Annotated in this window: 49 protein-coding genes and 1 pseudogene (1 of these 50 running past the window's edge); 35 read left to right on the plus strand and 15 right to left on the minus strand. The window is 61.9% G+C overall.

The genetic code is table 11. The features are described from left to right. The 5 genes from YH64_RS03445 to YH64_RS03465 all read right to left on the minus strand — a co-directional run. Window positions 1-1112 (minus strand): saccharopine dehydrogenase family protein (locus YH64_RS03445; protein ID WP_143215235.1); only part of this gene is annotated, 1112 nt, incomplete at its 3' end. A gap of 201 nt (window positions 1113-1313) precedes the next feature. After that, the gene (locus YH64_RS03450) at window positions 1314-1706 is read right to left on the minus strand and encodes a DUF4148 domain-containing protein (RefSeq protein ID WP_082134336.1); all 393 of its coding nucleotides are present in this window, start codon (window positions 1704-1706) and stop codon (window positions 1314-1316) included. A gap of 356 nt (window positions 1707-2062) precedes the next feature. Beyond that, a complete protein-coding gene (locus YH64_RS03455; RefSeq protein ID WP_046802932.1) occupies window positions 2063-2467 on the minus strand; it encodes a DUF1090 domain-containing protein in 405 nt (134 codons plus the stop codon). Between the two features lie 217 nt (window positions 2468-2684). Beyond that, on the minus strand, window positions 2685-3611 hold the full coding sequence (gene ubiA, locus YH64_RS03460; RefSeq protein WP_046803123.1) for a 4-hydroxybenzoate octaprenyltransferase: 927 nt from the start codon (window positions 3609-3611) through the stop codon (window positions 2685-2687). Window positions 3612-3744: 133 nt separating this feature from the next. Continuing rightward, on the minus strand, window positions 3745-4947 hold the full coding sequence (locus YH64_RS03465; protein WP_046802933.1) for a PLP-dependent aminotransferase family protein: 1203 nt from the start codon (window positions 4945-4947) through the stop codon (window positions 3745-3747). Window positions 4948-5105: 158 nt separating this feature from the next. Here YH64_RS03465 and YH64_RS03470 point away from each other — a divergent pair, with 158 nt between their 5' ends. From YH64_RS03470 to clsB, 12 genes are all read left to right on the plus strand, one after another. Next, window positions 5106-5591: a GAF domain-containing protein gene (locus YH64_RS03470; protein ID WP_046802934.1), complete on the plus strand. Its 486-nt coding sequence runs from the start codon at window positions 5106-5108 to the stop codon at window positions 5589-5591. A 320-nt stretch (window positions 5592-5911) separates the two neighbouring features. Continuing rightward, the gene (gene dapA / locus YH64_RS03475; RefSeq protein WP_046802935.1) at window positions 5912-6805 is read left to right on the plus strand and encodes a 4-hydroxy-tetrahydrodipicolinate synthase; all 894 of its coding nucleotides are present in this window, start codon (window positions 5912-5914) and stop codon (window positions 6803-6805) included. A 135-nt stretch (window positions 6806-6940) separates the two neighbouring features. Continuing rightward, window positions 6941-7717, plus strand: a complete 777-nt coding sequence (locus YH64_RS03480; protein ID WP_046802936.1) for a sterol desaturase family protein — start codon at window positions 6941-6943, stop codon at window positions 7715-7717. Continuing rightward, window positions 7677-8609: a fatty acid desaturase gene (locus tag YH64_RS03485; RefSeq protein ID WP_082134337.1), complete on the plus strand. Its 933-nt coding sequence runs from the start codon at window positions 7677-7679 to the stop codon at window positions 8607-8609. Before YH64_RS03480 ends, YH64_RS03485 begins: the two co-directional genes overlap by 41 nt. A gap of 32 nt (window positions 8610-8641) precedes the next feature. Further along, on the plus strand, window positions 8642-10609 hold the full coding sequence (locus tag YH64_RS03490; RefSeq protein WP_046802937.1) for a StlD/DarB family beta-ketosynthase: 1968 nt from the start codon (window positions 8642-8644) through the stop codon (window positions 10607-10609). After that, window positions 10606-11502 carry a hypothetical protein gene (locus YH64_RS03495; RefSeq protein WP_046802938.1) on the plus strand — a complete coding sequence of 299 codons (897 nt, stop codon included), beginning with the start codon at window positions 10606-10608 and terminating at the stop codon, window positions 11500-11502. The genes YH64_RS03490 and YH64_RS03495 overlap by 4 nt, the downstream gene beginning before the upstream one ends. A gap of 192 nt (window positions 11503-11694) precedes the next feature. Further along, entirely contained in the window at window positions 11695-12978 is a 1284-nt protein-coding gene (locus tag YH64_RS03500) for a putative Na+/H+ antiporter (RefSeq protein ID WP_046802939.1), read from the plus strand. Between the two features lie 206 nt (window positions 12979-13184). Next, window positions 13185-13520 (plus strand): FmdB family zinc ribbon protein, encoded by a 336-nt coding sequence (locus tag YH64_RS03505; RefSeq protein ID WP_046802940.1) that lies wholly within the window; start codon window positions 13185-13187, stop codon window positions 13518-13520. A gap of 16 nt (window positions 13521-13536) precedes the next feature. Beyond that, a complete protein-coding gene (locus YH64_RS03510; RefSeq protein ID WP_046802941.1) occupies window positions 13537-14202 on the plus strand; it encodes a DUF502 domain-containing protein in 666 nt (221 codons plus the stop codon). 40 nt (window positions 14203-14242) lie between these two features. Continuing rightward, complete coding sequence (gene aspS, locus YH64_RS03515; protein ID WP_046802942.1) at window positions 14243-16030, plus strand: aspartate--tRNA ligase; 1788 nt, start codon at window positions 14243-14245, stop codon at window positions 16028-16030. Window positions 16031-16299: 269 nt separating this feature from the next. After that, entirely contained in the window at window positions 16300-17166 is an 867-nt protein-coding gene (locus YH64_RS03520) for an endonuclease/exonuclease/phosphatase family protein (RefSeq protein ID WP_046802943.1), read from the plus strand. After that, window positions 17163-18374 (plus strand): cardiolipin synthase ClsB, encoded by a 1212-nt coding sequence (gene clsB / locus YH64_RS03525; protein WP_046802944.1) that lies wholly within the window; start codon window positions 17163-17165, stop codon window positions 18372-18374. Before YH64_RS03520 ends, clsB begins: the two co-directional genes overlap by 4 nt. A gap of 9 nt (window positions 18375-18383) precedes the next feature. Here the strand turns inward: clsB and YH64_RS03530 are convergent, their stop codons facing one another. The 4 genes from YH64_RS03530 to pgi all read right to left on the minus strand — a co-directional run bounded on the left by YH64_RS03530 (window position 18384) and on the right by pgi (window position 22959). Next, window positions 18384-19253 carry a DMT family transporter gene (locus YH64_RS03530; RefSeq protein ID WP_046802945.1) on the minus strand — a complete coding sequence of 290 codons (870 nt, stop codon included), beginning with the start codon at window positions 19251-19253 and terminating at the stop codon, window positions 18384-18386. 18 nt (window positions 19254-19271) lie between these two features. Then, window positions 19272-20690, minus strand: coding sequence for an MFS transporter (locus YH64_RS03535; protein WP_120157290.1), 1419 nt, complete (start codon window positions 20688-20690; stop codon window positions 19272-19274). 33 nt (window positions 20691-20723) lie between these two features. Then, on the minus strand, window positions 20724-21293 hold the full coding sequence (locus YH64_RS03540) for a carbon monoxide dehydrogenase subunit G (protein WP_046802946.1): 570 nt from the start codon (window positions 21291-21293) through the stop codon (window positions 20724-20726). A gap of 94 nt (window positions 21294-21387) precedes the next feature. Further along, on the minus strand, window positions 21388-22959 hold the full coding sequence (gene pgi, locus YH64_RS03545; protein WP_046803126.1) for a glucose-6-phosphate isomerase: 1572 nt from the start codon (window positions 22957-22959) through the stop codon (window positions 21388-21390). A 245-nt stretch (window positions 22960-23204) separates the two neighbouring features. Between pgi and YH64_RS03550 the strand changes: the two genes are divergently transcribed. The 3 genes from YH64_RS03550 to YH64_RS03560 all read left to right on the plus strand — a co-directional run bounded on the left by YH64_RS03550 (window position 23205) and on the right by YH64_RS03560 (window position 26837). Further along, the gene (locus YH64_RS03550) at window positions 23205-24308 is read left to right on the plus strand and encodes a glycosyltransferase (RefSeq protein WP_046802947.1); all 1104 of its coding nucleotides are present in this window, start codon (window positions 23205-23207) and stop codon (window positions 24306-24308) included. 158 nt (window positions 24309-24466) lie between these two features. After that, window positions 24467-25504: a lipopolysaccharide heptosyltransferase I gene (gene waaC, locus YH64_RS03555; RefSeq protein ID WP_046802948.1), complete on the plus strand. Its 1038-nt coding sequence runs from the start codon at window positions 24467-24469 to the stop codon at window positions 25502-25504. Window position 25505: 1 nt separating this feature from the next. Further along, window positions 25506-26837: a 3-deoxy-D-manno-octulosonic acid transferase gene (locus YH64_RS03560; RefSeq protein WP_143215236.1), complete on the plus strand. Its 1332-nt coding sequence runs from the start codon at window positions 25506-25508 to the stop codon at window positions 26835-26837. 45 nt (window positions 26838-26882) lie between these two features. On the opposite strand, the gene YH64_RS30055 is transcribed toward YH64_RS03560, so the two are convergent. From YH64_RS30055 to YH64_RS03570, 3 genes are read right to left on the minus strand one after another with little or no spacing between them, the layout of a single operon-like run. Continuing rightward, complete coding sequence (locus YH64_RS30055; RefSeq protein ID WP_185975327.1) at window positions 26883-27047, minus strand: hypothetical protein; 165 nt, start codon at window positions 27045-27047, stop codon at window positions 26883-26885. A gap of 12 nt (window positions 27048-27059) precedes the next feature. Beyond that, complete coding sequence (locus YH64_RS03565) at window positions 27060-27866, minus strand: type III pantothenate kinase (RefSeq protein WP_046802950.1); 807 nt, start codon at window positions 27864-27866, stop codon at window positions 27060-27062. Then, window positions 27863-28714: a biotin--[acetyl-CoA-carboxylase] ligase gene (locus YH64_RS03570; RefSeq protein WP_046803127.1), complete on the minus strand. Its 852-nt coding sequence runs from the start codon at window positions 28712-28714 to the stop codon at window positions 27863-27865. The genes YH64_RS03565 and YH64_RS03570 overlap by 4 nt, the downstream gene beginning before the upstream one ends. 96 nt (window positions 28715-28810) lie before the next feature. On the opposite strand from YH64_RS03570, the gene YH64_RS03575 reads away from it, so the two are divergent. The 10 genes and pseudogenes from YH64_RS03575 (at window position 28811) to YH64_RS03620 (ending at window position 37355) form a co-directional block, all read left to right on the plus strand. Beyond that, on the plus strand, window positions 28811-29941 hold the full coding sequence (locus YH64_RS03575) for an ABC transporter permease (protein ID WP_046802951.1): 1131 nt from the start codon (window positions 28811-28813) through the stop codon (window positions 29939-29941). Further along, window positions 29941-30780, plus strand: coding sequence for an ABC transporter ATP-binding protein (locus YH64_RS03580; protein WP_046802952.1), 840 nt, complete (start codon window positions 29941-29943; stop codon window positions 30778-30780). Before YH64_RS03575 ends, YH64_RS03580 begins: the two co-directional genes overlap by 1 nt. Next, window positions 30767-31723, plus strand: coding sequence for an MlaD family protein (locus YH64_RS03585; RefSeq protein WP_046802953.1), 957 nt, complete (start codon window positions 30767-30769; stop codon window positions 31721-31723). Before YH64_RS03580 ends, YH64_RS03585 begins: the two co-directional genes overlap by 14 nt. After that, window positions 31720-32319 (plus strand): annotated as a pseudogene (locus tag YH64_RS03590) (ABC-type transport auxiliary lipoprotein family protein); the annotation flags it as partial. The gene YH64_RS03585 and the pseudogene YH64_RS03590, both read left to right, overlap by 4 nt. Window positions 32320-32505: 186 nt before the next feature. Further along, entirely contained in the window at window positions 32506-33159 is a 654-nt protein-coding gene (locus tag YH64_RS03595) for an alpha/beta hydrolase (RefSeq protein ID WP_046802955.1), read from the plus strand. A 151-nt stretch (window positions 33160-33310) separates the two neighbouring features. Beyond that, window positions 33311-34573 carry a D-alanyl-D-alanine carboxypeptidase family protein gene (locus YH64_RS03600; RefSeq protein ID WP_046802956.1) on the plus strand — a complete coding sequence of 421 codons (1263 nt, stop codon included), beginning with the start codon at window positions 33311-33313 and terminating at the stop codon, window positions 34571-34573. A 139-nt stretch (window positions 34574-34712) separates the two neighbouring features. Next, complete coding sequence (locus YH64_RS03605; RefSeq protein ID WP_046802957.1) at window positions 34713-35579, plus strand: D-amino acid aminotransferase; 867 nt, start codon at window positions 34713-34715, stop codon at window positions 35577-35579. Window positions 35580-35696: 117 nt separating this feature from the next. Next, window positions 35697-35969, plus strand: a complete 273-nt coding sequence (locus YH64_RS03610; RefSeq protein WP_006216435.1) for a YbeD family protein — start codon at window positions 35697-35699, stop codon at window positions 35967-35969. 19 nt (window positions 35970-35988) lie between these two features. After that, entirely contained in the window at window positions 35989-36639 is a 651-nt protein-coding gene (lipB, locus tag YH64_RS03615) for a lipoyl(octanoyl) transferase LipB (protein ID WP_046802958.1), read from the plus strand. Further along, on the plus strand, window positions 36636-37355 hold the full coding sequence (locus YH64_RS03620) for a tetratricopeptide repeat protein (protein ID WP_046802959.1): 720 nt from the start codon (window positions 36636-36638) through the stop codon (window positions 37353-37355). Before lipB ends, YH64_RS03620 begins: the two co-directional genes overlap by 4 nt. 150 nt (window positions 37356-37505) lie before the next feature. Here the strand turns inward: YH64_RS03620 and YH64_RS03625 are convergent, their stop codons facing one another. Further along, on the minus strand, window positions 37506-38318 hold the full coding sequence (locus tag YH64_RS03625; protein WP_143215238.1) for a LacI family DNA-binding transcriptional regulator: 813 nt from the start codon (window positions 38316-38318) through the stop codon (window positions 37506-37508). A gap of 215 nt (window positions 38319-38533) precedes the next feature. Between YH64_RS03625 and lipA the strand changes: the two genes are divergently transcribed. The 10 genes from lipA to YH64_RS03675 all read left to right on the plus strand — a co-directional run bounded on the left by lipA (window position 38534) and on the right by YH64_RS03675 (window position 52150). Continuing rightward, window positions 38534-39544, plus strand: coding sequence for a lipoyl synthase (gene lipA / locus YH64_RS03630; RefSeq protein ID WP_046802961.1), 1011 nt, complete (start codon window positions 38534-38536; stop codon window positions 39542-39544). A 201-nt stretch (window positions 39545-39745) separates the two neighbouring features. Further along, window positions 39746-41179, plus strand: a complete 1434-nt coding sequence (locus YH64_RS03635) for a UbiA family prenyltransferase (RefSeq protein ID WP_046802962.1) — start codon at window positions 39746-39748, stop codon at window positions 41177-41179. Beyond that, window positions 41167-42471 carry an FAD-dependent oxidoreductase gene (locus tag YH64_RS03640; RefSeq protein WP_370512722.1) on the plus strand — a complete coding sequence of 435 codons (1305 nt, stop codon included), beginning with the start codon at window positions 41167-41169 and terminating at the stop codon, window positions 42469-42471. The genes YH64_RS03635 and YH64_RS03640 overlap by 13 nt, the downstream gene beginning before the upstream one ends. 2 nt (window positions 42472-42473) lie before the next feature. Then, complete coding sequence (locus YH64_RS03645; protein WP_046802963.1) at window positions 42474-43238, plus strand: SDR family NAD(P)-dependent oxidoreductase; 765 nt, start codon at window positions 42474-42476, stop codon at window positions 43236-43238. Between the two features lie 522 nt (window positions 43239-43760). Then, the gene (locus YH64_RS03650; RefSeq protein ID WP_046802964.1) at window positions 43761-44945 is read left to right on the plus strand and encodes a hypothetical protein; all 1185 of its coding nucleotides are present in this window, start codon (window positions 43761-43763) and stop codon (window positions 44943-44945) included. Between the two features lie 51 nt (window positions 44946-44996). Next, window positions 44997-47090, plus strand: a complete 2094-nt coding sequence (locus tag YH64_RS03655; protein WP_052945924.1) for a hypothetical protein — start codon at window positions 44997-44999, stop codon at window positions 47088-47090. 10 nt (window positions 47091-47100) lie between these two features. Next, complete coding sequence (locus YH64_RS03660) at window positions 47101-48045, plus strand: NAD(P)-dependent oxidoreductase (protein WP_046802965.1); 945 nt, start codon at window positions 47101-47103, stop codon at window positions 48043-48045. Window positions 48046-48047: 2 nt separating this feature from the next. Next, complete coding sequence (locus YH64_RS03665) at window positions 48048-49340, plus strand: NAD(P)/FAD-dependent oxidoreductase (RefSeq protein WP_221935891.1); 1293 nt, start codon at window positions 48048-48050, stop codon at window positions 49338-49340. A 14-nt stretch (window positions 49341-49354) separates the two neighbouring features. After that, window positions 49355-49741: a GtrA family protein gene (locus YH64_RS03670; protein ID WP_255444110.1), complete on the plus strand. Its 387-nt coding sequence runs from the start codon at window positions 49355-49357 to the stop codon at window positions 49739-49741. Window positions 49742-50059: 318 nt separating this feature from the next. Further along, entirely contained in the window at window positions 50060-52150 is a 2091-nt protein-coding gene (locus tag YH64_RS03675) for a hypothetical protein (protein WP_143215239.1), read from the plus strand. Window positions 52151-52232: 82 nt separating this feature from the next. Here the strand turns inward: YH64_RS03675 and YH64_RS03680 are convergent, their stop codons facing one another. Both YH64_RS03680 and YH64_RS03685 read right to left on the minus strand, forming a co-directional pair. Then, entirely contained in the window at window positions 52233-56399 is a 4167-nt protein-coding gene (locus YH64_RS03680; RefSeq protein WP_052945925.1) for a rhamnan synthesis F family protein, read from the minus strand. A 204-nt stretch (window positions 56400-56603) separates the two neighbouring features. Continuing rightward, a protein-coding gene (locus YH64_RS03685) for a hypothetical protein (RefSeq protein ID WP_143215240.1) crosses the window boundary here: on the minus strand, window positions 56604-57671 show its 3' portion. It continues 510 nt past the right edge of the window; 1068 of the gene's 1578 nt are visible here — the last part of the coding sequence; the start codon falls outside the window, past its right edge; its stop codon occupies window positions 56604-56606.

Here is a 57671-nt window from a genome sequence, read left to right on the forward strand (position 1 = left end):
GCCGTTGCGCAGCCGGCCAGCGCCAGCGGCTTGCCGGCGTAGACGCGGCCAAAGCGGTTGTTCAGCAAGGCGTCCAGGTCGATGGCTTCCTGGCCCACAAACCCCTTTTGCGGCAAGACGCCTTGCGCCACCAGGTCCAGCGCGGCGCAAATGCCGGCGGCGGTGGACAGCTGGATCGCACTCAGGCGGTGGCCGTCCACATCGGCGCCGAACACGCGGATGGGATAGGACTCTTCTTCCAGCCGGCCGTGCCGATGGCCGGATGCCGACGCCTGGATCACGATGACGTCCTGCTCGGTCGTGGGAATGGCCGACTCGAAAATATCCTTGAGCAGATCGCGGCGATCTCGCAGCCGCAGGTCGTTCAGCAGCAACTTCATGATGTTGCAGTGGCCGGGGTAGCGCACGGACTTGTAGTCGACGTTGCGGGCGCGCCCCAACAACGTTGCGGGCAGCGTGCCCAGTCCGCCCGACGTGTTGAAGGCTTCGTATTCAACCCCGTCCAAGGCAAAGGTTTCGTAGCCTTCCAGCGCGGGCACGCTGGTCAGCTTGCCGTCGACGATGGCCTCGCAAGGGTTGCAGTATTCGTTGATCAGGCCTTCGGTGCTCCAGGTCAGGTTGTAGCGCAGGCTGTTGGAGGGGTAGCGCGGCAGGGCGCCCACGCGCATGCGCAAGTCCAGCAAGGTGTCGAAGCGGCGGGCCAACGCGTTGCCGACGATGCCGATGAAGCCGGGCGCCAGGCCACATTGCGGCATCAACACGCTATGCACATCGCCCGCCAGCGCCTGGATGGCGTGGGTGCTGGCGACGTCTTCGGTCAGGTCAAAGTAATGAACGCCCGCGCGAGCGCATAGGCCTGCTACGGCGGTGGCGCGGTGGAACGGCAGGGCGTTGACGACTGCGTAAGCGCCTTCGATGCAACGCGCCACCGAGTCGTCGTCGCTGATCTGGCGCGTTTCGCAGCCCAATTCGGCCAGCACGCCCAGCCGGGCTGGATCCTGGTCGGCAACCAGCACCGAGTAATCGCTGCTGCGTTCGAGCATCAAGGCGATGGCAAAACCGATTTTTCCGGCGCCCAGCAAAACGATGGGGCGGGTGGCTGACGTGGACATGGTGCGGCTCCTGCGGATGGGGGGATGGGGTGGCCTCATCCTATGCGGGAGCGCTGTCGATTTGTAGAACCTAAAGCGTCGTAACGGCTTAAGTTATCGACAAAACGACTTAATAAGTAGTCGAAGCGTCAAAAACAAAGCCCCCCGGCGTTTGCCGAGGGGCTTTCGATGGGGCTGTCACGGCCTTTTCAGGCCAGTGCATCAGCTGCCCATGGGGGGGTAGTCCATGTTGCCGAAGGTCACCAGGCCTTCTGCCTTGGCTTGAGCCAGTTGCGATTCAACTTGGGCGCGGCTCAGCGACGTGGTGTGTTCAGCGGCGGCGACGGGCGGGTAGTCCAGGTTGCCGAAGGTGACTTCGCCGGCGTTCTTGGCTTGGGCCAGTTCAGCTTGAACTTGTTGCGAGGTCAGGCTGGACTTCTGGGCGATGGGGGCGGGGTAGCCTTCTTCGCCAAACGTGTATTGACCCGAGACCTTGGCTTGTTGCAGTTCAGCTTGCACTTGAGCGCGGGTGGGGGCTTGGTCGGCTTCGGCGGCTTGCGCGCCAGCGGCCAGAACGGACATGGACAGCATCAATGCGGTAGCAAGGGTTTTCATAGCAGACCTCCGGTGTCTTGTGAGCTTGGGATTCGAACCGCTGGCGTCATTGCCTGGGGTTCGCTTGCTGTGTCCCGATGAGATGCATTCTGTGCTCAAACAACCTCGGGATAAACCCTTATTACCTGAAAACATCTTTCCAAAAAATGTACTAATCGATGAGGATTTCACCGGATGGCACCATAGATGGCGATATTTCCATCTGATGACACGATAGGTTGTGGTCGGTGGCGACCCCCGATGACCATTCGCATCCGCGTCCGCCGGGCAAAGTGACCGGGGTCGCCAAAAAGCAAAGCCCCGGCTTTGGACCGGGGCTTTACGTGGCGGCGGTGGCTGTGAGTGCCTGACGCCGCTTAGCGATTCAGTTCCACCAGCGCCGCGTTGTACTCGGATTGGGCTTCTTCCAGCTTGCGCTGCGCCTTATCGATCTTGTCCTGCTTGCCCTTGGCGCGGGCTTCCTTCAGCTCTTGTTCGCGCTCGGACACTTTGGACTGCTTCTCACGCACGTTTGCTTCGCGTTGGGATTGCAGGCGGCTGTCGGTGCAATTTGCCCGGGCTTCGGCCAAGGCCTTTTTCAAGCCGGCTTCGCGGCGCGTGTTGTTCTGTGCTTGCGCAGCGGCAATGTCGTTTTCGATTTCGCAGAACTTGGCGGCGCAGCCTCGTTGGGCCGAGCAATCGGTGGCGGCCTGAGCGGGCAGGGTGCCGAACACGGCGCACGCAGCGGCGGCGGCGGCCAGGGATTTAACGAAAGAGGGCATGCGGTGTCTCCGTAAGGCGTTGCGGAAACACCATGATGGCCTGATCTGGCGTAGGCGGCAATGCGGCGCCCCGTGGTTGGCGGCCGGGCCGGCCCGGCGCCGGCGGTGCGCTGCGGTCCGCCCTGGGGCGTCGTCCTTGGCGGGCCAAGGGATCAGCAGACCAACGGATCCCGTGGACCAACGGATCAGCGGACCGACGGATCAGCGGACCAACGGATCACCGGATCAGCGTGCCTGCCAACGCCGCTGCTACCAGCAGCGCGCCCAGCCACAGGTTGGCGCGAAACAGCATGAAGTTGCGGTCGGGGCGCTGGATGTCGAACACCTTCAGCTGCCATGCCAGATGCACCGCGACGGCGGCCATGCCAACCTGATACGCCCACGACAAACCCATGGCGTAACCACCCCAGGCCCACAGCAGGACGGTCGCGGCGTAGAAACCGCCGATCCACAATTTGCCTTGATCGCCAAAGCGCATGGCGGTGGAATGCAGCCCCAGGCTGCGGTCGTCGCGCACGTCGACGTACGCATAAATGCTGTCGTAGCCCACCTGCCAAAGCACCGCGCCCAACCACATGGCGATGGCGGCCAGCGGCACGACGTTTTGCGTGTCGGACCAGGCCATCAGCATGCCCCAGTTAAAGCAGATGCCCAGCACCACTTGCGGCCAGTACGTGACACGCTTGCACAGCGGATAGATGAACACGAAGGGCAGCACGGCCAGGGCCAGCCAGCGGCTCATTTCGTTCAGGAAAAACAGCAGCGATCCGCACACCAGCAGTTGCCCGAGCAGGAACCACACTGCATTCTTCATCGACAGCTGGCCGCTGGTCAGCGGCCGGAAGCGGGTGCGTTCGACGTGCTTGTCGAAGTTGCGGTCGCACATGTCGTTGACGGTGCAGCCGATGCCGCGCATCAGCAGCGCGCCCAGCGAAAAGACGATCAGCCGTTGCAGGTCGGGCAGGCCACCGGCCGATTGCACCAGCGCGGCCACGGCCGGCAGCAGCGTCAGCCACGTGCCGATGGGCCGATCCAGCCGGCACAGGCGGGCGTAGGGTCGCCAGGATTTCGGAAGCCAGCGTTCGACCCAGTCGGTGAAAACGATGTCGCTGAGGTCGACGGGAGGTTGTTGCGAGGCGCTCACTGTCACGGTCAGAATTTGGTCGGGAAAGCCGACAGCATAAAACAACGGCCGGGCGTTGCGCCCGGCCGTGGAAGGTCAATCGCCTTTCAGGGTGCGGCTTTCAGGCCGCATTGCCTAGAAAGCTACGGTTTGCTTATGCCGTGTATTCCTTGAGCAGCTTGCCCAGGATGGCGATGCCGGTGCGGATCTTGTCTTCCGGCACGGTGGCAAAGCTCAGGCGCAGCGTGTTCTGCTTGCCCACGCCGCTGTAGAACGGCGCGCCGGGCACAAAGGCCACGTTTTGCGCGATGGCCTTTTCCAGCAGCTTGGTGCTGTCCATGTGCTCGGGCAGCGTCAGCCAGATGAACATGCCGCCTTCCGGCTTGGTCCACGTCACGGTGGACGGGAATTCGCGCTTGATGGCCTCCAGCATGCAGCTGCCCTGGGCGCGGTAGATTTCGCGCACGTTGGGCAGGTGCTCTTCCAGGAAGCCGTCCTTGACGATTTCGTACACGGCCATCTGCGTCAGCGTGGGCGTGTGCAGGTCGGTCGCTTGCTTGGCCTGCACCAGCTTGTTGATCAGCGGACGGGCGCCGGCGATATAGCCCAGGCGCAGGCCCGGGGCCAGTACCTTCGAGAACGTACCCAGGCGCACGACGTTGGCGCCGTATTCGGCGGCCAGCGCCACCAGGCCGGGCTGCGGCTCGCCTGCGTAGCGCAGTTCGCCGTAGGGGTCGTCTTCAATGATGGTCAGGTTCAGTTCGGCGGCGCGCTTGACCAGCGCGATGCGGCGTTCCAGGTTCAGCGTGCGGCCCGTGGGGTTCTGGAAGTTGGGCAGCGCATACAGGAAGCGCGCGCCGTCGGCCAGTTCGGGCGTGATGGATTCGGGGATCAGGCCGCCTTCGTCGGTGGGCACCGGCACGAACTTCGGCTGGTACAGGCTGAACGATTGCAGCGCGCCCAGGTAGCTGGGGTCTTCGACCAGGACCTTGCTGTCCTTGTCGATCAGTACCTTGCCCAGCAGGTCCAGCGCTTGCTGCGAACCGGAGACAATCAGGATCTGGTCGGCGGCAACGTTGGCGCCCGCGCGGTTCAGGTCGTCGGCAACCCATTGGCGCAGCGGCGCATAACCTTCGGTGGGGCCGTATTGCAGGGCCGCGCGGCCGTTGGTGGACAGTACCTTGTCGAACGCAGCACGTACCACTTCTACCGGGAAGCCGCCGGGCGCCGGCAAGCCGCCAGCGAACGAAATGACTTCGGGGCGCTCGGTGACCTTGAGGATCTCGCGGATGGCGGAGCTGGTAAGTTGCTGGGCGCGTTCCGAAAAGGAAAACGCAGGTTCGAGAGGCTTGTCCATGGATTGCTTCTTGAAGAAGAAGGGTAAAGGGAGAGGCTTGTGTAGGGGACTGCGACAAAAAAGTATTGTCCCATACGGTAGCAGCCCGGCCCCTTTAACGCGCGGAACCCCTAAAATCACCTGCATCGAAAACCGCCTGTACAGTTACATTTATCGCCATGTTCGAAGCCGCCCCGATCGTCGCCGAGTCCAAGTCCGCCCTGTACGCCGAATTGGTCGCGCAGGCCCGCGCGCTGCTGCAGGGCGAGCCCGACCGCATCGCCAACGCCGCCAACCTCAGCGCGCTGGCGTACCAAGCCTTGCCCGATCTGAACTGGGCAGGCTTTTATTTCTTTGACGGCACCGAACTGGTTCTTGGCCCGTTCCAGGGCAAGCCGGCCTGCGTGCGCATTCCGCTGAATCGCGGCGTGTGCGGCGCGGCCGCCAGCCAGCGTCAGACGCAGCTGGTGCCGGACGTGCACGCATTTCCCGGCCACATCGCCTGCGATGCCGCGTCGCGTTCCGAAATCGTGGTGCCGCTGGTGCATCAAGGCGAATTGATCGGCGTGTGGGATGTGGACAGCCCCGTGCCCGACCGCTTCGACGAAGACGACCGCCAAGGCATGCAGGCGCTGTGCGCCGTGTTCCTGGCCAGCCTGGGCTAAGCGCCGGCCGTTGACACGCCAACGGCCGCCCGGTAGATTTCCGCATCAGCCGCCGACGCGCGTCTTATCGTTTTATTCATTCATGATTCATCAGGCCATCCAATCCGCTTCCTGTATCCGCGCCCTGGGCGTGGTGCTGGCTGCCGTCGGCCTGAAATCCAAAAAACAGCCGCTCATCTGACCGGAGCATGCTGTTCCGTCAGATGGGCGACGGAACAGCGGCCTTCTGGCGGCGCTTTGGCGCCTCTTGCGCACCCCTGATATCCCGAGCACTTCTGTACGGTCCAACCGCGGTCCGCTTACATCGAAGGAGTGTTCTCATGTCCATTCAACAATCTGTGTTCCAAGGCGTGTGGGTGCCGCTGGTCACGCCGTTTTCGGGCGGAGCTGTCGACGGGGGCGCCTTGCGTCGCCTGGTGCGCCACTACGCGGCGGCGGGCGTCGACGGGCTGGTCGTGTGTGGCAGCACCGGCGAGGCCGCCTCACTGGACGACGCCGAGCAACTGGCGGTGCTGGACGCCGTGCTGACCGAAGCCGGCCGGCTGCCCGTCATCATGGGGCTGGCGGGCAACCACCAAGGGCACGTGCTGCAACGCCTGTCCGCCTTTGGCACGCGGCCGCTGGCCGGCATCCTGGCCCCGGCGCCGTATTACGTGCGAGCGGGCCAAGACGGGGCCGCCGCCTATTTTCGCCGCCTGGCCGATGCTTCGCGCTTTCCCCTGGTGCTGTACGACATTCCCTACCGCACGGGCACAACGCTTGAGACATCGACGTTGCTGTCGCTGGCCGCGCATCCGAACGTGGCGGCCATCAAGGATTGCGGCGGGTCGCTGGACAAGACGCTGGCCTTGATAACCGACGGCCAGATGAATGTGCTGGCGGGCGAAGACCTGCAAACCTTATCGGTGCTGTGCCTGGGCGGGGCGGGCATGATCGCGGCCGCCGCGCATGTGCGGCCCGATCTGTTCGTCGCCATGTACCAAGCGGTGCGCGCACAGCAGCTGGACGTCGCTCGGCGGTTGTTCCACGCCTTGACGCCGGTGATCCGCCTGGCCTTCGAAGAACCCAACCCCGGGCCGCTGAAGGCGCAGCTGAGTCGTCAAGGCTTGTTGATCGACGAATTGCGGCTGCCGATGCCGGCCGCCAGCGCGGCGTTGGCGGTGCGTCTGGATGCGGCCGTTGCCGGCCTGAACCGCCAGTTTCCTTGCCAGTAGACGGAAGTTAGGCCGCGATCACGTTGCAGTCCATCAGCTTTGTGTTGCCCGGATTCATTTGGTAATAAATGCCCTACCGGGATGCTGACGGATTGCTTATGATGCGGCCATTCTTCGGGGTGAAACAAAACGTTCATGGCCCAAGCTTTTGAAGCCTTGTCCGCCTGGCAGGTGATGCTGGCGGGGCTGCTGTTTTTCGGCGGCATCTATCTGGTCTTCGGCGCGGCTACCTGGCTGCTGACCCAGCACGTGTTGCCCGCACTGGGCATCGGCAAGCCGCTGGATCCGCGCCCCTTGGGGCCCGGCCAGCTACGCCGGGAACTCGCGCAATCCGGCCTGTCCATCCTGCTGTTCGGCACCGGCATGATTTTCCCGTGGGGCCTGCTGCAACTGGGCTGGGCGCATCTGGACCCGAACCCCAGCTGGCAAAAAGTCGTGGTCGAAATCCTGGTGCTGGTGGCCTGGAACGATGTCCATTTCTGGGTCAACCACCGCTTGCTGCACACCAAGCTGCTGCGTCGTTTCCACCTGCCGCATCACCGCTCCGTGGTTACAACGCCGTTCTCGACCTACAGCTTTCACCCCATCGAAGCGCTGATGCTGGGCAACGTCATCATGCTGCCGATGGTGTTGCATGATTTCAGCTTTTGGGCGCTGGCGTCGGTGCCGCTGTTCAGCCTGTTCTTCAATTGCATCGGCCATGCCAACTACGACTTTTTCCCCAAGGTGTCCTACGCGCATTGGTTCGCCGCCAGCCGGCGTCACCATCTGCATCACGCCTGCTACAACGGCAATTACGGTTTTCAGTTTACGTTTATGGACCGCCTGTTTCGGACGCGCCTGAAGGCCGAGGCCGCGGCAAACCAGCTGGATGCATTCCAGCGCAGAGACGCTGTTGGCGGCAAAGCCTGACCCCCGGCGGCGCCTGCCGTCCTTGCGCAACCGGCGCGACTGGCAAAGCCTGGCCTACCTGGCCACGCTGCCCGCGCTGGCGGCCTGGCAATGGGTGTACGGATTCTGGTGGCCGCTTTACGCGCTGATGCTGTTCTTGACGCTGGGCATCGGTGTCATCCATCACAACCACACCCACATCCGCATGTGGCGCGGCCGCTGGACCAACCGCGCAACCGATTTCTGGATCACGCTGCTGCAAGGGCACCCGACCTTCGTCTTTTACCCGGCCCATGTGGCGAATCATCATCGCTACAAGCATGGTGCGCGCGACGCCGCGCGCACCTATCGTTTTGGCGGCGACACCAACCACCTGTGGGGCTACGTGCTGCACCCATTTCAGGCGGGCTGGGTGCTGTACCCGATGTTCTTCGCGTGGCTGGGCCGGCTGCGCCGCCACTGGCCGGGCGCCTGGCGCTACAGCATGGCGCAATACGGGGCGTGGCTGGGGCTATGGGGTGGGCTGCTGGCCGTGAACCCCGTCAAGGCGCTGGTGTTCGTGATCGTGCCGCAACTGCATGGCCTGCATTGGTTGCTGGCCACCAACTACTTGCAGCACGCCCATGCCGACGGCGGGCCGCGCCATGTTGCCGGCCTGAACTACGCACGCAATTTTGAAGGGCTGGTCAACCCGTTGCTGTTCAACATCGGCCTGCACACCGCGCATCACGAGCACCCGCGCGCGCATTGGTCCGAACTGACCCGGCTGCATCGCGAACACTATCGCGCGCGCGTCAACCCGGCGCTCAATGAAGCGGGGCTGGTGCCGTATATGTTCCGTGTCTTCGTGCTGGGCGCCTTCGTACCGCGCCTGCGCAGCCGTTCCTGCATGGCGCCCGAGCATGTTCGCTAGCGCCTTACCCATTACCACTCGAGGCCTGTCACATGCCTATCGCGTTTAATCGTGTCTACCTGGAAGGCGCCGGCTATTTCATGCCGGGCGAACCCGTGTCCAACGAGGCGATGGACAACTACATCGCGCCGCTGAACCGCATGTCCAGCCGCATCAAAGGCCGCATCCTTGCCGAGAACGGCATCAAGCACCGTTACTACGCTATCGACGCGGAAGGCCAGACGGTCTATACGAATGCGCAGCTGGCGGCCAACGCCATTCGCGATTGCCTGCGGCGCGCCGACAGCGACCTGTCGGCCGTGTCCATGCTGACCAGCGGGTCGTCGGGCGGCGACGCCCTGATGCCGGGTTTCGCCAACATGATCCAGGGCGAGCTTGCCGCCCAGCCGATGGAAACGCTGTCGGTGCACGGCATCTGCGCGGCGGGGGTATCGGCGATCCAGGCGGCGGCGCAAGGCGTCGAGATGGGCGGGCACGCCAGTGCGCTGGCCGTGGCCAGCGAATTGCCGTCGCGTCTGTTCAAGCGATCGCGCTTTGCGGCGCGCGGGTACGACGCCGATTTCGATGCGCATTTCCTGCGCTGGATGCTGTCCGACGGCGCGGGCGCCTTGCTGCTGGGCAACAGCGGCCGCGCGCTGGCCGGGGCGTCCAAGGGCGTCAGGCTGAAACTGAAGTGGGTGCATCAGAGGTCGTTCTCGGGCGATTACCCGGTGTGCATGCAGCTGGGCCTGTCCGCCGACCGCGCAAAGGGCCATCTGGACTATCCGTCCTGGAACGAGGCCGAAGCCGACGGCGCCTTGTCGCTGCGCCAGGACATCCGACTGTTGCCGCATCTGTTCGACATCGGCATCCATGAATACGCCAAGCTGGTGCGCGATGGTTGGGTGGACCCGGATCAGGTCGACCATTTCCTGTGCCATTACTCGTCGGAAAAATTCATCCCCGTGGTCGAAGACCTGATGGAAAAGGCCGGCCTGGTGATTCCGCGTGAACGCTGGTTCAGCAATCTGGCGTGGCGCGGCAATACGGGCGCGGCGTCGATTTTGATCATGCTGGCCGAGTTCCTGGAAACGCGTGAGATCAAACCGGGCGAACAGATTTTTTGCTATATCCCCGAGTCGGGGCGTTTCATGGCGGCCTACATGTTGCTGGAAGCGGAAGCGGTGCAGGCGCCGGCCGTGGCCGGGGCGTCGCCGTCCACGGCCGATCATCCTGTGAATCTGGCCGCAAACCCGGCCGCCAAATCCACCGCCCGCATCGACACGCAAAGCGATGACGCCGACGCCATCGCGCCGCCACATGACCCCGACATGGCCCCGCAAGGCTTGGGCCAGTTGCTGACCGAGCTGGCCGCCATCTGGCACGACTACCGTTCGCGCGTGTGGCGCACGCCGGTGGTGCGCCGCTTGCGCCGCCGCGAATTCCAGACGGGCGATTATCTGAACTGGATGGAAAACTGGATTCCCCAGGTGCGCGAAGGCAGCAAGTGGATGCGCGAGGGCGCGGCCTCGCTGACCGAGCAATACGCGCCGCTGGCCGCGCTGATCGACATGCACGCGGGCGAAGAGCAAAACGATTTCCAGATCCTGTTCCAGGACTACCGCACGGCGGGCGGCACCGTGGACAACATCGACGCCTTGCGCCGCAACCCCGGCGGCGAAGCGCTGAACGCCTATCTGCACGGCCTGGCCGCCACGCGTGACCCGATCGGGCTGCTGGGCGCCATCTACATCATCGAAGGCACGGGCCAGCGCATCGTGCCTGCGCTGCTGCCCTTGCTCAAGGCCAGCCTGAAGCTGCCGCCCGACGCATTCCGCTTCCTTGAATATCACGGCCACAACGACGAGCATCATCTGGCCCGCTGGCTGTCGGCCGTGGAACTGGCGCTGGATTGCGACGAAGACGGCCGCGCCGAACAACGCATCGTGGACACCGCCCGCCGCACCGCCGCGCTGTACCTGATGCAGTTCCACCATGTCATGGAGGGCGATGCCGCATGAGCAAGGAACCCGAATTCCTGGCCAAGGCGCATGATCCGGCCGACCCCAGCCCTTGGCTGGCCTTGTACCTGGACCGCAGCACGCCGCTGCCAGACAAGGTGAAAAAGGCCTGGCTGACCGATTCCAGTTGCGCCTCGCGTCAGTACCTGCTGCCGTTCCTGCGTCCGCTGGCGCGCGCCTTCATCATCGTGATCCAGGTGGTCAAGACGTTCCTGCCGCGCCGCTGGTCGCATTCCCGGCTGCTGCATCGCATCCTGGCCTGGGGGCTCAAGCGCTTCGTATCGCCCGAGGCCAACTGGCTGATCCTGCGGCACTTTCACCTGGGCGCGCAGGCGCTGGCGTTCATCGGCGCGAACTCGCCGGTACCGATCACGACTACGCCGCTCAAGCCGTTGGACATTGACGGTCTGAAGGACGAACTCTTCGTCAAGCACGACCTGAACCTGTTCAACTTCGTGATCCGCCTGAACCAGGCACTGCGCGAGGCGGGCGTGGAAATGCATGCGCCCAAGTCGGTCGATTTCTCGATGATCGAGGACCCGCCGCTGAAGCTGGAAGACATGCCGCAAGGCAAGCTGAACTTCCTGGACCTGCAAAGCGCCATCGAACTGTTTACCCCGCTGTACCAGTTGATGCTGACCGACAACGACTTCTGGCGCGCGGCCAACTCGTTGCAGCTGGATGAAACCATCGGCATCTACGCGGCCAAATTGCTGGGCGCGCCGCAGCACCTGATCCTGGTCAACAACAGCCACCCGCTGGTGCCGATGTCGACCTTGCGGGCGGGCTATCGGCTGGTGTTGCACGGCCTGTCCACCGAGATGCTGCACAGCTTGCTGATGGAGATGAAGGCCGCGCAACAGGGCGCGGAACCGCCCGCGCCGATCAGCTAGAAGGGGGCGCGGGCAGCAGAGCGTCTTCAGGAGTCACTTGGTGTAGACCCTGCGTTACACGGAAATAGGGCTGCGTTATATTGCCTGCCTTGTTCGGTAAGCAGCGCCGGATCGCGGTTGCGTCGCGCGTGGTTTGCGCCCCGCATCGCAGGTTTTTCCGTTGCGTGATTCCTTATTTCGGAAGTCCCTCTTATGCCCCAGCCCATTGAAGTCATTGCCACCATCCTGTTCGCGGTGGCGGTTCTTCATACCTTTTCCGTTCCCGTTTTTGCGCGCCTGGCCCATCGCGGCGGCCCGCATGCCGGCATCTGGCATTTGTTCGCCGAAGTCGAAGCGGTGTTCGGCGTCTGGGCGTTCGCGCTGATCGTCGCGATGGCCGCGCTGACCGGTCCGGCCAGCGCCATCAGTTACATGGACACGCGCAACTTCACCGAGCCGCTGTTCGTTTTCGTGATCATGGTGGTGGCGGCCAGCCGGCCGATCCTGGAAATGGTGGGCCTGATGGTGCGCGTCGTGGCGCGCGTGCTGCCCCTGCCGCGCGAACTGGCCACCTTCTTCGTGGTGATGGCGCTGGTGCCGCTGGGCGGCTCTTTCATCACCGAGCCCGCCGCGATGACGCTGGCCGCGATCCTGCTGCGTGACGCCTATTTCCGCACGAGCGGCCGCGCCGGCTTCAAGTACCTGACTCTGGGTGTGCTGTTCGTAAACGTGTCGATCGGCGGCGTGCTGACCGCCTACGCGGCGCCGCCGGTGCTGATGGTGGCGTCCACCTTCGGCTGGGATTCCGCTTTCATGGCGCAGCACTTCGGCTGGCGCGCGGCGGTGGCCGTGTGCTTGAACGCCGGCTTGTTGACGTTTATCTGCCGCAAGGCGCTGATGGACCGCTCGGTGGGCACGGGCGGCGGTGTCGACGGCGCGCAAGGCTCGGATTCGCGACCGCCGGTGCCGATGCTGGTCATCGCCGTGCATCTGGTTTTCCTGGTAGCCGTGGTGCTTACCGCGCATCACCCGGCCATTTTCATGGGCCTGTTGATGATGTTCATCGGCTTTTCCGAAGCTTATAAGCGCCATCAGAACCGCCTGTTGATCAAGGAAGGCCTGATGGTCGGGTTCTTCCTGGCCGGGCTGGTGGTGCTGGGCGGTTTGCAGAAGTGGTGGTTGCAGGATCTGCTGGGCGGCTTGCAGCCGTTCGTGCTGTTCTGGGGGGCAACGGCGCTGACCGCCATTACCGACAACGCCGCGCTGACGTATCTGGGGTCGCTGGTTGAAGGCACCAACGAAGCCTGGCGCTACATGCTGGTGGCGGGCGCGGTGACGGGCGGCGGCCTGACCGTGATCGCCAATGCGCCGAACCCGGCAGGTTTCGCCATTCTGAAAAATCACTTCCCGGATGGCAGCATTTCGTCGGGACGGCTGTTTCTGTCCGCCTTGGGGCCCACCTTGATCGCGGCCCTGATGTTCCTGCTGCCGCTCTAGGGAAAGCCCGGCGACGCAAGGGTCGCGCCCTTGGGGATGCCGCTTGGCCCCCCAAGGCGTGACCGGGCACCGACGGTTTCCGAAAAACCGCTAAAATTCAAGACTTTCCCGAATTTTTTTCCGGCCTAGCCCCCCCGTCGCTCCTGACCACTTCGTGTCTGGCGTTTGACGGCTTTGATTTCCGGGCGTGTGCCTCGGAGCCCCTGATGCCCATCTACGCTTATAAGTGCAGCGCCTGCGGCCATGCCAAAGACGTCTTGCAGAAGATTTCCGATGCGCCCCTTTCGGTTTGCCCCGAATGCGGCCAAAGCACGTTCTCCAAGCAGGTGACCGCGGCTGGATTCCAGCTGAAAGGCTCCGGCTGGTACGTGACCGACTTCCGTAACAACGGTTCAAGTGGCGCAGCCGCCACGGGTGCCGCGGCGCCGTCGGAAGGTGCCCAGGCGGCCACGCCGGCGGCACCCGCCGCCAGCACCACGCCCGCACCGGCAGCCGCGCCTGCGGCCAGCCCCGCTGCGCCGGCCGGCGGTACGCCCGCCTAGAGCCCCTGCAATGCGGATGCGCCTTATCAAGAAGTACTTCATCACCGGCTTGCTGATCTGGGTCCCCCTGGTCATCACGGTGTGGGTACTGGGCTTGCTGGTCGCCACCCTGGAAGGGTTCGTGCCCGGCTTCCTGTCGTCCGAATCGCTGTTCGGCATCGACATCCCGGGCTTCCGCTTCGTTCTGGTCATCGTAGTGGTGTTGCTGACGGGCATATTCGCGGCAAACCTCATCGGCCGTACCATGGTGGACCAGTGGGAAAGCCTGCTGGGCCGTATTCCGCTGGTGCGCTCCATCTACAACTCGGTCAAGCAGGTCAGCGACACCGTGCTGGCCCCCAATGGCCAGGCGTTTCGTCGGGCGGTACTGGTGCAGTACCCCCGCGCTGGTTCCTGGACCATCGCTTTCGTTACCGGCACGCCCAGCGGTGAAGTGGCCGGCCTGATGCCGGGCGACCACATCAGCGTGTATGTGCCCACGACACCAAACCCCACGTCCGGCTTCTTTCTGATGATGCCTCGCGCCGACGCGATCGATCTTCAGATGAGTGTGGACGCGGCATTGAAGTACATCGTTTCCATGGGCGTGGTCGCCCCGACCCAGGCGCTTGCGCCCGAGGGTCAACCGGCCCCGCTCTCTCCGGCAACCGGCGTGCAAGACGCGCCGCGAGCCGATTCGTAACCCTTACGCTCAAACTAAGCACACAACGGAGTCATCCCGCATGCGTACCTGCTACACCGGCCAGGTTTGCCGTGACCATCTCGGCCAGACCGTCACCCTGTACGGCTGGGTGAACCGCCGCCGCGACCACGGCGGGGTCATCTTCATCGACTTGCGCGACCGCGCGGGCCTGGCCCAGATCGTGTTCGATCCGGACAACGCCGCCTTCGCCACCGCCGAGCGCCTGCGCAATGAATTCTGCGTCCGCGTCACCGGCCTGGTGCGCGAGCGTCCGGCAGGCACCGCCAACAGCGAGCTGGCTTCGGGCGAAATCGAAGTGCTGTGCAAGGAAGTTGAAATCCTGAACGCGTCGGTCACCCCGCCGTTCCAGCTGGACGACGACAACCTGTCGGAAACGACCCGCCTGACGCACCGCGTGCTGGACCTGCGCCGCCCGCAAATGCAGCGCAACCTGATGCTGCGTTACCGCGTGTCGATCGAAACGCGCAAGTTCCTGGACCAGCTGGGCTTCATCGACATCGAAACTCCGATGCTGGCCAAGAGCACGCCCGAAGGCGCGCGTGACTACCTGGTTCCCTCGCGCGTGAACGCCGGCCACTTCTTCGCGCTGCCGCAATCGCCGCAGCTGTTCAAGCAGATGCTGATGGTGTCGGGCTTTGACCGCTACTACCAGATCACCAAGTGCTTCCGCGACGAAGACCTGCGCGCTGACCGCCAGCCCGAATTCACCCAGATCGACTGCGAAACGTCGTTCCTGAACGAATTCGAGATCCGCGAAATCTTCGAAAACCTGATCCGTCACGTGTTCAAGGTGGTGCAGGGCGTTGATCTGGCGCAGCCGTTCCCGATCATGCCGTGGACCGAAGCGATGCGCCGCTATGGTTCCGACAAGCCGGACCTGCGCGTGAAGCTTGAATTCACCGACATGACCGATGTCATGCGCGATGTGGACTTCAAGGTGTTTGCCGCCGCCGCCACGGCGCCCGGCAGCCGCGTGGTTGCCCTGCGCGTGCCCGGTGGCGCCGAAATGTCCCGCAGCGAAATCGATGGCTACACGCAATTCGTGGGCATCTACGGCGCCAAGGGCCTGGCCTACATCAAGGTCAACGAAGTGGCCAAGGGCCGCGACGGCCTGCAATCGCCCATCGTCAAGAACCTGCACGACGCTGCCCTGGCCGAACTGGTCAAGCGCACCGGCGCGCAAGACGGCGACATCATTTTCTTTGGCGCGGATCGCGAGAAGGTCGTCAACGACGCCATCGGCGCGCTGCGCGTGAAGATCGGTCACAGCGAATTCGGCAAGAAGACGGGCCTGTTCGAGGCCGGTTGGCAGCCGCTGTGGGTGGTTGACTTCCCGATGTTCGAATACGACGAGGAAGACGGCCGCTACACCGCCGCCCACCACCCGTTCACCAGCCCCAAGGACGGCCACGAAGACTTCCTGGAAACCGATCCCAGCAAGGCCTTCGCCAAGGCTTACGACATGGTGCTGAACGGTTGGGAAATTGGCGGCGGCTCGGTCCGTATCCACCGCGAAGAAGTCCAGAGCAAGGTGTTCCGCGCGCTGAAGATCGGCGCCGAGGAAGCTCAGGAAAAGTTCGGCTACCTGCTGGACGCGCTGCAATATGGCGCGCCTCCGCACGGCGGCATCGCATTCGGCCTGGACCGCATTGTCACGATGATGACCGGCGCCGAATCGATTCGCGACGTGATCGCCTTCCCGAAGACGCAACGCGCCCAGGATCTGCTGACGCAAGCGCCTTCCGAAGTCGACGAAAAGCAGCTGCGCGAATTGCACATCCGCTTGCGTAACGTCGAGGCTAAGTAAGCCCCCCCGAGGCGCCGGGGGCGCCTCCCCCCAGGGGGCGCCTTGCGGGACCGGCGGAGCCGGATCCTCGGCGGCCCGGCTTGTGGGGCGGCATGGGCTTGCGGCGGGTTGCGTTCTTGGCTGCGTGGCTACTTGTGAGTGTTTTGTCGCGGCAGGGTGTGGCTGAATTGGAGTAATCTGGCAAACGCCGCTTTGTTGGCGGTGCTTGCCGGAGCTGCTCTTGGGTCTGGCCAGTGGTTCCTCTGCTTTCAAAAGGCGCCATCGCTTTTATGTCGCTCATCCGTGTCGTCAGCTACAACATTCACAAGGGCCGTTCGGCATTGGGCCGGCTCGACTCCCTGAATGAACTTCGCTTGGGCCTGTATGGCCTGCGCCCGGATCTTGTCTTCCTGCAGGAGGTCCAGGGCCGCAACGAGCAACGATCCCTGCTCCACGCGCAACACGAATCACTTGCCGCCGCCTTGAGGCTGGACGTGGCCTATGGCCGCAACGCCATCCGTCATGCCACGGATCACGGCAATGCGCTGTTGTCGCGCTTTCCCATTCTTGACCACGAAAACCTGGACATCTCCGATCACCGGCTGGAGCAACGCGGGCTGTTGCACGCGCGTATCGAAGTCGATGACCGCCCGGTGCACTGTTTCGTTGTGCACCTGGGCCTGTTCGCCGGCAGCCGAACGCGCCAGGTGCTGGCGCTGACCGAGCGCATTCGTCGCATGGTGCCTGACGGTGAACCCATCCTGATCGCTGGCGATTTCAACGACTGGAACGACCGCCTGGCCCCGTTGTTCGTACAGCAATTGGGGCTGTACGAAGTGTTCTCGCACGCGCCGCGCAGCCATGGTGGTGAATTGCCGCGCTTGCGCGATTCGGTCAAGCGCCTGAGCAACGCGTTGCGCGGCTTGCCCAACGGCGGCTTGTCCGTGATGGAACGCACCAATCAGCTGGGCATGGGCGGCAGCGCGCCGCCGCTGCTGCCGCCGCCCCGTACCTTTCCGGCCGTGTTCCCCTGGTTTCGCCTGGACCGCATTTATCAGCGCGGTTTCGCTGTGCGTAGCGCGCGCGTGTTGCGCGGGCGGGAATGGGCGCGCCTGTCCGATCATTCTCCCTTGCTGGCGGAGCTGGAACTCCCGTGAAGGCCGAGCAGGTCAAGTTGGAATGGACGGACGGCAATAGCATTCGCTTGTTGCAGAACGGTGCCGACTTTTTCCCCGCGCTCTGCGCGGCCATCGATGCCGCGCAGGTCAGCGTGCATCTGGAAACCTACATCTTCATGCTGGACCGCACAGGCGTCCAGGTGCTGGAAAGCCTGATGGCGGCAGCGCGGCGCGGCGTGAAGGTCAGGGTGGTGCTGGACGGTTTCGGCAGCGCCATGCATGTGGAAGCCGTGCGCGCCCGCCTGCTTGAAGCGGGCGCGCAATGCCGCATCTTCCGGCCCGAACCACGCTGGTTTGCGCGCTACATCCCATCACGCAGCCGCCTGCGCCGCCTGCACCGCAAGGTGACCGTGGTGGACGGCAGCATCGCATTCATCGGCGGCATCAATGTCGTGGACGATTACGACGACCTGGACCCCACCGACGGCATCCCGGGGCCGCGCTTTGACTTCGCGGTGCAGGTGGAAGGGCCGCTGGTCACCGAGGCGGCCTATGCGCAAGACCTGCTGTGGGTACGCCTGAACTGGGCACGGCTGCGCCGCCATCCGCGCGACTGGAACCGCATGCGTCTGACCAAGCCGCACCACGCGCACGTCAAGCCCTGCGGCACGCTGCGCGCCGCGCTGGTGCTGCGCGACAACCTGCGTTTTCGCCAGACGTTTGAACGCGCTTACCTATATGGCATCACGCAGGCTCGGCGCGACATTCTCATCGCCAACGCGTATTTCTTTCCGGGGCGGCAATTTCGCCGCGCCCTGGCCAAGGCCGCCGCGCGGGGCGTGCGCGTGCGCCTGCTGTTGCAAGGCAAGGTCGAATACCGCATGCAGTATCACGCCACGCGCTCGCTATACGACCAGTTGCTGCGCGACGGCATTGAAATCTATGAGTACATGCCCAGCTACCTGCACGCCAAGGTTGCCGTGATCGACAACGTGGCGACGGTGGGCTCATCGAACCTGGACCCCTTCAGCTTGCTGCTGGCGCGCGAGGCCAACGTCGTCGTCGACGATCAGCCCTTTGCCTGGGACCTGCAAGAGCGCCTGGAAACGGCCATTCGCGAGGGTGGCAATTTCATCCGGCCGCTGGACTATCAGCGCCGGGGCTGGTTGCGGCGTTGGGTGGATGCGGCGTCCTACACGCTGTTGCGTATCGGCGTGGCGCTGACGGGCTCGTCCGACAAATACTGACGCGGCGGATCACGCGCGCCGCTTGACCAGTCCCAACGCCAGCGCGGTCCCAACCAGGATGATGGCGGCGCCCAGCACGATGGACGGCGTGATGCTTTCGTCCAGCAACCACGCACCCCACACCACGCCGAAGATCGGCACCAGGAACGTGACGCTGACCGCGCCGGTGGGGCCGACGTTGGCGATCAACCGGAAAAAGATGATGTAGGCCGCGCCGGTGCACACCACGGCAAGCAGCACCGTGGATATCCACGCCGTCATCGATGCGGGCGTCTCCGGCCAGGCGGACACGGCCAACGGCAGCAGCACCAGCGAGGCCGCGATCATGCTGCCCGTGGCGCTGGCCAGCGCGTCCACGCCCGTCAGGAAGCGCTTGGTCCAGTTCGCGGCGATGCCGTAGAAGACGGGTGCGGAAACGGCGGCAAGCACGGCGGGGCCGGTGCCCCCGGCCTGGAAGTTAAGCTTGTCCCACACCAGCACGATGATGCCCACGAAGCCGATCAACAGACCCAGCGACCGCATCCACGGCAGCCTGTCCTTGAGCCACAGCCATCCCACCACGGCGCCCCACACGGGCGTTACCGCGTTGGCCACGGACAGGAACCCCGCGCCCAACGATTGCGCGGCATAGGCATACAGCAGGAACGGTACGGCGGCGTTCAGGGTGCCGACCACCAGCAGGGCCTTCCAGTGCCGCGCAATCACGGGCAGCTTGCCGCGCCACATCGCGGCGGGCAGCAGGAACAGCGCGGCCAGGCCGACCCGAAGTTCGATCAGCGCGACCGGCCCGAAATCGTTGACGGCAAGCCGCATGAACAGAAAGGAACCGCCCCAGACCCCTGCCAGCAGCAGCAGGTCCAGCAAATTGCGTTGACGCATGGTGTGTCTCGGTGAGCCTTATTTGCGGCTGGTGACCAGGTTCTTCATCTTGACCCGGTACGCCAGCAGCGCACAGGACAGGGACAGGACAATACACAAGACCAGCCCGGCCCGCACTCCGTTTAGTACCGTGCCATGCGAAATCATGATCCCGACCAGCGCGGTGCCCAGCGCGCTGCCGATGGCGCGGGTGGTTTGCACCAGCGCGGACGCCACGCCCACGTCTCGGCGTTCGCTCAGCATCTGCATGAAGAGCGTCAGATTGGGCAGCAGAAAGCCCAGCGCGCATCCGTTGACGAAGAACGCGGCAAGAATCCACCACGCCGACGTGCCAGGTGAAATCAGCAACACCATCAAGGTCCCGGCTGCCAGTAGCAGCCCGCCAAACACCATCAAGCGCTGCGGCTCGGTCTGCTTGGGAAACATGCGCCCGTTGATGATGCTGCCCACCGAAATCGCGGCAACTAGCGGCGTCAGCAGCAACCCGGCTTCGCTGGGGGTGTAGCCCAGCACCTGCTGCAACAGCAGCGGGCTGTAGAAGATCAGCACGAACATCACCGCGCCCACCATCATCGCGGCCAGGTTCAGCAGTTTGGATTCTTGTCCGGCCAGCACGCGCAGCGGAAAGATGGGCGACTTCACGCGGCGTTCGGTAGGAATCAGGATGGCGATGGCGGCCACGCCGATCACTGCCAACATGGCGCCCAGCAGGGGGTGGGCATGCTCGCCCTGGGCAAAGGCCAGTTCCAGCGCGGCCAGCGGCGCGCCCACGGCCAACACCAGCAGAATGGCACCGACCCAGTCGATTTTGCGGCTGCCGTCGTGGATGGGGCGAATACGGGGAAAGTAGCGGGCCAACAGGAAAAACGCGCCTGCTGCCGCAACGGGAGATATGAAGAACGCCGCCCGCCAGCCCAGCGCCTGGGTCGCCGCGCCGCCCAGCACCGGGCCGATACCGCTGGCCATGGCAAAGGCGGCGGACACCAGCGCCATCCATCGCACGCGCTGCTTGGCGTCGGGAAACAGGTCGGCCGGCGCGGCGAAGGCGGTCGCGATCATCATGCCGCCGCCCACCCCTTGCAGGGTGCGGAATACGATCAATTGGGTCATGGACTGCGCCAGCCCGCACGCAATGGAGCCCAGCGCGATGATTAGCACGGAAACCAGCATCAGCGGCTTGCGCCCGAACATGTCGCCCAACCGACCAAAGATCAGGATGGACGCGGCGGTGGCCAGCAGGTAGCCGGTGCCCACCCAGGCATAGAGCGCCATGCCGTTCAGCGCCTCGGCCACGCGCGGCAGCGTGGTGCTGATGATGGTGGAATCCAGCGCGGCCAGCACCACGGTTGCCGAGACCCCCGCCATGGCCATCAGCAAATCCCTCTTGGAGCGGGTGGGATCGGCGGCGGGCTGGGTCGGTGTCGGCGGCGGAGTCATGCCGCCTAGGATATCACCGGCCCACTAGGGTTTTCACTTGTAAAACGAGTGGTAGCCCCAGAAAACCGCAATGATCACCACGACCAGCAGCCATGACCAGCGGGAATTGGACACGCCGCGAGGTTCGGGTTCTGGGGGAGGGGGCGGCGGCGCAATCCGTGGCTGGACGGCCATGTGGTCGATGAACGCGGCAAAGAACTTCTGGATGATCTTGTCGCCGGCTTTCAGCAACAGCCCTTCGCCACATTCAGCCAACTTGCCGCCCGCCATGCCGGCCACGGTATAGGCCACGCGGGTGCCCTGGTCCTTGGTGCTGAGATTGACCTGGGCGGTGCCGATGGCCAGGCAAGCAGCACGGCCCTTGCCTTCGAACACCAGGGTGCAGCTGTCAGGGGCGTTGACGTCCGAGAGCAGGATCTCGCCCTCGTAGTCGGTGTCGATCCCCGCGATATTGGCACGCAGGGTGACGGCGTATTCGGTAGGGCTGCGCATCGCAACTTCCACGCAACCCGGTATGCACTTCTGCAAGACTCTCGGGTCCGTCAACGCATCCCATGTCTGGTGCTGCGTCGAAGGAATCCATTGGGCATCGGCAATGCGCATGGCAGTCTCCTTATAGAAGCTTTATGTGCACATTCTCTTCCCAAACAGCAGGTTTGGCTACTTGGGGCCCTGCGCCGATGCCGGTACGGAGGTATTAGCGCCCCTGCGTCAGAACCGAAATCCAATGCTGGGTCGAAAGATCGTGATCGGCGTTTTGGCCTTGCCCGTGCAATTCGCGCAGGATGCCGCTGGCCATTTTCTTGCCCGCCTCGACACCCCATTGATCGAAGGGGTTGATCCCCCAGATCAACGCTTGTACGAAGATCTTGTGCTCGTACAGTGCCAGCAACGCGCCCAGCGCGTACGGCGTCAGGCGCGGCAACACGATCAGCGTAGAAGGCCTGCCGCCTTCGTGTCGGCGATGGCGCGCGAGCCATTCGGCCTTGTCCGCGGGCATGCCTTGGGCCAGCATGGCGTCGCGATCCGCATCCAGCGACGTACCCCGCAGGAGCGTCTGGCGTTGGGCCAGGCAATTGGCCAGCAGCATGGCGTGTTCTTCGGTCCATTGGTGGTCGGCTTCGCGGCACATGATGAAATCCACCGCCGCGCCGTCCGTGCCTTGGTGCAGCCACTGGAAGAAGGTGTGCTGGCCGTCGGTGCCGGGCATGCCCCACACCGACGGGCCGGTGGGCACGCCCACGGGGTCGCCGGCCATATCCACGGATTTGCCCAGCGATTCCATATCCAGCTGTTGCAGATAGGGCGCCAGGAATTGCAGGCGCGCGTCATACGCGGCGATGCTGAGCGACCCATACCCGAGCACGCTGCGGTTGGCGACGCCGGCCAGCGCAAGCTGCGCAGGGGCGTTTTCGGCAATGGGCGCCTGGGCGAAGTGCTCGTCCATGGCGGCGGCGCCGGCACGGATGCCTTCGATGACGTCAATCCCGACCGCCATGGCCACTGGCAAGCCCACGGCGGACCACAAGGAATATCGGCCGCCCACCCAGTCCCAGAATTCGAAGACCTGCGAAGACGGAATCCCCAGCGCGCGGGCGGCGTCGGGGCGGGCGGTGATCGCCACGACCTGCTCATACGGCCGTTCCACGCCCGCCTGTGCCAGCCAGTCCACGGCGCGCCGCAGGTTGGCCAGCGTTTCTGCCGTCGTGAAGGATTTGGATGTGACGACCAAAAGAGTGTCTTGGGCATTCAGGCCCAGGATGGCGTCTTCAAGGGCATGCCCGTCAATATTGGCCACGAATTTCAGGGCTCTGCGAGCGCCGCTACCGCTGCACGCGTCCGTGGCCAAGCGCACGCCCCAGTCGCTGCCGCCGATACCAATATGGATCACCGCTTTCCATTTGCCCTGAGCGTCCGCCTGTTCCACGAATTCCCGAACACGTTGGTGTTCGCGGGCGACGGCTTCAATGGGTTCCGGCGCGCGCAGCATGGTGTGCCAAGCGGCGCGGTCTTCTGTCTTGTTGACGTGGTCGCCGGCCAGCAGAGCCGCGCGTGCCTGGTCGAAACCACGGGCTTGGAGCAGGGCGGTTGCCGCAGCGCGGGCGTCTGGGGATGAGACCTGCGCGCTGAGGTCGATGGTTAGTCCGGCGGCGTGCAACAGGCGTAGTTCATCAGTGCAGATTGAGCCGTGCTGGACGGCCTGAGAGAACGCTTGCCATTCGGGAAGGCGCGGGAGCTTCGCAAGGTCAACGGGTTTTAAAGGCAGCATATTTTTTTGTAAATACGTCTTGATACTGATGTCCAAGTCCAGACGCGTCTCGTCAAATCGGAGGCGGGCGCGGTGCGCGCAATTCTGCAGATGCGCGAGTTTAGCCGGTTGATCAGGCGCCAAACAGGCCCTTTTTATTTTGCAAGCCGCGTTTCCATTCTTTTGCAAAGCTGTCCATATTGTTTTCATGCCTTGTCTGCGTCTGACGCTACAATTCCGCGATTCTCCCTCCGGCGCGTTTTTTTATGCTGTACGTTCTTGTAGCGTTTCTGGTTTCGCTGTTTTCGACCTTGCTGATCGTTCGCTACCGTTCTTGGCACGACGGCCTGACGGCTGACCACGATCTGGAGGGCGTGCAGAAGTACCATTCGAAGCCTGTGCCCCGCATCGGCGGACTGTCCTTGCTGATCGCCAGCGGCGTCACGTGCGCCTTGGTGGCAGTGCGCGAGCCGGACGTCCTTCCGAACATGGTGCTGCTGTTGGCGGCCTCGATGCCGGCATTTCTAGGGGGCTTCGCCGAGGACCTGACCAAACAAGTGCGGGTTTTGGTGCGGCTTGGACTTGCAATGTTGTCGGGCGGCATTGCGTATTATCTGCTTGGCGCGGCTGTGACGCGTGTCGACATTATCGGAATTGATTGGCTGCTGCAATTCTGGGTTATTTCGTTTATTTTCACGTCGGTTGCCATTAGCGGCGCCGCCAATGCCATAAACATTATTGACGGGTATAACGGCCTGGCGGCCGTGGTGTCCGCAATGATCTTGGCCGGGTTTGCCTACGTCTCGTTTTATCTCGGCGATCGGTTTTTGTTGATCGTGGCATTGAGCACGCTGGGCGGCATTATCGGATTCCTGGTTTGGAATTACCCGCACGGCCACATATTCCTCGGGGACGGCGGCGCTTACTTCCTGGGATTCATGATCGGTGAATTGTCAGTGCTGATGCTGGCGCGTCACCCTGAAGTGTCAGCATGGTTTCCGTTGCTGCTGTGTATTTATCCGGTATTCGAAACCCTGTTTTCCATTTATCGGAAAAAGTGGCTGCGGGGCCGCTCCCCTGGCGCTCCCGACGGTGTGCACCTGCATATGCTGATCTACAAGCGCCTTGTGCGCTGGGCGATCGGCTCGCGCGAAATGCGGCATCAAACCCAGCGCAATTCCATGACGTCGCCGTACCTGTGGTTGCTTTCGTCGTTGGCGGTCATACCCGCCGTATTGTTCTGGCAGCAGCCCTATCTGTTAATGTTCTTCACGGCAGTTTTCTCCACCACCTATGTGGTGCTTTATCGCCGCCTGGTGCTGTTTCGCATGCCCAAGTGGATGATCGTAAAGAAGAAAAAGCGCCATTGACCGGCGCCGCTTTCCTTAACCACCATTGTTCGGAATTTGGGGCAATGGGTTGGCTGGAACGGGCGTCGCTGTAACCAGCAATGTTGTTGTACAGTGCGGGCTGCGTTGAACGGCGCCTGCCAACATCGGGTCGAGGGCGGCGCCAAGCTCGAATCATTATGCCCACACGAATCCTCATCGTTCGCACCTCCTCCTTGGGCGACCTCGTCCACATGCTTCCGGCAATCACCGATATTGCCCGGCATGTGCCTGACGCACAGATCGATTGGATCGTCGAGGAAGCGTTTGCCGAGATTCCGTCGTGGCATCCGGCCGTCAATGAAGTCATCAAGGTCGCCCATCGGCGCTGGCGCAAGTCGTGGTGGTCGTCGCAGGTGCGCTTCGAGCGCCGGGCGCTTAAAGAACGGCTGCGCTCCACGCAATACGACATCGTGCTGGATATGCAGGCGCTACTGAAATCTGCTTGGCTGGTGCGTCAGGCGCGTGGCGTGCGGCATGGGCTGGATTGGCGGTCGGCGCGTGAGCCCTTGGCGTCGCTGTTCTACAACGTGCGGCACCGCGTGGAATTCTGGCAGCCTGCCGTGATCCGACAGCGCAAGTTGGCCGCGCTGACCTTTGGCTACCAGCATGCCGGGCTGCCGGACTTTGGATTGCAGAATTTCGTGCGGCAGGCCAGTCAGCCCGTGGAACCCGTGGTTGAAGTCGGCAGCGACGGCTTGAACGCCGCCGAACTGCCGCGCCTGCATCATTTGGACAACGACCGGGGTTACGCGGTGATCATGCCGTCGGCCAGCCGCGACGACAAACTCTGGCCCGAAGAGGACTGGCGCGCGGTATTCCGCCGCCTGCGCGAAGCCGGCTGCACCCTGAAACTGCTGGCGGGCAATGACGCGGAGGCCGAGCGCGCGAGCCTGCTCGTGGCCGGCATGGAAGGCGCCGAAGTCATGCCGCGCATGGACCTGACCGACGTGGCGCGCTTGCTGGCCGGGTCGCGGCTGATGGTGGGCCTGGACAGCGGGCTGACGCATCTGTCGGCGGCGCTGGGCCGCCCCACCATCGGCATCTACCGCGCTTCCACCCCCGTTCGCACGCCGCTGGTCGGGTCGAACTACACGGCCAGCCTGGGCGACCGCGGCGCGTCTCCATCGCGCGAAGCGGTGATGGCCTCGGTTGAGCAGGCTCTGGCCGCGCACTGACATGAACCGCGGCGTCTACACGCTGGCACTGCGGGCGTTGGCGCCGCTGCTGTGGCTGTGGATGGCGCGCCGCGCCAAACGGGCGGGCGGTCAGTGGGAGGTGTTTTCGCGCGAGCGGTTTGGCCACCCAGCGGATGGGCAACCGTTTTTCGCTTGGACTGCCGCGTCCCAGGCTGCTGCCCCTGTCTCCACTACCGCCGATTGCCCCTGGACCCGCCCCGTCTGGGTGCACGCCGTCAGCCTGGGCGAGACGCGCGCCGCCCAGCCATTGCTGCAAGCGTTGCTAGACTGCGGTTTGCCCGTGCTGCTGACTCACATGACGGCCACGGGCCGCGCTGAAGGCCAGCGTTTGTTCGCCGACGCCATGGGCCGGGGCCAACTGCGCCAAGCTTGGCTGCCGTACGACTTCCCGGGCGCTACCCGCCGCTTCATGCGCGGCTACCAGCCGCGCTGCGGACTGCTGATCGAACGCGAAATCTGGCCAAATCTACTGGCCGCCGCCCGACGCGCGCACGTGCCGATGGCGCTGGTCAGCGCGCGATATTCCGCGTCGTCGCTACGCCAGGCAAAACGCATGGGCGGCGTGATGCACGAAGCCTTGGCCGGCCTCGATATGGTCCTGGCGCAAACGGTGGAAGACGCGGCGCGGCTGGTGCAGGCGGGCGCGCCCGTGCCCGCTGTGACCGGTAATCTGAAATTCGACCTGTTGCTGCCGGCGTCGCAGGTTCAGGCAGGCCGAGAATGGCGCAAGCGTCTGGGTCGGCCGGTTGTGTCGATTGCCAGCACCCGCGAAGGCGAGGACGCCCCTTTTATCGACGCGATTAAGCGCTACAGCGGGCAGCCGGAAGCTCCGCTTTTCATGGTGATCCCGCGACACCCGCAACGCTTTGACGAGGCGGCCAGGCTGTTGAGCGATGCGCAGCTACCGTTCATCCGGCGAAGCGCGGGCGGCGAGGCGACCCCGGAAACCGCCGTGGTGCTGGGCGACAGCCTGGGCGAAATGGCCTTCTATTACGCTGCGTCGGATGTCGCCATCGTCGCGGGCAGTTTTGCGCCGCTGGGCGGGCAGAACCTGATCGAAGCCTGCGCCGCGGGCGTGCCGGTGATCGTGGGGCCGCACACGTTCAATTTTTTGCAGGCGGCCGAAGATGCGATTGCGGCGGGGGCGGTGGTGCGCCAGCCCGATCCTGCCGGGGCGGTGGATGCCGCGATAGCGATGGTGCACGATGAAGCGCTGCGCCAAGAGGCTAGCCGGGCTGCGCGTCGCTGGTTCGAGCTGCACGCCGGCGCCACGCGTCGGACGATGGACGCGCTGGCGTCTTGGCTGGACTGAACTGGGATCGCCGCGCAGCCCTGAATCAGCAGGGGTCCCGCCCGATCACTGCGCCGTCCGCCCCACCAGCTTCACCGCATCCGCATTCAATTCCTGACCAAACCGCCTTGTATCCCGGCCTTCGTCTTCTGGCCGCACGCCGATCCAGCCTTGGCCCAGCGCCAGCACCCACAGGTTCGCCAAGAGGATCAGAATGAAGAGCACTCGCATGGCGGGCCTTGCTCAGGCGTTGAGGTCCAGGGTGGCGCGGGCGACTGCGGCCAGGCCATCCAGGACGGGGTGGTCCAGGTACACCGGCACCGGCGCGGCGCCGAATGCGCCGCCGGCATCGGCCAGCAGGCGTTCTATTTCCTGATGCACTTCGGGCCAGCCGCCGCCCGCCGCGTAGATCTGCGGGGTCTCGCCATAGCGCTGGCGGCCCGCCAGCCATTGGCGCACCACCGCGCCCGCCTGCGCGGCCGCAATGCCGGAGGCAATGGCTTCGTGCGTGTCGACGGGGTAGGCCACGACCTGGCCGTTGGCGATGGGCAGGTTGGCGGTGCCATGGGCCAGGGCGTTTCGCATCATGGCCGGGCCCGGCAGAATCAACCCGCCGGCGAAGACGTTGTCGGGGCCGACGGTATCAATGGTGGTGGCCGTGCCGAAGCTGGCCAGCACGAAGGGGGGATGGGCGCCGGGCAGGCGCGACAGCACGCCCAGCAGCGACGCCCAGCGGTCGGCGCCCAATTGCGTCGGCACGCGGTAGCTGTTGACCAGCCCCAGCGTCGTGCCCTGCGAAGGCGACCACGTCACCGCGCAACCGTGTTTTTGCAGGATGGCGGCAATGGCCGTGCCGCGGGCTTCGCCCGCCACGTTCACGCCCAGCGCGCGCAGCGGGCGGCGCGGCAGCGCGGCCAGCCAGCCATCCAGCGCATCCAGGTCCAGGCCGTCAAAGGCGACCGCCGCCGGCTCGCGCGGCATATCGCGGTTGCTGGCGTCCAGCCAACCCACCTTCAAACGGCTGTTGCCGGAATCAATAAGAATAATCATGCTTGGCGTCGAATCGAGATTTCACCAATTGAAATCGGTGTGGCGCCCTGGGGCGTTTGCACCAGCAGGCGGCCATGTTCGTCCACGCCACAGGCGGTGCCGCTAAGTAGGATATCGCCTTTTTCCAGCACGTTCACCGGCCGGCCCGCCAGCGCGTCGACTCGGTCAAAACGATGCTGAAACGCGGCAAAACCCTCGCGTTCCAAGGTTTGAACCGCGTCGTGCCAGGCGGTGGCGCTGGCGCAGATCAGGTCAGCCGCGTCGGGCAGGAGGCCGGATTCGGCCTGCACCTGAGTCCAGTCGGCCACATCGCGATCCAGCGCGCGGGACAGCTCGGCCGCGTCGCGCAAATTGACCCCCATGCCGATGACAACGGTGTAGCCGGCCTCGCGGCCACCGGGATTGCGGGTGGTTTCCACCAGCACCCCGGCCAGCTTGGCGTCGTGCCACTGCACATCGTTCGGCCACTTCATGCACAGGCCGTTCGCACGCGGCCCGGCAACGGCGCGCAGCGCCTCGCAGGCGACGACGCCGGCCAAGGGCGATAGCGCGGGCAATTGCGCGGCGGGCAGGTGCACGTCGTACGCGCACGAAAACATCAGCGTGGAGCCCGCGCGGTTTTGCCAAGGGCGGCCGGCGCGGCCGCGGCCGGCGTTTTGCAGATGGGTGCCCAACAGCCAGGGTTTGGCCGCGCCAAGCCCCGAGCGGGCTCGCGCCAGCAGGTCGGCATTGGTCGACCCGGTGTTGCCGGTCCAGGTGATGTCTTGGAATACAGGCAGGCGCTGGCCTAGCTCGCGGGCCAGGGCTTCCGGCGCGGGCAGGTCGATAGGGCGGACGTGTTCGGACATGGCGGCGATTGTAGGGCACGCGGCCGCCACGCGCGGTCTTTCGGGGCGCAAGCGTTTATCATTGGCGATACATTTTGCATCCGGTGCCCCGCCTACATGCCGCATTCCGCTTCATCCGCGTCCGCCGCCGCGCCTTTCCGTCTGGACGGAAAAGTCTGCCATGTGGCGGGCGACTGGAGCGTCCTGGCCCTGGCACAGGCCGGCGAAGTCGAACGCCGGCGCACCGCCATGGCCCGCGCGGCCCAGGAAGGCGTGCGCTGGGATCTGCACGGCATCAGCCGCCTGGACACCATCGGGGCCTTGCTGATCTGGCAGGCCTGGGGGGAAAAACTGCCCGAACGGGTGCGCTGGTCGGCCGGCCAGCAGGATGTTTTCAACGCGCTGGCCATGAACAAGGGCGAGGCCCAGACGGCCCCGCCCAAGCCCGAAAGCTTTGCCTGGATCCGCGGCCTGGGCGGCGCCATCTTGCAAGCCGCCGAAAACGGCCGGGCGCTGCTGATCATGCTGGGCCAATTGATGCTGGACCTGGGCGCCATGCTGCGCCGGCCGCGCCTGGGGCCCTGGCGCGAGATCTCGGCGCAGGTGTATCGCACGGGCGCGCAGGCGCTGGGCATCACGGCGCTGGTGGGGTTTCTGATCGGCGTGGTGCTGTCGTATCTGTCGGCGCAGCAGCTACAGATGATCGGCGCCGACCGCTTTATCGTGCGGCTGCTGGGCGTGTCCATCGTGCGCGAGCTTGGGCCGGTGCTGGCGGCCATTCTGGTGGCGGGCCGGTCTGGTTCTGCAATCACCGCGCAGATTGGCGTGATGCGCGTCACGCAGGAGCTGGACGCCATGCGCGTCATGGGTATCTCGCACGGGCAGCGCCTGATCCTGCCGCGTGTGTTGGCGCTGGCCGTGACCATGCCGCTGCTGGTCTTGTGGACGGACGCCATGGCCTTGCTGGGCGGCATGTTGGCCGCGCAGATGCAGCTGGGTATCTCGCCGCAGTGGTTCCTGACCTCGCTGCCGGACGCCATCTCGCTGACCAATTACTGGATCGGCATCCTCAAGGGCGTGACCTTCGGCATCTTGATCGCGCTGATCGCCTGCCACTTTGGCTTGCGCATCCAGCCCAATACCGAAAGCCTGGGCCGGGGCACAACCACATCCGTGGTGACATCAATTACCGGCGTGATCCTGCTGGACGCCTTCTACGCCATCATCTTCAGTTCGGTGGGCATCTGATGAACAGCGCCACGCAAAATCGCCTGTTCACCGACGACAGCGTCACCGTCGAGCCCGTTATCACGGTGCGCGGGCTGCGCACGGCGTTTGGCGACCATGTGGTGCACGACAACCTGGACCTGACCGTCTTCCCCGGCGAAATCCTGGTGCTGGTGGGCGGATCGGGCACCGGCAAGACGGTGCTGCTGCGGCAAATCATCGGCCTGGACCAACCTGCCGCCGGCTCCGTCAAAGTGCTGGGGCATTCGCTGTTCGACCTGTCGCCCGGCGAGCGCCGGCGCCTGTCTTACCGCTGGGGCATGCTGTTTCAGGCGGGGGCGTTGTTCTCGGCGCTGTCCGTGTTCGACAACGTGGCGCTGCCATTGCGCGAACTGCGAACGGTGCCCGAAGACCTGGTGTGCGATGTCGTCATGTGCCGGCTGGCCATGGTCGGGCTATCCGCCAAGGACGCCGACAAGCGGCCGTCGGACCTGTCCGGCGGCATGGTCAAGCGCGTGGCGCTGGCGCGTGCGTTGTCGCTGGACCCCGAATTGCTGTTCCTGGACGAACCTACCGCCGGGCTGGACCCGCTGCGTTCGGACGAATTCGTGGATCTGGTGCGCAGCCTGCACCGCCAGCTGGGGTTTACCGTCGTCATGGTGACGCACGATCTGGACACGCTGCTGGCGCTGGCTACGCGTGTCGCCGTGCTGGCCGACAAGCGGGTGATCGTGTGCGACACGGTGCAGGAAGTCCTGAAGGTCGATCACCCGTTCATTCATACATTCTTTCTGGGCGAACGCGGCTTGCGCGCGCTTGGGGACCTGGCGCCGAAGGGGTTGCATCATGGAAAACCGTAGTCATGCGCTCATGGCCGGCATCTTCACGCTGGTCCTGTTGGTTGCCGCCGCGCTGATCGCCGTGTGGATCGGGCGGGATCGCACCAAGCTGCAAACGTACGAGATCGTGTCGGCCACCGCCGTCAGCGGCTTGAATCCGCAATCGGCCGTGCGTTATCAAGGCGTGCCGGTGGGCAAGGTGCAGTCCTTGGCGCTGAACCCGAACAAGCCGGGGCAGGTGCGCATCCGTATCGGCGTGGCGCCCAATACGCCCATCACCGAATCAACGTGGGCGGAACTGGGCGTGCAAGGCGTGACGGGGATGTCCAACGTGGAACTGCGCGACGACGGCTCGTCGCTCAAGCGCCTGGCCTCGTCCGCCGAGCATCCCGCCGCCATTCCGCTGCGCCCCGGTTTTCTTGATCGCATCGAGCAGCGCGGCGGCAAGCTGATATCCAACGTGGAAGAGGCCACCGAGCAACTGCGCCGCGTGCTCAGCGAACAGAACGTGCAAGCGCTGACCGCCACCTTGCAGAACGCCACCGACATCACGCAGTCGTTGCGGCAAGCCAGCCGCGACCTTGCGCCCACCATGGCCAAGCTGGGACCGCTGATCGATTCGCTGGGCACGACGTCGCGCCAGGCCGACCGCGCCGCGCGCGAGATTGCCGACCTGGCGCAGCAGGCGCGGCAGGCGCTGGCGCGCTTGAATGCGCCCGACGGCCCCTTGTCGGTCGCCACGCGCAGCCTTAACGACATTGCGCTGGCCGCCGCGCGCCTGGATGGCGAAACCCTGCCCGCCGTTACCAATATGGCCACCAACGTCAGCGCCGCCGCGCGTGGCGCGACCGTCACCCTGCGCCGTGTCGACAGCACGCCGCAATCGTTCTTGTTCGGCCCGGCGCCCGTTGCGCCCGGGCCTGGCGAAGCCGGCTTTGCCGGATTCGGGAGACAGCCCAAATGAAAATGCGCAGCGCCGTACTGTTATTGACCGTGACCCTGACTCTGACCTTGGCGGGCTGCGGCATCGGCCGCGTGCCGGCGCCGCCCTCGGTGTTCGACCTGGGGTTGGACGCCAAACCCGTGCCGGCGCTGCCGGCCCGCGCACCGATCGCCATGAGCGTGCAAGCGCCGCCCGCCTTGTCGGACACCAGCATGATCTGGCGCGTGGGCGACAGCGCCGCGCCCCGGGCGTATGCCACGTTCCGCTGGGCCTCGTCGCCGTCCGAACTCGTGCGCCAGCGCATCACCGACCGCTTGTCTCGTCAGGGCGCCGTGCTGGCCGACCGCGTCAATCTTCAGATGCCGCAGTTGCAACTGACGCTGATGCAGTTCGAGCAGGTGTATGCCGATGACGGGCAGTCCAGCGAAGGCCGCATCCTGTTGCAGGCAGTGCTGCTCAATGGTCGCAACGTGGTCGATCAAAAGCGCATCCAGGTGCGCGTGCCGACGCCGACGCAAGACGCCGCCGGCGGCGTCGCGGCGCTGCGGCAAGCCACGGACGAGGCCTCGGATCAGCTGGCGCAATGGTTGGCGGCGACGGTGCGAAGCGCCTCCGCCGCCACGTCCGAACCCGCCTCCGCAGTGGCATCCGGTGCTACGTCAGAAACCGCGCCCCGGCGCGGATTCGGCCCGCGGCCCGGACCGAACTTCGAGCCCGCGTTCAGTTCCTCTGCCGGGTCACGGCCCGGCAATTGAATCCAAGTCTTTACTCCCTCATTTTCTTTTTGCACGTTGAGTTAAACCATGTCCGCACGCACTGATACCCACGCCTTCACCGGCGCCGCCGGCCGCATTGATTGCGCCGTCGATTGGCCTGCCGGCACGCCGCGAGGCTGGGCCCTGGTCCTGCATCCGCATCCGCTGCAAGGCGGCGCGCGCGAAAACAAGGTGGTCACCACCGTGTCGCGCGCCTGCGTGCAGCATGGCCTGGTGGCGGTGCGCCCCAACTTTCGCGGCGTCGGGCAGTCCGAAGGCGTGTTCGACAAGTCGGTCGGCGAAACCCAGGACATGCTTGCCGTGGTGACGCAAATGCGCGAGCTGCATCCCGAACTGGCCGACGCACCCTGGGTACTGGCTGGCTTTTCGTTTGGCACCGCGGTCGCGGCGCAAACCTACGCGGCGCTGGCGGATGCGGGCGATGCCAAGCTGCCGTCCGCGCTGATGTTGATGGGGCCGGCGGTGAACCGGTTTCAGTCGCATGAAGTCCAGGTTCCTGACGACACGCTGATGGTCCACGGCGAAGAAGACGAGGTGGTGCCGCTGTCCGAAGCCATGGACTGGGCGCGTCCGCGTTCGATTCCGGTGGTGGTGGTGCCGGGCGCATCGCACTTCTTTCACGGCAAGCTGCTGGTGCTGCGCCAGTTGATCCAGGCGCGGCTGAAGGTCGCGTTGGACTGAACCGGCCACACGAAGGCAGCAGGTTGCATCAGGTTGCATGTTTTAAATGCACCGGGAACCCCGCGCGAACCGGCCGGGTCCAATCGCCTGCCTATAATTGTCAGCCACTAGCCCCGCGCCGGCGGGCGTCTTTCCTGGACCCACGTTGCCGATGAAGAATTTGCCTTACTCCGCTCAATCCCCCGCTGTCTTTACCCGCCGTCTGCTGACGGGCGCGGTATTGTCGGCGCTGCTTGCGGCCTCGATGCCGGCCTGGACGCAACAAGCGCCCGCCGCTGCCCCTGCCGCCGCGGGCGCCACCGCGCCGGCGCCGTCAGCCTCGGGCGTGGTGCCGGTGGGTGATGTGTCGGCGGTGCCGGCGCCCACCATCGCGGCCAAGGCCTGGATCGTTATCGATGTGAACAGCGGCCAGACCCTGGCCGCGTCCAATCCCGACATGAAGGTCGAACCGGCTTCGCTCACGAAGATCATGACGGCCTACGTCGTGTTCAACGCGCTGGAAGAAAAGCGCCTGACGCTGGAACAGACCGTGCCCGTGTCCGAGCACGCCTGGCGCACGGGCGGTTCGCGCATGTTCATCGAACCGCGCAAGCCCGTCACGGTCGACGAACTGAACCAAGGCATGATCGTGCAGTCCGGTAACGACGCCTCGGTGGCGTTGGCCGAAGCCGTGGGCGGCAGCGAATCGGCGTTTGCCGCGCTGATGAATCAGGAAGCCGAACGCCTGGGCATGAAGAACACCCACTTCATGAACGCCACCGGCCTGCCCGACCCGCAGCACATGACGTCCACGCGCGACCTGGCCACGCTGTCCGCGCACCTGATCACCGATCACCCGGACTTCTTCCACTACTACAAGCAAAAGAGCTACACGTACAACAAGATCACGCAGCCCAACCGCAACCGCCTGCTGTGGGCCGACCCGTCGGTGGACGGCATGAAAACCGGCCACACCGATTCGGCCGGCTATTGCCTGGTGTCGACCGCCGTGCGCGGCGACCGCCGCATCCTGGTGGTGGTGGTGGGCACGGACAGCGAAGCCACACGTGCCGAAGAAAGCTTGAAGCTTTTGAACTGGAGCTTCCAGAACTTCGACACCGTCAAGCTGTTCGACAAGAGCCAGCCCGGCATCGATGCGCGCGTCTGGGAAGGCACCGCTGAAAACGTGAAGCTGGGTCCGCCCAAGCCCGTGTCGATTGCCGTGCCGCGCGGCAAGGCCGGCGACCTGAAGCCGGTCGCCCAGCGCACCGATCCGCTGATCGCGCCGCTGGCCAAGGGCCAACAGGTGGGCACGCTGCAATTCACGCTGGACGGCAAGGTGCTGCGCACCGAGCCGCTGGTCGTGCAGGACGCCGTCGAACGCGCCGGCTTCTTTGGCCGCATGGTCGACACCGTCAAGCGCTGGTTCCAGTAAGCGCACCGCACCGCGCCGTGCCACGGGTGCGGCCGCGGGTGTAAGCTAGCAGCGGGCGTTTCGTGCGAAACGCCCGTTTTCCATTTACAGGCAAGCCCATCGGGCTTGTCCGCGACGTTTGATCCTTCAGGAGTACCCCATGATTCCGGGCGTGCCGGGCGAAAGCCAGGTGTATCTCAACGGCGAGTTCCTGCGTGTCGACGAGGCGAAAGTCTCTGTCCTGGACCGCGGTTTTATTTTTGGCGACGGCATCTACGAAGTCGTTCCCGTGTACCAGGGCAAGGCGTTCCGCATGGCGGAGCACCTGAACCGCCTGGACCGCAGCCTGGCCGCCTTGCGCATCACGCCGCCGATGGACCGCGCGGGCTGGGTCGATCTGATCGAACAGTTGCTGGCGCGCACCAATCTGGACACCTGCATCGTGTACTTGCAGGTGACGCGCGGCGTTGCCAAGCGCGACCACCAGTTTCCCGCTGCGGCCATCACGCCGACCGTGTTCGGCATGATTTCGGCGTGGTCTCCGCCGCCCGCCGCGCAGCGCGCGCAAGGCCTGACCGCCATCAGCATTCCGGATGAACGCTGGCTGCACTGCGAGATCAAGTCGGTGTCGCTGCTGGGCAACGTGCTGGCCAAGCAGCAGGCGGTGGATGCGAACGCCGACGAAGTCGTGCAGTTTCGCGATGGCCACCTGACCGAAGGTTCCTCCACCAACATCTGGGTGGTCTCGGGCGGCAAATTGCTGGCGCCGCCCAAGAACAACCTGATCCTGGAAGGCATCCGTTACGGCCTGATGGGCGAACTGGCCGAAGCCGCCGGCATCCCGTTCGAGGCGCGCCGCATCACCCAGCAAGAGGTGGAATCCGCCGATGAACTGATGCTGTCTTCCGCCACCAAGGAAGTGCTGGCGATCGTTTCGCTGCACGGCAAGCCGGTGGGTTCGGGCAAGCCCGGCCCTGTTTTTGAGCAGTTGCGAGCGGGTTATGATGCCCGCATCGCCGCGCTGTAAACCGTTGTCCCGGGCGGCTGCCGCAGCCGCCCGTCGCGCTTTCGGCCGGCCTTGCCTGTGCGCAGCTTGCCCCCATATAAGAACATTCAGGGGCAACCACCTCTCTAGGTAACTCTCATGCATATTCCGCCCGAAGAATCGCTTATCGAATATCCCAGCGACTTTCCCATCAAGGTCATGGGCAAGCAGCATCCCGAATTTGCCCAGACGCTGACTGACGTCGTGTTGCAGTTCGACCCGGGCTTTGACGCCGCCACGGTCGAGATGCGTCCCAGCAAGGGCGGCAACTACATGGGCCTGACGTTCATCGTGCGCGCCACCTCGCGCGAACAGTTGGACAACCTGTACAAGGCGCTGCACGGCCATCCGATGGTGTCGATCGTTCTGTGATCGTGTAATCGGAATCGCCGTGATCAAATGGCTCGCGCGGCCGGCGGACTACCTGCCGGTCTGGCAGGACATGCAGGCGTACACCGCGCTGCGCGGCGCCGATACGCCCGACGAAATCTGGCTTTGCGAGCACGCGCCGGTCTACACGCTGGGCCAGGCCGGTCTGCCGCAACATGTGCTGAACCCCGGCAACATCCCCATCGTGCATTGCGATCGTGGTGGTCAAGTGACTTATCACGGGCCCGGGCAAATCATGGCCTATGCCCTGTTCGACCTGCGCCGCGTGGACATGTACGTGAAGGAATACGTCACCTTGCTTGAGGGCGCGGTGATCGACACGCTTGCCCAGCATGGCGTGAATGGCGCCTGTCGCAAACCCGGCGCACCGGGTGTGTATGTGCCTGATCCCGACCTGGGCCCCGACAGTGGCGAGCTTGCCAAGATTGCCGCGCTGGGCATCAAGATCCGCAACGGCCGCGCCTATCATGGTGTGTCCCTGAACGTGGACATGGATCTGGCGCCTTTCCTGGGCATCAACCCCTGCGGCTACGAAGGTTTGCGCACCGTCGATATGGCGGCCTGCGGCGCGCATCGCTCGCCCACCGACGTGGGCAACGCGCTGGCGCAAAATCTGGCGGACGCCTGGCGCCGTAGAAGGAGCACGATTTGAAGACCTACACCGCCGCCGATGTCGCCGCCACCACGCCGGAACAACTGGCCCAGCTGCGCGAAGGGCCGCCGGAATCCTATGCCGCATGGATCGGCGCCGCGGCTGACATGGGGATGGTCGAAGCCCAGACCATCTACGGCCAGATGCTGCTGGACGGCGTGGGCGTGGCGCGCCAGCCCGACGCCGCGCTGGCCTGGTTCAAGCGCGCCGCCAATGCCGACCATCCGATGGCCATCAACATGGTGGGCCGCTGCTACGAAAACGGCTGGGGCGTGGCGGCGGACGACACCGTCGCGGCGTACTGGTTCCGGCTGGCCGCCGACCGTGGCCTGGACTGGGGCATGTACAACTACGCGCACATGCTGCGCGCCGGCCGGGGCGGCGTCACGCAAAACAAGGCGGCGGCACTGGCCTTGTACCAACAAGCCGCGCAGGGCGGCCATGTGAAATCGATTGGCGTGGTCGGGCGGTTCTATGAAGCGGGCGAGGTGGTCGAGCAGGACATCGACCGCGCTTTCGATTGCTATCAGCGCTGCGCCGAGGGCGGTGATTTCCGGGGCATGTTCCATCTGGGACGCTTGCTGCTGCTGCGCGGCAAGAAGCAGGAAGCCGTTCAATGGCTGGTCCGCGTGCCTGAAACCGCCACGCCGGGGTTCTTGAAGGAAGCCAACGCCATGCTGGAAGACGCGGGCTTTCCGGCGTTGTACGAGGTCTGAAGGGTCTGCGGTTTCTTCCGGCGTGAAGGTGTCGACAGACTATCGGCTTGCCGCGTTGTTTGCAGGCCGAAAAGGTAGGGCGGTATCGCAGCGGTATAGCAGCGGTATAGCACCGGATAGCAGCGGTATAGCGCCCAGCGCCGCGCTTTTCTACGTGCTTAGCCGAGCTTCGAACGTCACTTCCAAGGTCTGATGCTGGCCGGCAGCCAGTTCGCCCTGTAGTCGATCAAGCAACACCTGCGCTGCCCGGCGGCCCAGGTCCGCCGCGTTTATGCCCAGCGTCGTCAGGCCTTGCGCCCATTGCGCCGCACTGCCGTCATCCGTGAAACCCAGCACCGCCACATCCTGCGGCACGTGCAGGTCGCGGTTGTGCGCCTCGGACACCGCGGCCGCCGCGAGCAGATCCGACGTGCAAAACACCGCGTCAAAGATCGTATTGGTGGCCAGCAGCCGCAAAAACGCCATCCGCCCGTCGTTCATTTGCAGCACTTCGGGCTGCACGATGTCCGCAACCCGGTCCAGCCCCAGCGCCGCCGCCGCGCTGATAAACCCCTGGCGTCGCGCGCGTTCCCAAGCGTTGTCCGCGCTGATGCAGGCGACCAGCGCATGCCGCTTTTCCGCCAGATGGCGCGCGGCCATGCGACCGGCCTCTTCGTTGTCGATCACAACGGCCGTATCCAGCGGGTGCGCCGAGGCACTCCACGTTTCCACCACCGGAATTTCCATCGCGGCCAGGCCGGCGCGAAGATTGGGCTCGTCCAGCGGGCCCATGACCAGCGCCGCAGCGGGCTGCAAGGCGGCCAATTGCGTCAGCATGGCGGGGTCGTGCCACGGCCCCACCGCCAGAAAGTAGCCTTCGCCCGCCAGCCGCTCCGCGCAAGCTTGAACGGCACGACCGACAGGGCCGGTATCCAGGCGGGGGGCGATCAGGGCAACAAGGCGGGGTGGGGAAATAAGGGACATGGAGAAGGGCTTAGGGGAAATTCAGCGAAATTGCCAGGCAAGACGATAACTCAGCCTGCGACGCGCGACGCGGACAAGCAGCCGGCCGGTCCAGGGCAAAGCGGCGGGCGGGTTGGTGCGGCAGGCGGCGCTGGAGGCGTGAGGCGGCGGCGGGGGTAAAATGCCATTTTTGTCTTAAACCGGGCCGTCCTGCGCGCCGGTTGCGAAGGTGCCCAATGTCTACGCTTGCCGAGTCCGCTGTTCCCCCGAACGAATCCGCCGCCGCTCCCGCCACCACGGAAGCCGTCTACGATCCGACGCAAAAGCAGAAGTCGCAAGCCAAGACGGCGCGCATCCCCATCAAGATCGTGCCGGCCGAGCGCTTGAAAAAGCCCGAGTGGATTCGCGTGAAAGCCGCCGCACCGGGCTCGCGCTTCTACGACATCAAGCGCATCCTGCGCGAGCACAACCTGCACACGGTCTGCGAAGAAGCGTCTTGCCCGAACATCGGCGAATGCTTCGGCAAGGGCACCGCCACATTCATGATCATGGGCGACAAGTGCACCCGCCGCTGCCCGTTCTGTGATGTGGGCCATGGCCGCCCCGACCCGCTGGACACCAAAGAACCCGAAAACCTGGCGCGCACCATCGCCGCGTTGAAGCTGTCGTACGTCGTCATCACCTCGGTGGACCGCGACGACCTGCGCGACGGCGGCGCCGGCCATTTCGTGGACTGCATCACCCACATCCGCGAACTGTCGCCCACCACCCGCATCGAAGTGCTGGTCCCCGACTTCCGCGGCCGCCTGGACCGCGCGTTGACCATCCTGAATGCCGGCCCCCCAGATGTGATGAACCACAACCTGGAAACCGTGCCGCGTCTTTACAAGCAGGCGCGTCCGGGTTCGGACTACATGCATTCGCTGAAGCTGCTGGCAGAGTTTAAAAAGCTGCACCCCGAAGTGCCGACCAAGTCAGGGCTGATGCTGGGGTTGGGCGAGACGGATGAAGAGATCTTGCAGGTGATGCGCGATATGCGTGAGCACAACGTGGATATGCTGACGATCGGGCAGTATCTGCAGCCGTCGGAGCATCATCTGCCGGTGCTGCGGTATGTGCACCCGGATACGTTCAAGATGTTTGAACGTGAAGCGTACGCGATGGGGTTTTCCCATGCGGCGGTGGGGGCGATGGTGCGGTCTTCGTATCATGCGGATGAACAGGCGCATGCGGCTGGGGTGAATTGAGGGGATTGCTTGTCGGGTTCTGGAGAAAGACGCATCGGCCACACCAGTTCAATCGCCCTGAGTTTCGGTCTATTCCTTCCTTTGATTGCCGGTCTGCACGCTAAAATGGCGCGCTTTCGATATTGACCTGCCGCTTTCATTCGACGATATGTCGAATCCGCACGCGGTCGGCCGTCTCATTCCTGCTGTAAAGGTGCCCGCTTGACCGCAATCCCACTTGTTGTTGATCTAGACGGTACGTTAATACGCACGGACATGCTTCATGAGTCTGCGTTGAAGGCTGTCCGAGAACGGCCATTGGATGCCTTGCGCATACCAGTGTGGCTCGCCCGTGGCAAAGCAATACTAAAACAGCATCTTGCGCAGCGTGCGGATCTGGATGCCAGCTTGTTGCCGTACAACAAGGACTTGGTTGATTGGCTGCGTGGTCAACGTGACGCAGGGCGTACGTTGGTGCTTTGCACTGCTTCAGACCGCGCGCTGGCGAGTGCGATCGCCGAGCATCTGAATCTGTTCGACGTTGTCATGGCCAGCGATGGCGCCGTCAATCTCGCTGGCAAGAACAAAGCGATGGCGTTAGAGCAGCGCTTTGGTGAGCGTGGCTTCGATTACGTTGGCAACTCGTCGGCAGATCTGCATGTGTGGAACAGCGCGCGGCGCGCCATTGTGGTGGACGCACCGAAAGGACTGGCAAAGCAAGCGTCCTCCCTCTGCGAAGTTGAACGAGAATTTACGACCCCGGGGTCCGGTTTCACCGTATGGCGTCGCACATTGCGCGTGCACCAGTGGCTGAAGAACATCCTGCTCTTCGTGCCTTTGTTTGCCTCCCATCACTTTTCGGATGTCGGTATCTGGCAAGCGCTGGCCTTGGCTTTTCTGTCGTTCAGCCTGTGCGCATCGTCAGTCTATATCGCCAATGACCTGACGGACCTCGAGAGCGACCGTCAACATCCACGTAAGTCGAAGCGACCCTTCGCCGCCGGGGCCTTGCCCGTATGGAAAGGTGTGATCGCGGCGCCTTTGCTGTTGCTAGCCAGTTTGGCTATCGGAACCTTCGTCGGTAATAAGTTTCTGATTGCGCTGGCTATTTATTTCCTTGTTACTTGCGCATACTCGTGGGGGCTCAAGCGTTTGATGCTGGTCGACTGCCTGACGTTGGCCGTGCTGTACACGATGCGCATCGTCGCCGGTGCCGCCGCTTCAGGCCTGGAACTATCGTTCTGGCTCTTGGCATTCTCTGGCTTCCTTTTCCTTTCACTAGCATTCGTGAAACGATACGCCGAGTTGCAGCTTCAACTGCTTCGTGGCAAACACAAGGCGCACGGGCGGGCTTATGTGACTTCTGATGCCTCGTTGATCCAGGTGCTTGGCGTGAATTCGGGCTTCGCCGCAGTCGTCGTGCTGGCTCTGTATTTCAACAATGAAAACGTGCTGAGTCTGTACCACACACCCGAACTTGCCTGGGTTGGCGTGCCAATCATGCTGTTCTGGATCAGTTGGGTATGGATACGCGCGCATCGCGGCGAGATGCACGATGATCCAGTTATTTTCGCGGTCAAAGATCGTGCCAGCCTCATTGCTGGCGCGCTTTTCGGCGCTGTGCTGATGGGAGCCTCGGCTCCATGGCCATGGTAGCGGTCTCGTCCTGGGGGCGGCTAAGCCGTGAGGACCACGAGGTCCGTGCTCTGTCGGAACTGCCGGACGTTCCATCACTCATCCAAGCTAGCCGCCTGCCTGGATTGGTCTACGGCATGGGGCGTAGTTATGGCGATGTTTGCCTAAACCCGGGCGGTACCCTTTGGCGCACCGCAGGATTGGACCGCTTCATCTCGTTTGATACCGACAACGGCAGGTTGGTCTGTGAGGCTGGAGTTCTGCTACGTGATATTCAACAACTGGCGATGCCCCACGGCTGGGCGCTACCCGTCACGCCGGGCACGCAGATCGTCACGGTAGGCGGTGCTATCGCCAATGACGTGCATGGCAAGAACCACCATGTGATGGGCTCGTTCGGCGATAACGTGCTTGGCTTACGCCTGATCCGGACGAATGGCGAGATGCTCGATTGTGGGCCTGACCTGCAAGCCCCTTGGTTTGCGGCGACCGTGGGCGGATTGGGTTTGACGGGAGTGATAGTCCAGGCTGAACTGCAACTGCGCCGCGTGCACGGGCCGTGGCTTTCAACCGAAACCCTGCCCTATTCTGGGGTAGACGAATTTTGCCAGCTGGCGGACGCGTCAGAAGCCGATTGGGAATACACCGTATCGTGGATCGACTGCATGTCGAAAGGCGGACGCGGCATTTTCATGCGCGCCAACCACGCGGATGCGGGACAACTTCCAGCGCCGAAAGGCAAGCCGCGGACTATGCCGATGGTGCCGCCGGTTTCCTTGGTAAACCGGTTGTCGCTCAAGCCATTCAACGCCCTGTATTTTCATATGAATCGCATGAAGGCGGGCAGGGGGCTGGACTATTATCAGTCCTTCTTCTACCCGCTGGACAATCTGTTGGAATGGAACCGTATGTACGGTCCCAAAGGGTTCTTCCAGTATCAGAGCGTGGTACCGCGAGCGGTGGGCAAGGATGCGATTAAAGAGATGCTTGATGTCATCTCGCGCTCGGGCCAAGGTTCATTTCTGGCAGTGCTGAAAACCTTTGGCGACAGGCACGCGCCTGGCATGATGAGTTTCCCGCAGCAAGGCCTGACGCTCGCGCTCGACTTTCCCAATCGCGGTGATTCTACCGGCCGTTTACTGATGCGGTTGGACGAAGTGGTGCGCGAAGCGGGAGGGCGTATCTATCCCGCCAAAGACGCCCGCATGCCGCGGCAGCTGTTTGTAGCAGGTTATCCCCGTTTATCCGAATTCCTGGCTTATCGTGATCCGGGAATCAGTTCGGCGTTGTCGCGCCGCTTGATAGGAAGCTAAGCATGCATGGAAACTTGACGAGGGTGGTTGTCATCGGCGCCACCTCCGCCATCGCGGAGCATTGCGCGCGGCTATGGGTAGGAAAGGGCGCGGTGGAACTGACGTTGGTCGGTCGCGATCTAGCCAAGACAGAGCGGGTGGCGGCGGATTTGCGAGTGCGTAGTCCCCAATCTGTCGTCCTCGTTCAACACTTGGCCGATTTTACCGATGTGACGGCCGTAGCAGATTTCGTGGCGCGGCTGACGGCGGATCGACCGGTCCATAAGGTGTTGATCGCTCATGGCTCTTTGCCAGATCAGTTGGAGTGCGAACAAGAACTGAGCAGTATGGCCGAAGCGCTTCGGATCAATGGCGTGTCACCCGTGGCCTTTGCGGAGGCCTTCGCGTTGGCGATGGAAAAGTCGCAGTTCGGCACGCTGGCTTTGATCGGTTCCGTGGCAGGGGATCGCGGCCGTAAATCAAACTACGTATATGGGGCAGCTAAAGGTTTGGTGACGCGCTACGCGGAGGGATTGCAGCATCGCTTCGCCCGCAGTCCGGTGAAAGTGGTGCTGATCAAACCGGGCCCAACCGAAACTCCGATGACCGCAACAATGCGAGAGTCAGGCAAGGGCGGCTCCATGGCGCGTGTCGAAGACGTCGCCGCCACCATAGTGCGCGGGGTCGATCGTGGTTCTCCTGTGATTTATGCGCCGGCCAAGTGGGCGCTCATTATGTTTGTGATTCGAAACCTTCCAAGGTTTGTATTCAACAAGATGGATATCTGAACTCTGGTATTCCATGAGCAATAAAACCTTGGGGTATGTGGCCGCTCTTTTTGCGGCTTCTATGGCGTTGTTGGCCGTGGTCGGCGGTGTGCGCGCTTATTCGCCTATTCCGTATTGGGATAGGTGGGATGGAACTCTTCAATTCTATCTGAATACGCAGGACGGACACACGGCGGCTTGGTGGGGGCAACATAATGAGCATCGGGTGTTGCTCTCACGCCTATTGTTTTGGCTTGACTATAGATTTTTCGGAGGCGTCAGTGTTTTCCTGATTGTGATGAACTTCGTTATCGTGATGGGCACTGTATGGGTTTTTTGGACGGTCTTGCGTGATACAGACGACTACGACCGCAGCCCAGATTCGCGGCGTACCTTAGCAATGTTTGTCCTGGGCGCGTTGTTTGTTTGGTCACAGGAAAATAACCTGAGCTGGGGTTTCCAAAGTCAGTTCTTCCTGGCTCAGCTATTGCCGCTATGCGGCCTTGTGTGGCTCGCGCGTGCAACTCAGGGCGCCGGGAGTAGATGCGATTTCGCGCGGGCGTGTTTTTTGGGGTGCTGTCTATCGGGACGATGGCCAATGGCGTCCTGGCGCTGCCGCTAATGGTTTTGTATGGGCTGCTGCTGGGTATTAGCTGGGCACGTATGGCAATCTTGGCGACTCTGTCGCTAATTTGCTTGTCAGTCTACTTCGCGGGCTATGTCGCACCACCTCTGCACGGCCATTTGTCCGCAGCGTTACGTGACCAGCCTATTCAACTGCTTATTTATACTATGGGCTATCTTGGCAGTCCCTCTTATTATTTGGCGGGAAAAGGGATGTTCGGGGCTGTGGTTGCAGTGCTCGCGGGCTCAGCATTGACCCTGGGGTCGGCGTGGCTTTTTGTTCGACTGTTTCGACAGGCGAGGTCCGCGCCTGTACTTTTGGCCCTGCTTATATTTATTCTTTTCATTGGCGGCACGGCGTTGGGTACTGCTGGAGGACGATTGATATTTGGCGTACAGTCCGCAATTGCGTCCCGCTACACTACCCCTGCTCTAATGGCGTGGCTGGCATTCGTCGTTGTGCTTTATTTCAGTGTGCATCATTTCAGCCATGCGGGTGGGACGAGACGGGCTTGTTTAGCTCTGGGTGTGATTTCGGTACTGATGATGGGTTATCAAGTGTGCGCGGTCAAACTCGATGGCGACAAACTGCATGGGAGAGAAGTCGCTGCGCTGGCGTTGGCCATGGGAGTCAACGACAGGGAGTTTATTAGCTTTATTTTTCCCGATAATACCCTCCCGCTGCAGTGGGCTCGCCAGGCAGCGGACCGTGGTTTGACGGTATTTGGGCAGTTTCCGTACCGCAGTCTGAGCTCTCAGATTGGCAACCGGAACGAAGAAATAGATCTGCCCGCTTGCAATGGTCGTGTCGAAAGCGTCACTGCTTTGCCCGAAGCGAAAGATCATATTCGTGTGTCGGGTTGGGTAATTGACGAAAAAACTCGAGCGTCGCCAAAGCTCTTAAAGATCGTTGCTAACTCGACAATCGTCGGATTTGCTCTATCGGGAAAGCTTCGCGCTGATCTGATCGGTACGCTTAAGGGAAGTGACCGCGTCGGGATGGTGGGCTACTTGAAATGGCAAGCGGGAAATCCGTCCATTCAGGCCATCGGAGTAGATATTCCCTGTCAAGTGGACCTGGATCTAGCTCCATTGGTTCTTTAACGCGGAATCGTTATAGAAGGATTCTGCAAACCAAGTTGGATATCTAACGGCATGAGGGTTAACGAGCGGTTGGTACTGCTGGCATTTTTCTGCGCTGCGATGTTTATCGTCGCGCTGGCCGTGGTCGGCGGCGTGCGCACGTTCTCACCCGTTCCGTTTTGGGATATGTGGGACGGCTACCTGGATTTTTATTTAAAGGCTAGCCAGGGCGATGGGTCCGTTTGGTGGGCGCAGCACAATGAACATCGCATCCTATGGTCGCGCGTGCTGTTTTGGTTAGACATCAGGTGGTTCGACGGCGCTGGCGCATTTCTCATTGTCACGAACTACATGCTGGCCGGCATAGCCGCTCTAGTTTTTTGTCGCGTGCTCGCATGGTCGCTGCCGGGGCGCTCCATGCGTGTAGTTCGCTGGTCCCTCTCCTTGTTTATTCTGGGCTGGGTGTTCTCATGGAGTCAAAGTGAGAACTTCACTTGGGGCTTTCAAAGTCAATTCTTTTTGGCGCAATTGCTTCCCCTGTGTGCGTTCGTGATGTTGTATCGCTCGGCCGAGCCGCAGGCCAGCCGGATCATATTTGTCTGGGCCTGCGCCTTGGGTCTAGCGTCGCTGGGGACTATGGCCAACGGCGTCATTGTCTTGCCCTTGATGGTGCTGTGCGCGGCGCTGTTACGTGTGGGCATGCTAAGAATTCTGGTACTGCTCGCGTTGGCGGCGGGCGGAATATATCTTTACTTTCGTCAATATGTATTGCATTCGGCGACCAACGAGTCAATGCTCGTGGTGCTCGCCGCGCATCCCACTGAGATCGGCCGCGGCCTGCTTGTTTATCTGGGCAGCCCGTTTTTCTATCTGATGCGCAAAAGTAGCCATAGCGTGCAGATTGCCGCTGGCGCCGGGTTCGTGTTGCTTGTGACATCCGTTGTATGGGCGCTCGCTGCGGCGCGGCGCAGTAGGCAGAAGGGACTGCGTCTGGCCCTTTTGACCTATCTGCTGTTCATTGGCGGCACGGCGTTGGCTACGTCTATTGGACGCCTGCAGTTCGGGCCGGACCAAATCCTCTCCAGCCGCTACAGCACGCCAGCCATCATGGCGTGGGCAACATTTCTAATCCTGCTTGCCGACAGCTTGAAGGGGCGACTTCAAGCGCGGCCGGTTGCTTGGCTGCTCCCGCTGTTGGCGTTGCATCTCTATGTGGGGCTCGTGCAGGTACGTAATCTGCCCAAGCCTACGACGACGGAACCGCAGCGCCAATTGGCCGCACTGGCGCTGACCATGGGCGCAAAGGACGACGCCAGGATTGGTGTGATCTATCCCTATATTGACCATGTGCTGGATATCGCCGCACGTGGGTCGCTGGCCGAAGTGTCAATCTTTGGCTCGCCGGTTCTACGTGGAGTGCGCAAGAAACTGGGCACACCCGCTGACATGGGCCGCGCCGGTAGTTGCTCCGCAGGGGTCGATTACGCGCACCGCCTTAAGGCTGGCGGCTACGACCGCATAAGTGGCTGGCTGCGAGGCTCGTCGGATCTGGTAGGTGGGCAGGGCGTTTGGCTGATTAGCCAGGACGGCAGGCAAGTAGGTTACGCTCTTGTCCGAAACCAGCCAGCTGCGCAGGGCATTGCGCAGACGTATCAACGTTTTGAGGGGTATGTCGCAAAGTCGGACGCGATGATGCTCGCAGCTGTGCAAATCGCGGGATCAGAATGCTCTGCGAACTCGGCCCCTCCGTCGCCTCTGTTGCTGGTATCGGAAGCGGAGGAGGTCATATTGAAGGGCGGCGAGGCAGGCGTCAGCGCGATTCTGTCAAACGATGGTTGGTCGGGATCGGATTATGAACGGTCCGCTCTTGAAGGGTTTCAAGTGCTCGGAAGCATCGTTCGGGGTGACTCCGACGTCGGTACGCTACATTTGAAAGTCAAAGCGGGCGAATCGGTTCTTTATCGCTCCGGTCCAAACGGGCGATCGCAATTCCTTCAGGCTGGAAAAGAGGCTGCAACTCGGATGATATTGCCATCGGCCGAGAGTTGGGTAAGGCTCGAATTCAATAGTGCGGCTTGGACCGCAGGCGAATTCGAGATCACATTCACCGATGCGGGTACAGGCTTTGGCGAATGGTCAGCCATAGCGTTGCGCGTGGATAGATAACTTATAAATCATGAATGAAAGTCAAAGAAAGATTCTGATCCCTGGAGGGGCTGGTCTCGTTGGCCAGAATATGGTGGCCCAACTCAAGCGAAAGGGATACACCAATATCGTTGTGCTGGACAAGCATCGAGCTAACCTGGATGTTTTGCGTTCATTCCATCCAGATCTGGTCATTGAGTATGCGGACCTGGCGGAGCGTGGCGATTGGGAAAATCACGTTGAAGGCACGGACACGGTCGTGATGCTGCAGGCTCAGATTGGTGACCCCCATCTTGAGCCGTTTGTCCGCAATAACATCACTTCCACTGAGCACATGCTGGCGGCGATCAAACGCTATAACGTGCCTTATACGGTCCACATCAGTTCCTCCGTCGTGGAATCGGTGGCGGATGATTTCTATACCAATACCAAGAAAGATCAGGAACGCATCGTCCTGGAAAGCGGAATCAACTGCGTGGTTTTGCGGCCTACGCTGATGTTTGGCTGGTTCGATCGCAAGCATCTGGGCTGGCTCTCGCGTTTTATGCAGCGGGTTCCCGTTTTTCCGATTCCGGGAAACGGAAAATTCATGCGCCAGCCGCTGTACGCGGGCGACTTCGCGAGCATCATCATCAGCTGCATCGAGTCGCGGATCAATGGACAGGTGTTCAATATCACGGGCCTGGAGCAGATCGACTATATCGATATCATCAGGGCGATCAAGGCGTCGACGGGGGCAAAGGCCGCGCTACTGAAGATTCCCTACAGCCTGTTCTATGTGCTGTTGAAGACGTATGCGCTGTTCGACCGTGATCCTCCGTTTACGGCTGCGCAGCTCAAGGCGCTGGTGGCGCATGATGAATTCGAAGTCATCGATTGGCCCACCATTTTCAATGTGACGCCAACGCCTTTCGCCAAAGCGATTGACGAGACGTTTCACGATCCTGTTTACAGCAAAGTGGTTCTGGAGTTCTGATAATAATGGGCCAACGGATTGCAGTATTGGGCGCAGGGCCGATGGGCCTGGCAGTGGCGTATCAGCTTGCGCTGGACGGCCACGAGCCGGTCATTTTCGAGGCGGACGACCGCGTCGGCGGCATGACCGCCACGTTCGATTTCAATGGGCTGGATATCGAGCGCTACTACCACTTCCATTGCACATCGGACACAGCATTTCTCCAGTTGCTGCAGGAGTTGAATCTGGCGGATAAGATGCGCTGGGTAGAAACCAAGATGGGTTATTGGTATCAGGACAGGTTACAACCCTGGGGTAATCCGGTCGCGCTTCTGAAGTTCAAGGGGCTGGGCCTGGTGGCCAAGGTGCGTTATGGCTTGCACGCGTTCCTGTCAGTCAAACGCAATGACTGGAAGCCGTTGGACCATGTCGAGGCGACGGGATGGATTCGCCGCTGGGTTGGCAAGGAAGCCTACGAAGTCCTGTGGCGCCGGCTGTTCGACTATAAGTTCTACGACTACACGGACAATCTTTCGGCGGCCTGGATCTGGAGCCGCATTCGTCGCATCGGCCGCTCGCGGTATAGCTTGTTTCGCGAGCAGCTCGGTTATCTGGAAGGCGGCTCGTCGACGATGCTGCAAGGGCTGGCAGACGCGATTCGCAAGAACGGAGGCGAAATCCGTTTGAAATCGCCTGCAAGCAAGGTCGTGATCGAAAATGGCGAGGTGCGCGGTGTGATGGCTGGTGGTGAACTGCACGCCTTCGACAAGGTGGTGAGCACAGTGCCCTTGCCTTACGTGTCTCGTCTTATGCCGGACCTGCCCCAGCCGATTTTGGATCAGTTCAACAATAAAAAGAACATCGCGGTTGTATGCGTCATTGCAAAACTGAAGCAGGCAGTCACTGAGAATTTTTGGCTCAATATCAATGATCCGGAAATGGACATTCCTGGTCTAGTTGAATACACCAACTTGCGGCCATTGGGCGAGCACGTGGTCTACGTGCCTTTTTATATGCCCGGTGAGCATCCAAAATATGCAGAGCCGGACGAAGTCTTCTTGAATAAGGTGAAGCGTTATCTCAAGAAGATTAATCCGTCGTTGTTGGATAGTGATTTCATCGATATTAGGGCGAGCCGCTATCGCTTTGCACAACCTATCTGCCAGCCCGGCTATTTGGACGAAGTGCCCGATGCCAAATTGCCCGTAAAGGGCTTGTGGGCGGCTGACACGTCGTACTACTACCCGGAAGATCGCGGTATTTCGGAAAGCATCGGCTACGGCCGGGACATGGCGCGGAAAGTGACGCAGCAATAATCATGAAAGCGTTCATGAACAAGCAATTCACGCTTTTTGTGGTGACTGGCGGCATTGCAGCCGCCGCGAACTTCGGATCGCGCATCCTGTATAACCGCTGGGTAGATTTTTCCACAGCGGTAATCCTGGCTTACATTACCGGCATGATTGTCGCGTTTCTGTTGGCGAAGGCCTTCGTGTTCAAGGAAAGCACACAGTCTACGAACAAGTCGGTGATGTACTTCATCATCGTCAATATGTTTGCTGTGCTCCAGACTTGGCTGATCAGCATGGGGTTGGCGTTGTATCTGCTGCCCGCGCTGGGAATAAAAATGTATGTACACGAACTTGCCCATGCTGCCGGGGTCGTGGCGCCGGTATTCACCAGCTATCTCGGGCATAAGCACTTTTCGTTTCGATGATTTTGCGGTTAACTCCTTAAAAATTTTAGCCTGAATAATACGCGAACATAAATGAAGTGATCCTCTAACGCGTCCGGGAATTGTTCCAACGACTCGCCGCTTGTCCGGCGAATCGTTCCCCTTTTGGCGCTCTTGGTCTCAGCCCTGCTATTCATCCCGTTTATGCCGGTGCTGCCGAGGGCTGGCTTGGATCCGTCCTGGCGTGCCGCAATCAATGTTGCCGTAGAGAAGGGTTACGTCTTTGGGCGTGACCTAATTTTTACGTTCGGGCCGTTGGGTTCCGTGTATTCGGCTGGTTATAGTCCAGCGACGGATCTCATGACGCTATTAGGCAGCTCCCTTTACGCAGCGGGTTTCGTCATCTCGATACACCTCAGTGCATCCGGGCGGCGCCAATGGTGGGCAATTGTTTTGCCCCTGCTGGCTTGTCTGTTCGTCATGCGCGATGTCTACTTCCTAGCGTTGCCCTTCTTTCTGATGTTGGCGGTGATGCGGGCGACTGAAGCGCGAGGCGGGGCCTATCGACTGGAACCCACGCCCGCCGTGATTGCTGGGCTGGCGTTGGCGACGCTGGCGATGAGTGTGGGTCCTATTGTCAAGGGCAGCTTCTCGGGAGTTGTACTACCCGTAGGCGGATTGACCTTTTTAGTGTTGCTGCTTGCGAATGTGCGGGCCGCTTTGGGATTCGCGGTGCTCGCGTTGATTGGCCTGGCAGGCTCTTGGGTCCTGGCTGGGCAATCACTCTCAGATCTACCCGAGTTCTTCATAGCTCAAGGTCCGATTATTTCCGGGTATACGAACGCCATGTCTCTAGGTGGCGGTGGCGATATCGTCGGCTATTTCTTGTTAAGTGCGCTGATTATCTTTAGTGTGTTCTCCTATTGGTTGTGGCGAGCATTTGGAAAGCGCTCCTTGTTTGCTTGTTTGGCATTGGCTTTCACGCTGTTTATCAGTTTCAAAGCTGGGTTCGTGCGCCAAGATGATCACGTTTTCATCGCTACGGGCGTCTTGCTGCTGCTCGCGTATGGAACAGCGTTGTATGCCACCCCGTCAATGGTTATCGGTGTCTGGGCATTGGCGGGTTTGGTCTGGTTTTTGGCTGGGTCTACCGTCTTCCAGATCAATGGAAATTTCCTGGCCACAAAGCTATCTGACAATTGGCGCAATACCTACCTAGGTATTAAAATTCGTGCGACTGATCCTGGAATGTGGGTCAAAGCCTATGAAGAGGCGCAGGAGAAAATCCGTGCGGACCATCCATTACCCGTAACGCAGGGAACGGTGGACCTCTATCCCACAGAGCTGTCCGCTATTTTCGCCAACAAGTTGGACTGGTCCGGGCGTCCGATTCCACAAAGCTATTCGGCGTACGATCCAATCCTTATCGCCAAGAACGTGGCGCATCTAAAATCGGCTAGGGCCCCTGATACTGTCTTTTTTTCGCTCGGCACGATAGATGGTCGTTTCCCTGCGCTAGATGACTCGGGGAATCTACTCGAATTGCTTGCTGGGTATTCAGTATCCGGCGTTTCACTTCCCTATGTCATTATGAACAAGCACGCAGGGGCACGTGGTGCGGAGCTGGATTCGAAAAAGCGAGTGGAGATGCGGCGCGCTCTCGGGGAGGCGATTGAATTGAACGATCACCGGCCGTTGTGGATGCAGGTCGACATTCAACCTACTTTGCTAGGCAAAGCGGTAAGCGCGTTGTTCCGTCTACCGCAAGTTCAGATAGAGATTATTCTCGATAATGGCGTTTCGTTCCGGAAGAGAATCATCCCGAAGACTGCGCAGGCCGGTTTCATTGTTTCGCCGTATCTTGAGAGCGCGTCTGATGTTGTTAGTCTGGCTGCCGGAATCAATGTTGGGCCGAAGGTCAAGGCAGTTCGGATTCATGCTGAGGGGGCTCGATTGTGGCAGAGCAACTTTGATGTGAGCATGACGCCCATCAACATTACGCCACAAGAATCCGCTCGATCTTTGGTGCTAAGTGCACCTCAGAACGAAGCGCCCGAGTGGATAAGCTTGCAAGCCGCCGGCTCTGCTCAATGCACGGTTGACAGCGCTAACGGTGCGACGTATCGCCCGGGTGCCCCGGTAGCTAAATTGAATGGCGTCGTCCTGCTTCAGGGATGGATCGGGCCGAATATTCAAAATGAGGATACCCGTATGCAAATATGGGGGGTCGTTGAACGTAGTGGTATGCCGCCCACCTATTACAAGGCGAAGGTGATGAGCCGACCAGATGTCGCTGCGGCGCTGAAGCGGCCAGATCTGACCGACTCGGGCTTCATCCTGGGCATCGAATTTCCCGACGAGCCGGGGTCCAAAAAGATATCATTGATCTCGATCGTGAGGGATAGGGTTTTTACTTGCCCCGAATCGGCGATTTTGGTCCAGGGCAACTGATTAAAAAAATAATCGGCCTTCTCTCCATATTTGGATGAAAGCCGCGGTATTTAGCCTTTAAGGACTGGCTGTTGCTAACCGATTAACGATTTATTCCAGCAGCATACGTTGACCGATGCGTAAATCCGGCATGTCTCGCTGCGCTGGGCAAAAGCCTTTCTAATGCGTGGAGCATTGATCCGTCGATCGGCAAAGGCTCGCTAGGGTAGTCGTCCCAGTCCAATTTAAGGTTGAAAATCGGTGCCAGAGCTTGCGGACGCGCCCAGAACATCGTGCCGACCGGGAACGGGAAGAAGCCATCTTTAAGCGGGGGCATGCCCATTTTTTGGGCCAAGGTTGCAGCAAAGCGACGGTTCTTGTCCCATCCGATCAGGTGCGGATCGTCCGCGAACACCAATCCCAGCTTCTCGTCTTTCGAGAATGCGGTGAGGATGGCATCGGCCGCACGGAATTTGCCTCCGATCATGTTTTCCAGAAGAAACTCGATCCAGTCCGGCACCAAGTTCGACAGCGTGACGTGTGGACTCTTCTTGGTATGGAAGTGGCCAATAATGTCGTATCCACTTAATTCTTCTGCAAACTCGGTAAAGAACGGGCCTATATCGCGCCCGCGATTTGTCGTTTGACGGACCAGGCAGCGGTGCTGGTAGGGTTTCTGGGCCAACACTCGCGCGACATCTTCGCCCGCCAAGGCGTTGGGCACACTTATAAGGTACTCGCATTCAAGCTGGTTAAGCTCCATCCGGTCCAGAATAGAGGGCAGCAAGTCGGGGTAATAGGCGTGAATGTGTACCCCGATCCGAGCTTGGCGAGCCGGGGTTAGGTCCGCGTGCGCGAGGTCGAGAATGTCTTCCTGCCATGGGCCTTGCGGCTGCCCTGCCTGAAGCCAGTGCACATAGGGATCCGGATTGGACGCTGTCAAGCCCGCGTGGTCGGCGTAAGCGGCCGGATTAAATCCGGGTGCGGGTTTACGAATGTAGATGCGGCTCTGACTTTGCTTCAGATATGTCCGCGCCGCCTCTACCTCAGAAACGTGAGAACGCCGGGCTCGATAAAAATCTGGAGTGAAGTTTGCACTACCGACTAGTGTAAGTTCGTCGGCCCGGCGTTGATACGTCGCCGTAGTCGCAGTAAGCGCGAGGGATTCCAGTTTCTTCACGTACTCTGGTAGCGCGAACGTCTCCGAAGCGATGAGCTTGCAGGCTTGAGAAATCTGCGCTTGCAGTACGGGAGATGCGCTGATATCCAGTATGGCTTGAGCCGCGGCTTGAACATTAAGATACGGCAGCACGCATGGCTTGGTAGTTTTGTTCGAAGAAAGAATCTCCGACACCCCGGTCGCATTTTCAAAGCAAATCAACGGCGTGCCCAATGTCATGGAGTCGATGGCGACGTTGGGGAGTGGGTCGAGCCGAGCGGAAACGAAGAACAGATCCGCCAGTTCGTACAACACGTCCAGATGTGGCGTTTCGTCCAGCATGAGCAGGCTGTCTTGCAGGTCCGAAGTTTGAATTTGATCGTCCAGGAACTTGCGGTACTGCTGGTGTTCCGCCGAGTCGTAAGTCCGGCCGACCCACACCATGAGGATCTTCCTGCCCACAGCCATGTGCTTCAATTTGGTGGCGGCCGCAATGAAGAGGTCCACGCCCTTTCGGTATTCGATCGTGCCAGCGCCGAGGACCACGAACGGTCGGTCAGGGCCTTGCGCGTCATCGCTGAGCACTTGCTTGATCAGTTCCTTGCGTTCGCGATCCGCCTTCTGCCGTGCGACCGGGCTTTCATCGCCTAGGTTTGTCGGGATAACGGACTGTCCTTGCGGGAGGATGTGCGAGCGGCGAATGGAAGGCACCGTGCGCTCCAGGCTGGCATTGCCTTGTACGACCTTTGCGGGAAAGACGACCTCGCCAGCCCAACCCAGCGTGTCAACAATTTCGTCCGGATAACAATGGAACTTGCTGAATTCGTGCACCAGCAACACGGACGGCACGTATTGTTCGGCGAGCGGGCGCAGGACGGCTCTGGAAGCGATGCTATTCACGATGGCGAACGCCAATTTGAAGCGTTCATCCAGCGCGGAGATCGTCCGGCCAATGGCCTTGGGCGTCCGCACTGACTTGTCGTAGGGTCCGGCCACGACAGCGCAATCGTTCATAAAATGCTCGGCAACATCTCCATTGCCGAGCAATAGCGCGATCACGTTGTAGCGCTTGCCCAGCTCTCGGCAAATGTTCCATCCGAGAATGGGCGCGCCCGTCCGCGTGGCGTCGTGGCACACTACCAGCACGTAGTCGCGCCCGGACTGGGTAGCGGTGGCATTCTCGGTAAGCTTCAGTGGCGGCGGCACTCCGAGACGCTCTTCAGCTTTACCGAATTCGATGTAGTGCTGATAGGGATCCATGCCGGAGCCTGCGACGTCCGGGTAATTGTCGACATAAAACTCTTCGTCGAACGGTTCAGTCCTGGACTTCGGAATCTGGGGTGGATTCTGGCCAAGCAAGAGAGAGGTCGTGGCGCCCAAGTGCGGCAGTCTTTCCGAGACGTCCGGCGTGTTATCGCGCAAGCGGCCGGGGCGCTTTAGCAGCACCTTGTTCTTGACGCGGCGGGCTAGGGTCGTGCCACTGCGCAATGGCCGCGTCAGACGCCAGGATCTCGAACCCAGCATGCCCTGGATGCGAGCGTCCCGTTCGACGATCATTTGGTGCATTCGATCCACTTTTTCCTGCCGGTCATTCAGTTCGTGTTCTTTTTCCGCGAACGCGCGCTGAATGGCCTTGATGCTTTCTTGGGTATGGTCTTGACGCAGCAACAGCGCCTTGTTGTCCCCAACGATATCTGCCAACGATTGCTTCAGCGTCTCAAGTTCTGTGGTTAGCGCCGCGACTTGAGCCTGATGGGCAGCCGACTCTTCGGACAGCCGGGTTTCAAGCTGCGTGTGCTTCGCCATCAGCAGTTCATAGGACTTTTGAGCTTGATCTCGCTCTTGCGTGATTGCCTTCAGTGCCTGCTCCCGGCTGGCCAAGGCCTCTTTCAGTGCACCAAGTTCCGCTTGCGCGGCCGATGTAATCTGCCCCGCATGATCCGCCAATGTCTCCGCTTGCGCCAATGCAGTATTCCAGGCCTTGAAGAAACTTTCCTGATGTTCATTTTCAGGCAGACTTCTGCCAGTAATGCGGCGCGCGATGTGTTCCCAATGCGCATCCAGCACGCTCTTAGCCTGTTGTGCAATCGAGCATGGCTTTCGTACTGTCAGATGCGCAATGTAATCCTCAGGTAGTGGCTCATCACCTCCCTCGTGTAGGAATACATTCTTCGACGCTTCAATGAACTCGTATTTGGTAAGGCGAGTTCGCGAATAGCGCAGAATGGGCAGTCCGTAGCACAACGAGGTGATCGTCAGGTGCAGGCTGATCGCTACAGTTCCTGCGCTGGCCGCGATGAGAGCCGCGATATCCAATGGGGATGGCCAAAAACTGAGGCATTTTGCCGTCGGCACGGCATCGGTGATCAGAGAAGGGTGTTCGCCCAGAATGGGGCCTATGACCACAACGAGGATTTGCAGGTCTCGAGTGCGGGGGTGCGCGGCCAGCGCTTGCGCAATAGTGGCCAATTCAGATTTGGCCTGCACGACGATATAGGGGCCGGTAATGCCCGCCTGCGCAAGCAACGGCGCTGCACGGGTGCGCGCCTCTTCAAGTGGCAGCACCTCAGGCAATCCAAATACCGTATCGGGAATAATCGAACACTGTCCGGTATAACCAATACGGCGCATTTCAGCGGCGGTGGGTTCGTCGCGGACCGCCACATACTCGCTCATGGCGAGCGCCGCGCGCAATAGCGGGGCACCCCACGCGGGCGTGTCCAATGACGCGCTCGGCCCGTTCCAGAAGACGGGTACGCCGGCATTTTCCGCGGCCAGCGCGGGCGCCAGCCAATATCCAGTAGGGTGATGCGTTTCACCGTCGGCTGGGTAATAGCCCTTGGCTACGTCTTTGTCGAAGCGGATTAAATGCCCCCCGCCGATCAATAAAGCTGCATGGCTTTCCAGCGCTGAATTCAGACGGTTCAGCGGCGTAACGTCATATGGCCAGCTATGCGCCACTTTCTCAAGATAGGAATATCGCGTCAGCTCCACGCTGCACAAGCGGCGACGCAATTCGTGCTCCGCCACGATGGGGAACATCAGGTCGCCATAATTCTCGACGTCGAAAGTGCCGGATATCGCAATGTTGTATGTCGTAGGGGTAATCATTTAATCCTGATCACCGGGGTTTGACCGGTATACATAGCTTTTACGATCAGCACTCAACCGTCAGAAAATCGTTAATCGGCGATATGCTCAAGTTAGCGGAGGATTGTAGTTCGAAAAAAAGAGTGCCAACTAACAATTGTCATAAAAGTATGCTACGACACGCAGAAAAAATGAGTTGCTGGATAGAAAGCTGTAGGGCCGGACCTAGCGCTGACGCATGCGCCAGGCATCCTTTGCCGAGCGTAAGGGGCCCGTCAGGCGCCAGGAAAAAGATGACCGCAGACGTTCTATCTCCTCTTTACGACGATGTAGATCGGCCTCATGCTGGCGCAGCGTTTCAAGCATCGTCGCGAACTCGTCTTTTAGCTCGACGTGTTCCTGGGTCAAGGCGTCAATCGCCGCGTCAAAGCCGTGCTTCATTTCCCGCAGGCGTTGACGTCCCGTTTCGATTTCGGCCCGTTGTTGCTCGGCGATGGCACGCCACGCTTGATGCTGATCTGCCTCCACTTGGCGCTGTGCGCACGCTTCAATCACGCTAGACTGAACGCGTTCGAGCTCTGCTCGTAGTTGGCTTTCGGTATCAACGCGCGTGTCTGGCGATTGCGAGGACAGCACCGCCGCGTGATGGCGGGCCTGGTCTTGGCTAGCAATCAGCATGCGGTTCCATGCGAGATAAGGCTTCGAAATTCCCGCTAGATCATGGGCCCTACCTTGCCCGAACCGCGCGGCGAGGCTGTTCCAATGCACATCCAGAATGCTGATGGCGTTTCGGGCCTTGGCACATAAGACAAACGACCCCAGCCGCTCCAGAAAGACGTCAGGCACGGGGTCTGTCGGAGGGCTCATCACGACCTCCGCTGCCGTGAACTCACCGGCTGGGGGTTGAGCACAGGACGATGGCAACAACACAGGCAGGCCATACGCGAGTGCGGTCGTGATCACGCCTTCGTCCTGCGCAACAACGCCAGCGCTATGCCCAATCAGCGCCGCAATGGCATCCGGGCTCAATGGGGGCACCAGGGCTGACCGTGCAGGCGCCATGTTTTTCACGGTAACGGCGTCATTTACTGGCGCAGGTAACGGCAGCCAGACGGCTGCGATGCCGCGTACCGCCAAAGCCTTCTCGAGGATGGGGAGCAGCGCGCGGATCTGTTTATGGTCCTGAATCACCACATAGTCGCCCGTGACATTGGTCACGCGGAGCCATTGCTTAATGGCTTCGGGGCGCGGGGCGCCTTTGGCCCGGCCGGGGATCGTTCTTGGCACATCGAA

The organism is Achromobacter sp. LC458 (assembly GCF_001005835.2).
In the GTDB taxonomy this organism is placed as follows: domain Bacteria; phylum Pseudomonadota; class Gammaproteobacteria; order Burkholderiales; family Burkholderiaceae_B; genus Achromobacter; species Achromobacter spanius_B.

What these genes read in the sequence shown, in the direction of transcription:
- YH64_RS03450 (WP_082134336.1), bottom strand. Translation starts at nt 1,706, where the DNA reads ATGAAAACCCTTGCTACCGCATTGATGCTGTCCATGTCCGTTCTGGCC.
- YH64_RS03455 (WP_046802932.1), bottom strand. Translation starts at nt 2,467, where the DNA reads ATGCCCTCTTTCGTTAAATCCCTGGCCGCCGCCGCCGCTGCGTGCGCC.
- YH64_RS03465 (WP_046802933.1), bottom strand. Translation starts at nt 4,947, where the DNA reads ATGGACAAGCCTCTCGAACCTGCGTTTTCCTTTTCGGAACGCGCCCAG.
- YH64_RS03470 (WP_046802934.1), top strand. Translation starts at nt 5,106, where the DNA reads ATGTTCGAAGCCGCCCCGATCGTCGCCGAGTCCAAGTCCGCCCTGTAC.
- dapA (WP_046802935.1), top strand. Translation starts at nt 5,912, where the DNA reads ATGTCCATTCAACAATCTGTGTTCCAAGGCGTGTGGGTGCCGCTGGTC.
- YH64_RS03480 (WP_046802936.1), top strand. Translation starts at nt 6,941, where the DNA reads ATGGCCCAAGCTTTTGAAGCCTTGTCCGCCTGGCAGGTGATGCTGGCG.
- YH64_RS03485 (WP_082134337.1), top strand. Translation starts at nt 7,677, where the DNA reads ATGCATTCCAGCGCAGAGACGCTGTTGGCGGCAAAGCCTGACCCCCGG.
- YH64_RS03490 (WP_046802937.1), top strand. Translation starts at nt 8,642, where the DNA reads ATGCCTATCGCGTTTAATCGTGTCTACCTGGAAGGCGCCGGCTATTTC.
- YH64_RS03495 (WP_046802938.1), top strand. Translation starts at nt 10,606, where the DNA reads ATGAGCAAGGAACCCGAATTCCTGGCCAAGGCGCATGATCCGGCCGAC.
- YH64_RS03500 (WP_046802939.1), top strand. Translation starts at nt 11,695, where the DNA reads ATGCCCCAGCCCATTGAAGTCATTGCCACCATCCTGTTCGCGGTGGCG.
- YH64_RS03505 (WP_046802940.1), top strand. Translation starts at nt 13,185, where the DNA reads ATGCCCATCTACGCTTATAAGTGCAGCGCCTGCGGCCATGCCAAAGAC.
- YH64_RS03510 (WP_046802941.1), top strand. Translation starts at nt 13,537, where the DNA reads ATGCGCCTTATCAAGAAGTACTTCATCACCGGCTTGCTGATCTGGGTC.
- aspS (WP_046802942.1), top strand. Translation starts at nt 14,243, where the DNA reads ATGCGTACCTGCTACACCGGCCAGGTTTGCCGTGACCATCTCGGCCAG.
- YH64_RS03520 (WP_046802943.1), top strand. Translation starts at nt 16,300, where the DNA reads ATGTCGCTCATCCGTGTCGTCAGCTACAACATTCACAAGGGCCGTTCG.
- YH64_RS03530 (WP_046802945.1), bottom strand. Translation starts at nt 19,253, where the DNA reads ATGCGTCAACGCAATTTGCTGGACCTGCTGCTGCTGGCAGGGGTCTGG.
- YH64_RS03535 (WP_120157290.1), bottom strand. Translation starts at nt 20,690, where the DNA reads ATGACTCCGCCGCCGACACCGACCCAGCCCGCCGCCGATCCCACCCGC.
- YH64_RS03540 (WP_046802946.1), bottom strand. Translation starts at nt 21,293, where the DNA reads ATGCGCATTGCCGATGCCCAATGGATTCCTTCGACGCAGCACCAGACA.
- pgi (WP_046803126.1), bottom strand. Translation starts at nt 22,959, where the DNA reads ATGCTGCCTTTAAAACCCGTTGACCTTGCGAAGCTCCCGCGCCTTCCC.
- YH64_RS03550 (WP_046802947.1), top strand. Translation starts at nt 23,205, where the DNA reads ATGCTGTACGTTCTTGTAGCGTTTCTGGTTTCGCTGTTTTCGACCTTG.
- waaC (WP_046802948.1), top strand. Translation starts at nt 24,467, where the DNA reads ATGCCCACACGAATCCTCATCGTTCGCACCTCCTCCTTGGGCGACCTC.
- YH64_RS03560 (WP_143215236.1), top strand. Translation starts at nt 25,506, where the DNA reads ATGAACCGCGGCGTCTACACGCTGGCACTGCGGGCGTTGGCGCCGCTG.
- YH64_RS30055 (WP_185975327.1), bottom strand. Translation starts at nt 27,047, where the DNA reads ATGCGAGTGCTCTTCATTCTGATCCTCTTGGCGAACCTGTGGGTGCTG.
- YH64_RS03565 (WP_046802950.1), bottom strand. Translation starts at nt 27,866, where the DNA reads ATGATTATTCTTATTGATTCCGGCAACAGCCGTTTGAAGGTGGGTTGG.
- YH64_RS03570 (WP_046803127.1), bottom strand. Translation starts at nt 28,714, where the DNA reads ATGTCCGAACACGTCCGCCCTATCGACCTGCCCGCGCCGGAAGCCCTG.
- YH64_RS03575 (WP_046802951.1), top strand. Translation starts at nt 28,811, where the DNA reads ATGCCGCATTCCGCTTCATCCGCGTCCGCCGCCGCGCCTTTCCGTCTG.
- YH64_RS03580 (WP_046802952.1), top strand. Translation starts at nt 29,941, where the DNA reads ATGAACAGCGCCACGCAAAATCGCCTGTTCACCGACGACAGCGTCACC.
- YH64_RS03585 (WP_046802953.1), top strand. Translation starts at nt 30,767, where the DNA reads ATGGAAAACCGTAGTCATGCGCTCATGGCCGGCATCTTCACGCTGGTC.
- YH64_RS03595 (WP_046802955.1), top strand. Translation starts at nt 32,506, where the DNA reads ATGTCCGCACGCACTGATACCCACGCCTTCACCGGCGCCGCCGGCCGC.
- YH64_RS03600 (WP_046802956.1), top strand. Translation starts at nt 33,311, where the DNA reads ATGAAGAATTTGCCTTACTCCGCTCAATCCCCCGCTGTCTTTACCCGC.
- YH64_RS03605 (WP_046802957.1), top strand. Translation starts at nt 34,713, where the DNA reads ATGATTCCGGGCGTGCCGGGCGAAAGCCAGGTGTATCTCAACGGCGAG.
- YH64_RS03610 (WP_006216435.1), top strand. Translation starts at nt 35,697, where the DNA reads ATGCATATTCCGCCCGAAGAATCGCTTATCGAATATCCCAGCGACTTT.
- YH64_RS03625 (WP_143215238.1), bottom strand. Translation starts at nt 38,318, where the DNA reads ATGTCCCTTATTTCCCCACCCCGCCTTGTTGCCCTGATCGCCCCCCGC.
- lipA (WP_046802961.1), top strand. Translation starts at nt 38,534, where the DNA reads ATGTCTACGCTTGCCGAGTCCGCTGTTCCCCCGAACGAATCCGCCGCC.
- YH64_RS03640 (WP_370512722.1), top strand. Translation starts at nt 41,167, where the DNA reads ATGGCCATGGTAGCGGTCTCGTCCTGGGGGCGGCTAAGCCGTGAGGAC.
- YH64_RS03645 (WP_046802963.1), top strand. Translation starts at nt 42,474, where the DNA reads ATGCATGGAAACTTGACGAGGGTGGTTGTCATCGGCGCCACCTCCGCC.
- YH64_RS03650 (WP_046802964.1), top strand. Translation starts at nt 43,761, where the DNA reads ATGCGATTTCGCGCGGGCGTGTTTTTTGGGGTGCTGTCTATCGGGACG.
- YH64_RS03655 (WP_052945924.1), top strand. Translation starts at nt 44,997, where the DNA reads ATGAGGGTTAACGAGCGGTTGGTACTGCTGGCATTTTTCTGCGCTGCG.
- YH64_RS03660 (WP_046802965.1), top strand. Translation starts at nt 47,101, where the DNA reads ATGAATGAAAGTCAAAGAAAGATTCTGATCCCTGGAGGGGCTGGTCTC.
- YH64_RS03670 (WP_255444110.1), top strand. Translation starts at nt 49,355, where the DNA reads ATGAACAAGCAATTCACGCTTTTTGTGGTGACTGGCGGCATTGCAGCC.
- YH64_RS03675 (WP_143215239.1), top strand. Translation starts at nt 50,060, where the DNA reads ATGACGCTATTAGGCAGCTCCCTTTACGCAGCGGGTTTCGTCATCTCG.
- YH64_RS03680 (WP_052945925.1), bottom strand. Translation starts at nt 56,399, where the DNA reads ATGATTACCCCTACGACATACAACATTGCGATATCCGGCACTTTCGAC.